We start from the raw sequence: 55,749 nt of genomic DNA on the forward strand, positions 1-55,749 counted from the left end.
CCTACCGGCAGATCTTCACCAGCAGCAACCACCGCCAAGCCGCACTTGCGCCCTGGCTCCAGCACTACAACACTGAACGCATCCACACCGGCATCGGAACCACACCCATTACCCGGGTGTCACCAACCTGATGGCCCAGTACACCTAGGCCCGGGACGGCTCCGGCCCTACGGGCCGCCACGGCGTGGGCCTGGGCAGCCAGCGCGGGACATTGCTGCGGTACTCCTCGTACGCCGCACCGAACTTCCGGGCCAGTGTGGGCTCCTCGTACTGCCGGACGAAAGCCACCACCGGGATGGCGCCGATGCCCAGAGCCAGGAAGAGCCTCGGCTGGCCCAGCAGGAGCCCCTGCCCCGCGACGGCCGCGGCAATGGACACGTACATCGGATTCCGCACGTACCGGTAAAGGCCGCCGACCACCAGTTGCCTGGGCGGGGCAAATGGCGCGGGGGTCCCGATGCCCTCGACGGCGAAATGCACAAAGGAATTCGCGATGACGGCAGCACCCGCACCGATCATCATGGCGCCCGCGATCTGCGCGGGCACCCCGCCGGGGACCGGGGACTCCACTTTCCAGCGGGTCAGCAGCCACGGCACCACGCCCGCGGCGGTTGCGGGGGCGACCGCGAAGACGGCTGTGCCGATCGCTGCACGCCGTCGTTCGCTGGCCGAAGCTGGGGATGCTGTCATACCAGCAATCGTGACCCCGCCACGTTGAGCGGACAAGGGCCCACCGGCCTCCCCCTGGGACGGGGGATCAGCCTGAGCTTTCCCCACACTTTGCGTGGGCGCGCGATGGAAGGCGCGCGGCGGGGCGGAGCGGCGGGCGGGCGCGTGTCAGGCCAGCAGCAGCACGGCAAGGGTGACCATCACGACGGCGATTCCGGCGTCGAGCACGCGCCAGGCCGTCCGGCGCCGGAACAGGGACGTCAGGAACCGCGCTCCCGCGCCGAGGGCGGTGAACCAGGCAATGCTTCCCAGGCTGGCCCCGGCGGCGAACCACCAGCGCCCGGCTTCGCCCTGGGCGGCAGCGAGGGACCCGAGCAGCAGCACCGTGTCCAGGTAGACGTGCGGGTTCAGCCAGGTGAAGGCCAGGCAGGTGCCAAGGACGGCGGCCCGCCCGGCGGCGGGCTTGTTGCCGGGATTCTCCATCTGCTCCCCGCGGACCGCACGCCGGGCCGCGAGCGCCCCGTAGGCAAGGAGGAACGCCGCCCCGGCCCATCGGATCACGACGAGGGCAGCCGGCGCCCGGTCCAGCAGGATGCCGATGCCCGCGACGCCCAACAGGATCAGCACGAGGTCCGAGACCGCGCAGACTGCCACCACCATGACGACGTGCGAGCGCTGGATACCCTGCCGGAGGACAAAAGCGTTCTGCGCGCCGATAGCAACGATGAGGGACAGGCCGGCGGAGAGGCCGGAAAACAGGGGAAGGATCACCACTCCACGGTAGGCGCCCGCCAGAGATGAAACCAGTTAAAGATTCTGCTGATACGTAAGATGGGCTAATGATGGAGATCACCCCCGAACAGGCCCGGACGCTGGCCGCGATTCTGACGCACGGGAGTTTCGATGCCGCGGCCGCGCACCTGTCCGTGACGCCGTCGGCGATCAGCCAGCGGGTCCGGGCCCTCGAGACCGCCGTCGGCCGGCCGGTCCTGACCCGGGCGCGGCCGCCCGGACTCACGGAGTCCGGCGAGGCCGTGGTGCGCTTCGCCCGGCAGCTGGAAATGCTCTCCGCGGACCTGGCCGAGGAGCTGCAGCCGGAGCGCCCCCGCGGAGGGACGCGCCTGACGCTGGTGATCAACAGCGATTCCTTGCACACCTGGGCGTTGGCCGGCCTCGCGGCGGCCAGTGACAACGTCCAGCTCGAGATCCTGCGAGAAGACCAGGAGCACTCGTTGGACCTGCTGCGCGCCGGAGCCGCCGCGGCCGCCATTACGGAAACAGCCCAGCCCGTGCCCGGCTGCTCATCGAGCAAGCTGGGCACCATGCGCTATTTGCCGGTGTGCGCTCCGGACTTCGCCCGCCGCTGGTTTGGGACGGGTGCGACCGGCGCGACCCTCGCCGCCGCTCCCGTTGTGGTCTTCGACCGCAAGGACGACCTGCAGGACCGCTGGCTGCGCCGGGTCAGCCGGGCCTCCCTGCAGCCGCCGCGCCACTATGTCCCGGCCGCCCAGGAGTTTGGCGATGCCATCCGCTGGGGCATGGGCTGGGGCATGATGCCCGAGATCGAAATCGGCGAGGACCTGCTGGCCGGCAGGCTCGAGGCCCTCGCCCCGCAAGCGCACGTGGACGTTGCCCTCTACTGGCAGCAGTGGCGGCGCGGCGCGGCGGCGCTGAACGACGTCGCGGCCGCTGTCCGGACGGCGGCGCGCGTCCTGCGCTGAGGCCATTCGGGATGTTGGCAGGATCTCGACTAGACGTGACCGATTCCCGCCAGCCGGGAGGAGCCGGGAACGGCTACATTGGCAGCATGGCAACAACCGCCGCATCCGGCCCCACTCCGTCCGCAGGCCCCCACGAAGGGTCTCCGCACGCTGCCCCCGCACCCGCCCCACAACCCGCGCCGCCCCCTCCCGGGCAGCCGGCCACGATCAGCAGGCTCGGCATCGCCGCCGTCGTCGTCACCGTGGTCCTGTGGGCCTCCGCCTTCGTGGGCATCCGCGCCGTGGGCCCGAGCTTCTCCCCTGGCTCCCTGACGCTCGGCCGGCTGGCCGTTGCCGCCGTCGTGCTGGGCCTGCTGGTGGTGCCCAAGCTCAGGGGCCTGCCCCGGGGCCGCGAGTGGTGGCCCATCCTGGCCTATGGCGTCATGTGGTTCGGAGGCTACAACGTGGCCCTGAACGCCGCCGAACACATGCTCGACGCGGGCACGGCCGCCCTTCTGATTAACGTCAACCCCATCCTGGTGGCCGTCATGGCCGGTGTGATCCTGAAGGAAGGGTTCCCGCGCTGGCTCATCATCGGCAGCCTCATCGCGTTCGGCGGCGTGGCCGTGATTGCGCTTGGTTCCGGCCAGCGGTCGACGGCGGACGTGGCCGGCGTCCTGCTCTGCCTGCTTGCGGCCGCGCTGGCCGCCGTGAGCGTAATCGTCCAAAAACCGGTGCTCCGCAAGTTCCCGGCCGCCCAGGCCACCTGGTTCGGCATCATGGTGGGCGCCCTGTGCTGCCTGCCCTTCAGCGGCCAGTTGGTCACCGAGTTGCAGGCCGCTCCCCTGCCGGCCACCCTCGGCCTGGTTTACCTGGGCATCTTCCCCACTGCGATCGCATTCACCACCTGGGCCTATGCGCTCTCGATGATTGATGCGGGACGCCTCGCGGCCACCACCTACCTGGTCCCGGGCACCACAATCCTGATCTCCTGGCTGGTCCTGGGCGAGATTCCGACCATCTGGGGCCTGGTGGGCGGCGCGATCTGCCTTGTGGGCGTGGGGCTGACCCGGCGCCGGTCCCGCTAGGGTTTGCCTATGCCCTCCTCCCTCCCGCCCGGCCTGCCGATCGTTCCGAACGGCGGGGACGGTGGTGACAGCCCCTTCCCGATGTCCGAGGCCGATTTCGAGGCCGCCGTGAGTGATGCCCTCGACCGGATCCCGCCGGATCTGGCAAAGACCATGAGCAATGTCGCGATCTTCATCGAGGACGACTACACCCCGCAGCCCGGCGAGGATCCGGACACCCTGCTGCTGGGGCTCTATGAGGGGGTGCCCCTGACCGAGCGGGACTCCTGGTGGGACGCCGGCTCGCTGCCGGACCGGATCACCATCTTCCGCCAACCCATCCTGGACATCTGTACCTCCCGGGAGGACGTGATCGAGGAAGTCACCGTCACCGTGGTGCACGAGATCGCCCACCACTTCGGCATCAGCGACGCGCGCCTGCACGAGCTCGGCTGGGGATAGCCTTGTAGGCATGGGACACGACCACAGCCACTCGCACGGCATCACTGCCACCGGCAAGCACCGCAAGCGCCTGGTCGCCGTCCTGGCCATCACGCTCGCCGTGGTGCTCGTGCAGACGATCGGTGCGGTGGTCTCCGGATCCCTGGCCCTGCTCGCCGATGCCGGACACATGCTCTCGGACGCCGCCGGCGTCTTCATCGCCCTGCTGGCCGCATGGATCGCGACCCGGCCCGCCAGCGACCTGCGCACCTACGGTTACCAGCGCGCCGAAGTTCTGGCGGCGCTGGCAAACGCACTGGTCCTGATCGTCATCTCGGTGGTCATCTTCACCGAGGCCATCCGCAGGCTCGGCACCACCCCCGAGGTCCACACCGACGTCATGCTCGCCGCGGCGGTCCTCGGCGCCGTCGCCAACCTGGTCTCCCTGCTGATCCTGCGCGGCGCCCAGAAGGAAAGCCTGAACGTCCGCGGCGCCTACCTCGAAGTCCTGGGGGATCTGCTGGGGTCCTTTGCCGTCATCGCGGCGGCGGTGGTCATCATGGTCACCGGGTTCCAGGCGGCCGACACCATTGCCTCGATCCTCATCGCCCTCATGATCCTGCCCCGGGCCTGGCACCTGCTGCGCGACGTCGTCGACGTGCTCCTCGAGGCGACGCCCAAGGGCGTGGACGTTCAGATGATCCGCGACCACATCCTTGCGGTGGACGGCGTGGTATCCGTCCACGACATCCACATCTGGACCATTACCTCCGGTGTCCCCGTCTTCTCCGCCCACGTGGTGGTGGAAGACGCAGCGCTCGGCGCCAAGGGCGCCGACCGGGTTCTGGACAAACTCACCAGCTGCCTTGGCTCCCATTTCGACACCGAACACTGCACGTTCCAGCTCGAGCCCACCACGCATTCAGAGCACGAGGCCCACCAGCACGCCTGACCGTCGGCAGGACACACCCGTCACGGACGTGGCCAAATGACACTCGTGTTGTTTATGTTATTCATGTGACTCGTGTTGCCAAAGTAGCCTTTGGCACGTAGCCTCATGCCTGCTGGGTGATCCGCAGAGGGCTTTCACGCGCCAAATCCGACCTCGCTCACTCCAGCCTGAGACTTCAGCGAGGTTGCCCATGAGTTGGATCCGATCCGGCCGCAAGACGGCTGTGCTCTGCACCGCCGTCGTCCTCCTCGGAACGCTCGCGCTCCCGGCCCAGGCCGCGCCGCTGATTTCTTCGCAGATTTCTGCGCAGGGGCGCCCGCCGCTGGAGACTGCCGGCCGGGTTCCGGCGTCGCCGGAGATCCCCTCACCGGAAGAGATCGCTGCCGCCAAGTCCAGTGCGAGCTCGACGGCGGCAGAGGTCACCAGGATCGACGGGCTTCTGGCCGACGCGTCGGCCGGCCAGGAAACCAGCCTCGCCGCATCCCTGCAAGCAAACAACGCGTACGGCGAGGCCCTCGTGGAGCTGGCCACACGCCGTGACGCGGCGGCTGTGGCGGCCGCCAGGGCTGCCGCCGCCGGGGCAGAACAGGCCAAAACCCGCAAACAGCTTGGCCAGCTGGCCGGTGACCTGTACCGCAACGGCGGGCTGAACCCGGCCCTCAGCAGCTTTGTCAGCGGCTCCGGGCGGGCCCTGGAGGATGCCGCCACGCTGGAGGCTGTAACGGCCGGACGCGCGCGGGCCTTCGAGTCCGCGGAAAACGCGGCCACGGCCGCGGAGTCCCTGACCGAAGCCGCAGCGGACGCCAACCGCGCCGCCGACGAGGCTGCCGCGACTGCCGCGGACCGCAAGGCCGACGCCGGCCGCGCCGACGCCGCCCAGCGCCAGGTCGTGGCCGATGCCAAAGCGCAGCGCAGCGCGCTCGTGGACCAGCTGGCAAGCCTGAGAAACACCACCGCGGCGATGGAATCGGCCCGGGTGGACGCCCTCGACCGCCAGCGCCAGCAGGCTCGGCTCGCAGCACTGACCGCGGCGGCAGGTCCCGCGCCGCAGCCTGGCACGGGTTCACAGCCGGCACCGGCAGCACCGGGACGGGACGATTCAGCCGCAGGACAGCCAGCCGCTCCGGCTCCCGCCGACGTGCCGGCCCCCGCTGCAGCGCCCGCACCCGCGCCCGCACCGGCGCCCGCACCCGCACCGGCCTCCGCTCCGGCTCCGGCGTCCGCGCCGGATCCCGCGCCGGTACCTGCTCCGGTCCCCGCACCGATTCCTGCCCCGGTCCCGGCGCCAGTACCCGTTCCGGTTCCGGCGCCGATTTCCGGCGGGTCAAACCAGACCGCGATTTCGGTGGCGCTCGGCAAGACCGGATCGCCGTTCTTCTACCAGTACGGCGGAACCGGGAGCTATGGGTTTGACTGCTCGGGCCTGGTGCAGAATGCGTTCGCCGCGGCAGGGAAGTACCTGCCCCGCACGGCCTCCCAGCAGTTCGCCCAGGCCCCCGTCCATGTCCCGCTCTCCCAGGCGCGTCCGGGCGATCTGTTCGTCTGGGGTTCGGCCCCGGGCTTCTACCACGTGGCCATCTACCTCGGCGGCGGCCGCGTGGTCCAGGCGCTGAACCCCGACGCCGGCATTACCGTGACCGATGTTGCCGCCATGTCCGGGATGCAGCTGTACGGCTACGCGGCCCGTTACTGAGACTGGCGGCTAGGAGAGCACGTCCTTGGTGATGAACCTGCCGTAGGCCAGCGCGCCGAAGACGGCGACGTAATCGCCCTGGAGCAGGGCATTGGCGGCAAAGGAATCCCAGGAAACCGGCTGCCGGAGCAGGTCGCCAAAGTCCAGCCAGTAGTGGCTGAAAAGCCAGGGATGCAGCCACTCGAGTTGCGGCAGCGCGTCCAGGACCTGCGCGACGACCGAGAGCACCACGGTGGCCGCCATGGCCCCCACCGGAACATCGGTCAGGGTGGAGATGAACAGCCCGATCGCCGACAAGCCCAGCAGCGAAACCGCCAGATAGGCGGCGATCAGCAGGAGCCGGGCCAGGGCCTCGCCGGTGCCGATCGTGTCGCCGGAGAGCAGGGTCACCGGCCCCACGGGGAAGAGCGCCGCGCCGATTCCGGCCCCGGTCAGGGCCACCACGAGCGGGGCAACGATCACGAACACGGCCGCCCCGGCATATTTGACGATCAGCAGGCGGATCCGCCCGGCGGGAGCCACCAGCAGGTACCTCAGGGTTCCCTGTCCGGCCTCTCCGGCGATCGTGTCTCCGGCCACGACGCCGACGGTAAGGGGCAGGAACAGCGGAACGGAGACCACCATTGCCGTGACGCCCACGAACAGGCCGTTCTGGGCGATCCGGTCCAGGAAGGCCGGCCCGCGGCCTGCCGGCACGGCCGAGGAGATCCGCACCGCCACCGCGATCAGGATCGGGATGGCCGCCAGCGCGCACAACATGGCCCAAGTCCTGCGGCGGCGGAACAGCACCCCGAGCTCGGACGCCAGCAGGTCACCGGTCAGGGACCCGTGCCGGACCGGCGCAGCGCCCGCCCCGCCGTCCCCGCCAGCGGCCGCTTCGCTGGGGCCCGGCGCCGGGGCAACTGACGGGCCGGCTGCCGGATCGCCCGCGGATGAGCTGTTACTGGACAACGTCGAACCCCTCCCCCGTCAATGCCACAAACCGGTCCTCAAGGCTGGCCTGTTCGGTCGCGAAGCCGCGGACCCGGACCCCCGCCGCCACGAGGGCCGCCACCACGGCCTCCGGCTGCACGGCCGCCCGCTCCACGGGCCGGGACGATCCTCCGTCTTCCCTGGCAGCCGGAGCCCCAGGCAGTGACGCGAACAGGGCCGCGTCGGTCCCGGAGCCGGCGGCACCGGAAGCAGCGCCACCGGGAGTACGGCCGTCGGTGCCCAGGGTCGCGGTCAGGCCGAGGCCGGCCAGCACCTGCGCCGCAGTACCCGGATCCGGGGTCAACACGCGGATCCTTGCCTGGCCGGCCCCGCGCAGTTCCGCCAGGGTTCCCTGCGCCACAAGCCGGCCAGCGCTCATGATGGCCGCATGGGTGCAGATCTGCTCGACCTCGGCCAGCAGGTGGCTGGAGACGAATACCGTGGCGCCGTCGGCCGCGAGCGATCGCACCAGGCTCCGCACCTCACGGGTGCCCTGCGGATCCAGCCCGTTGGTGGGCTCGTCCAGCACGAGCAGTTCCCGCGGGGCGAGCAGGGCGTTGGCGATCCCCAGCCGCTGCTTCATCCCCAGCGAATAGGCCCGGACCAGCTTGTCCGCGGCGTGCGTCAAACCCACCCGTTCCAGGGCTGACTGGACGCGGGCACGCCGAGTGGCGCCCGAACCATAGGGGTCCGCGGCGTCCATGCGGCGCAGATTCGCGGCGCCGGAGATGAAAGGGTAGAACGCCGGTCCTTCCACCAGCGCCCCGACCCGGGGCAGCACGTCATTGAGTTTGCCGGGCATCTCCTCGCCCAGCACGCGCATGGAACCTCCGGTGGCCGTGGCCAGGCCGAGCAGGAGCCTGATGGTGGTGGTCTTCCCCGAACCGTTCGGGCCAAGGAAACCAAAGACCGCGCCTTTCGGCACGGCCAGGTCGACGCCGTCGACAGCCATCTGCTGGCCGAACCGTTTGGTCAGGCCCGTGGTCTCAATGCTCAGCTCGGCCGCCGGCCCGGCGGCGCTCACGCGGCCGTCACCGGATGGTCAGGGAGCAACCGTCGGCCACCGGATACCGCACCGGACATCACTTCTGTGCGGCAGCGGCCTGGAGCCGCTCCAGTGGCACGGAGCCGGCGACGACCCGGCCGTCGTCGAGCACCAACACGTTCACCAGCGCGGTGGACAAGAGCCGGCCGCCCTGGACCGGGACGGTGGCCTGTTCGAGCAGGGCCGTGGCGTCCGACGCCGGGCCGGCCGTTCCGGCTGGGAACTCAACAACCGAGTCCCAGCCCGAGCCGGTGACGGCCGGCTTGCCGGCGCGGTCCTTGGCCGCCGGCGCTGTCGCGTTCCCGGCGTCGTTTCCGTGTTTGTGCTCCTTTACCGGAATCTCCTCGACCGTGGCGCCCGGCGGCGGGGTGAACGTGAAGACCGACGCGTCGGGGGCCCCGAGGGTCAGGCTGGTGTAGGCGACTCGGAAGGCGGGATCCGACTGTCCGCGCGCCTTGACCTCGACGCCCAGCGGCAGCCCGGTCTGGCCGTCAACGGCTACTGCGATGGACCCGACCAGCGTCGCATCGGACTTTGGTGTCAGCACCAGGTTGTAGGCGGGCCGGCCGGCTATCTGGACATCGGCGCCCACCGCCACGTCGGTGCCCGGTTCGATCTTGGCCAGAAGCATCGCGGCGAGCTGGTCGGGGGTGGCGGTGACGTCGGTGCCGACGCTGTGACGGCCTGTGTCACCGGCGTCGTCGGCCGGGAGCTGGGCATGGGCGGCCGTGTTGTCCTTGGAGTTGTAGAACCACACGTCGCTGCCGTGGCGGATGGCGTTGCGTTCGGCCAGCCGGTCCATCACCTGGACGCGGGCGTTGTCCGGCCCGTCGCGATAAACCCGCGCGGTGTGCGGCCCCGTCAGCAGTTCGAGCCATGCCGTCCCTGACGCGTCCGGGCCGGCACCGGTCTTGGGCAGCTCAGGAAGCCCGAGCGCAGAGGACTGTTCCAGGGTTCCGGAGAGAGCGGGCTGGCGGTGCTGGGCAATCAACTGCAGCACCTGCTCCGGCGTCTTGGGCGGCAGGGGATCCCCTGCGCTGGCGGGCAGGGATCCGGCCAGCGCGCCGGCGGCAATAACGGCAGGAACGGCGGCAGCAGGCAGCCAGCGCAGCCACGTGCGCGTCATCGTGACCGCGCTCCGGAAAGAGATGTTCCAACTATCCGCGCCTGGGGAATGCGCGCTTCAGTGCAGCTCATAGGTCAACAGTACGCCTGGCCCCGGCGGCCCGGTTATCCTACTTCAGCACATTAATGGTCAGTTCCACGGCGCCCAGCAGGAACGCGAGCACGGAGGTGCCCAGGCCCGCCACGAGCAGCAGGCCGGGATGGGCCAGGCCCACCACCACCCGCCTCAGCCGCGGCCTGTCCCGCAGGAACTTCTTGGGCACGGCGCCCGGTTCCGGCGTTTGTTTCCAGCCCCGGAGCCGCCGCAGGAACCAGGCGCAGCGAATGATGAAGGCCAGCCACAGTACTGAGACCACCAGCGGGATCGCGGCCAGCAGGAGGTTGAAGCCCACCGCGGTGACCTCGCGTTCGGACGCCCCGACGAGTGACTGGAGGGTGGTTGAGATCGAGGCGCTCATGACCACGGACACGCCCCACACGAGGAAGGCTGCGATCAGGGCCAGGAAGCGGACGAAGAAGTGGCCCAGGACGGAGTCCCGGCGCGGCTTCAGGTAGCGGCGCGGGGTGGCGTGCAGAAGGGCGATGCTTGCCAGCAGCGTCGGCAGGGCGGCGAGGCCAACCAGCACGTACCAGGACCAGCCGGCCAGATCCAGGAACTCGTCGGCCACGATCAGCACCGCCCAGAACCCGGCCCACGCCCAGCCGGCCGTGAGCGGACGCCCCACGAACCACTCCGGCAGCCACGCGTCCGGGTCCGCGGGCGCGGGGGGCGCATCAGTCGCGGGCGCGGGGGCTGCGGGCTCGGGGGCGTCAGTCGCGGGCTCGGGGGCTCCGGGCGCGGGGCTTGCGGGCGGGCGGGTGTCAGGCGCCGGTATGCCCGCCGCGGGAACTCCGGCGCTCCCGGGCTCCCGGCCCTCGGAGCCGCGCACTTCGCTCATGGCCCCACTGTAGCGAGCCGGCCGACACCATGGTGCGGAGCCCGCCGCCGCGGGCGGCCCGGCACGAATTGGCCGGCGTCAGAGTGACGGCGTCAGGGTGCCGGCGACGTTGACGGAGTCACGGTGCCGGCGGCGCCGTCGACTGTAATGCTGTGGCCCGTGGCGATCCTCGACGTCGCGTCGGGGACCCCCACCACTGCGGGGATCCCGTATTCCCGGGCGACGACGGCGCCGTGGGAGTTGGGGCCGCCCATTTCCATCACGAGGCCGCCGGCCGTCAGGAACAACGGCGTCCAGCCCGGATCGGTGGACGGCGCCACGAGGATCTCGCCCGGTTCCAGGTGCGCGCCCTGGGGGTCCAGGATCACCCGGGCCCGGGCCGTGATGGTGCCGGCCGAAGCCGGCGTGCCGGAGAGCCGCCCCGCGCCGCCGTCAGAACCCGCCGGCCCCCTTCCGCCGGCAGTGGTCTGCACCGCCTCGGGCTCGGTGCCGTCCGAGAGCAGCACGCGGGGAATGTGCCGGCGGCCCAGTTCGGCCGCGTAAGCCTCCCGGCGCCGTGCCACGAGCCCCTGCAGCGCGGCGCCGCCGAGCCCCCGGTGCGCGTCAGCCAGGTCGAGGAAGAAGATATCGTCCGCCGCATCGATGGCCCCGGCCGCGGCGAGTTCGGCCCCGACGGCTGCGAGCTGCTGCCGGACGGCGCCGAGCGCTTCCACGAGGTGGTACTTGGGCAGCTCACGCAGCCCGGCGAACATCCGGGTCCGCCGCAGCGCGGCCCGCGCGAGTGCACCGCGAAGGCGGCTGCGCTGCCCCGCCGCTGCCACCAGCCGGGCCACCTGCGCCTCCGCCTCGCGGGCCGCCTTGCCGAACTGCCGGTCCGGGGCGAGCGCAGGATCATCCATGCGCAGATAGTTGGCCAGAACCCCGAGGATGTGGGTCGGGTCATCAGACCAGCGGGGCATGCCGACGTCGATCTCCGCCACGGCGCGGTGGCCGTACCGGCCCAGGAAGTCCCGCAGCCCGGATTGCACGACGCCGGGCAGGTCCGCCGCCCGGTAACGCCGGGCTATCTCGGGCAATGCGGCTTCCCCGAACACCGCCGCCGACGCCGGGTCGTTGCGGATGGCAGTAGCCAGCGACCACAGGTCCAGGTCCATTTCGGTGGTCACGTTGTTGGGCAGCCCCCGCAGGACTTCCTGCAGCGCCCCGTTCCCGGGTTTCCCGGCGAGTTTTCCGGCCACGGCCAGCAAGGCGAACCCCAGGGCGGGCAGCGGCAGGATCGCGGGAACCACGGCAAAGACATGCTGGCCAAGGATCCGCTCGACGTGGTCCAGACGCTCCGTGGCGGTGGCGCCGGCGGGCACCGCGAGTGCCGCGCGGAGCTGTTCGCCCACACGGTCTGCCCGGCGCAGTGCCGCCTCGGGCCGGATGAGGCCGCGGATCAAGGTCTCCGGGACCTTCGCCCGCGCCGCCACCGGAGCGACGTGGCGCAGGAGTGGCCACGGCGATCCTATGGTCACGGAGAATCTGGGATCGTCGAACAGGTTGCGCAGCACGGCCGCGGAGCGCGCCTCCATGATGTCGAATACCCGGGGGACGATTGCGCGTCCGGCCTTGCTCCGGACTACGGGCGTGAGGTCGAAGAATATGCGCTGGCCGGCTTCCGCATACGGCGCGGGCCCGTCACGGGGCACCGGCACCGGGAAATGCGCCGCCCCCGCGACCGAGGACGCAATCAGCCGGATGCCGGCGAGGCCCATCGGGGTCAGGGGCTTGGTCAGCCCCTGGGCCAGGCTGAAGCATAAATACACGCGCGGCGTCGGCCCGGAGGGAGGCCGGTCCGGCATCGGATAGAGCGTGGTGATGGGCCTGGACTGCGTCAGCCACACGGCACCGTCCCGGCCGATGGCCCATTCGAGGTCCTGCGGCGAGCCGAAGTGCACCTCCGCGCGTCGGCCCAGGAGCTCCAGTGCCGCCAGTTGGGCGTCGTCCAGGCTGGGCGCCAGCCCGGCGTCAGGTTGCGCCACCCGCTCGGTGCCGCCGCCGGGCAGTGGACGGATGAGCATGCCCTTGTCCCCAATTCGTCGCTCGAGGATCCGTCCCGTGGTGCCGTCGAGCACGAAGTGGTCAGGGTTGACCGCCCCGGACACCACGGCCTCCCCCAGCCCCGGGCTGGCGTCGATGACGGCCTCGTGCCGCCGGCCGGTCACGGGATTGGCTGTGAACAGCACCCCGGCCACGGCCGCGTCCACCATGCGCTGGACCACCACGGCGAGGGACACCGCCGAGGGCTCAATCCCCTGCACCGCGCGGTAGGTCACCGCGCGGTCCGTCCACAGCGAGGCCCAGCACCGGCGGACGGCAGCCAGCACGGCATCCGCGCCCACCACGTTCAGGAAAGTGTCCTGCTGGCCGGCGAAGCTGGCAAACGGCAGGTCTTCGGCGGTCGCGGAGGACCGCACGGCGACCGCCGTGTCGGTGCCCAGCGCCGCGTAGGCGGCGCGCACGGCGGCGTCGATGTCGGCGGGGACATCGGCGTCGAGCACCAGCGCGCGGGCCTTCGCCGCAAGCGCAGCCAGCCCCGCCAGGTCGTCGGGGGCTGTTGCGGCGAGGGCGCGGTGCACGTCCGCCAGCGCCGGGGATGCCGTGGCGTCCAGATACGCAGTGGTGGTCAGGCAGAAGCCGGCGGGCACCGGTAGGCCGGCGCGTGCCAGTTCGCCCAGGTTCGCCGCCTTCCCGCCGACGGTGGCGAGCATGTCCGGGCCAAGGCGTTCAAGGGCCAGGACCGGCCCGCCCTCGGCAGGGTCCGGCGTCCCGGGGTGCTCCATCCGTTAACCGTCCTTCCGACGCCGGGCCCGTCGCCTTCTAGGAGTCGCCGAGCATCGGGCCGAAGCTGGCTCTGTCCGCCAGCCGCGGGTCGTCGCGGTCCGGCACCACCATGACCGGCCCCTTGGCGTGGTGGAGGACGCCGTCGGACGTGGAGCCCAGCAGCATTCCGGTGAATCCGCCGCGCCCGCGGGTGCCGACCACCACGAGCTCCACGTGCCGGCTGGCGTCGACGAGGATGTCGACGGGCGAGCCGTCCACGAGCTGCGTCTCCACCTGCAGGGCGGGGAAGTGGCTCCGCAGCCAGGCCACGCCGGCGTCGAGCTGGACCTTGATGTCGGCGAACAGTGCGTCGCGGTCCATCGGGGTGGGCACCCATGCCAGCGAGCCGGTGTACTGCGGCACCGCGCACACCACGCGTAGCCGGGCGGAGAGCCGCTCGGCCTGCGCTGCGGCCTCCAGCACGGCGACGCGGGCCTGCTCGGAACCGTCGACGCCGACGACCACGACGTTCTCCACCGGCTGGCTGCCCGACTTGGCCCGTTCGGCGAGGACGTGCTTGTCGTCTGTGGTTTCGCCCAGGCGGTCCGCGCAGATCAGCGGCACAGTCACGGTGGGGCACTTCGAGTGGGCGGGCAGCGCGCTGCTGACGGAGCCGAGCAGCCGGCCCACGAAGCCACCGCGGCCGCGGGTGCCGAAGACCAGGAGCTCCGCGGTTTCGCTGATTTCCAGCAGCACGCCGGACGCGTCCCCGTTTTCGACGGACGCGTCGACGTCGATGTTGTAGAAGGCGATCTTGTCCATGGCGTGCTTGAGGATGGCTTCGGCGCCCTCGCGGATCACGGAGTCGTCCACTGTGGCGTAGCCGCCGTCGAGCCCGGAAGCGGCGAAGATCGGAACGGAATAGGCGGTCACGATGTGCAGCGGGCGGCGGCGGCGCTCCGCCTCACGGGCCGCCCACACCAAGGCGCAGTGGCTGTGGTCCGAGCCGTCCACTCCCACGACGATTCCGCGGGGCGGCGCCGGCTCGCCACCGGTCTCCCATGCCGGGTCCGGATGCACCTGTTCACGGCCCATAGGGTCCGCCTCCTCGCGATTCTTGCCTGATGTTGCGGCTATTCTGCCAGAAGTACTGCCGCCCGGCGTCCACCGGCGAGGCGACCCGGAATCTGCGTGCAGGAACCCCTGATTTTCCTCACTATTCTCGGTTAATTGCGAACATTCAAGACGGCGGCAAGGCGCCCCCGGCCGCCCGCGGCGGAAGGATTTACGCAGAATTAACACGCCGTTTCCTGACCCGGAAATTCAGGCTTTTGAGACGGTTTCCGCTGGAGCGGGAGCGCGGAAACCGCCGGAATCCGGCACCACAGCCAATGTCCTACCTCCCCTATCCACGGGCGGGAATCTTAGGTATCCTTCGAGGCATTGCTGAACCGAGACTGGTGTTCCAGAAAGCAGCCGCTGGGGCTGTGGAACCAGGCACGGGTTGGCGTCCGGGGTTTCCCCCGCGACTCGCACCATTTCAAGGAGGTACCCTGCAGTGTCGAGCATGCCTTTGTACGGCGGGATTGAGCGGACCACCGCCGTAGTCATCGGGACGGGGCTCTCCGGCCTGGCTGTGGCCAGCGAGCTCCAGCGCCGGGGCGTTGCGTCCATCATTGTGGACGGGCTCGACCTCCTGGGTGCCGGCCATCCGGCCAACACCTCCTCGCTCCAGCGCTGCGACGCGGCGGACGCCGGCAGCCTGAGGGAGCGCAACGAAATCCTGCGGCACCTGCGCAACTACGCCGCAAGCCACAAGCTCGACGTGCGGAACAACATCCGGGCCCTGCAGCTGGACCTCCTGGAGGCCGGCACGGACGGCTCACCCACGGAGAAGTGGGCCGTCCAGACCCCGGGCGGCGTCCTGCTGGCCGACCACCTCGTCCTGACCCGCTGCGCCCACAGCCAGCTGCGCCGCATGCTCTCGGAACTTGGCATGGCAGCCGGGCAGAATCTCATGGCGGCGATGCATGCCCTGGGTATGTACCTCGTGGGGGTGGGCGAGCTCATTACCCCGACGCCCAAGGAAGTCCTGCGCCAGGCCAAAGTGGTGGGACAGGCAATCTCGGCCAAGGTCCACCCGAACGGGATCCCCGCGCTGCTGCCCGGCGGCTTTGCCCTGGCCGCCCCCGCCTAGCAGCGCTTTGGCCGCGTTGCCGGAGTTGCATTGGCTTGTTTCAGCCTTCGGTGTCGCCGCCCTCGTCCGGTGTGAGGCGGCGTTTCGCCATAAGGCCCAGGGCCACCAGGATGCCGACCCCGACGGCGACGAAGACCATGACGCTCCAGGGAAACTGCTGCGACCCGGCCGGCGCAGGGGCAGGCGCGGGCGTGGTCCCCGGCTGGGCGGTGCCCATCGTGGGGACGGCGGCAGCCGCCGTCGTGCCTGCCGCAGCCGCCGTCGCTGTGAAGGTGAAGCTGCCCTCGATCGGGTGGCCGTCGGAACTGGCCACCCGCCAGTGCACGGTGTACTGCCCCCTAGGGGCGCCGGACTTCAGCTTCTGCGCAGCGACGTTGTCCACGATTTCCACGGGACCGTCCGACCAGTTGGCGCCGGTGGCATCATTGACCACGATCTGCGACCCCAGGGCGAGCGGATTGTGGTTGAACGTGACCGAGACCTGCTCCGGCGGTGCCGCGACGGTTGCTCCGGCAGCCGGGCTGGTGGACTCCGCGGTATCGTGCGCCGACGCCGGGCTCACTGCTCCCAGCAGGACGGCCACAAGGACGACGGCGCCCAGCAGGGCACTGCGAAGCTGGCGGATACGGCGCATGGGCAGGCTACTCCTAGTGTTGGCTTCCTTACAGACTAGGCGAAAACGCAGGGTTGGCCCTCGGGCGCCAAATAAGATATATGCAACACCCATCACTCCCGGAGGACTAATGCAAGACCTAATGCTCAAGCAGGGCTCGGCACTCGACCGGTATTTCAAAATATCCGAGCGGGGGTCGAACGTCTCGCGCGAGATCCGCGGAGGGTTCGCCACGTTCTTCGCCATGAGCTACATCGTGGTGCTGAATCCGCTGATCCTCTCCGGGCCGGACTCCTCGGGCGCCACGCTGGGCTTCCCCGCCGTCGCCGCCGTCACCGCGTTCGTGGCCGGCATCCTGACCATCCTCATGGGCGCGTGGGCCAAGCATCCCTTCGCCCTGGCCACCGGGCTCGGCGTCAACGCGTTCGTCGCCGTCACGGTGGCCACGAACCCCGGCCTGACCTGGCCGGACATGATGGGCCTGGTGATGCTCTCGGGCATCACTATGCTGATCCTGGTCCTCACCGGCTTCCGGACGGCCGTGTTCAAGGCCGTACCCGAGGGGCTGAAGACCGCGATCGTGGTGGGCATCGGCCTGTTCATCGCCCTGATCGGTCTCGTCAACGCGGGCTTCGTGCGCCGCGTCCCCGATGTCGCCGGCACCACCGTCCCGGTCGGCCTGGGCTTCGACGGCAAGCTCCTGGGCTGGCCGACGTTCGTGTTCGTCTTCGGCCTGATCCTGACCATCGCGCTGGTGGTCCGCAAGGTCAAGGGCGCCATCCTGATCGGCATCGTGGCCTCGACCATCCTGTCCGTGATCCTGGAATCCATCCTGCACATCGGGCCCAGCTTTGACGGCAAGAACCACAACCCGCAGGGCTGGTCCCTCGTGGCACCGCAGTTCTCCGAGTGGGCGGCCCCGGACCTGTCCCTGATCGGCAAGGCCAACCCCTTCGGCGCCTTTGAACACCTCGGCTTCGTCGCGGCGACCCTGCTGGCGTTCGTGATCCTGCTCAGCATCTTCTTCGATGCCATGGGCACGATGGTTGGCCTGGCCACCGAGGCCGGCACCATCGACAAGGACGGCAACATCCCCGACGTCGACCGCGTGCTGCAGGTGGACGCCCTGGGCGCGATCATCGGCGGCGGCGCCTCCGTCTCCTCGAACCAGATCTACGTCGAGTCCGGTGCCGGCATCGGCGAAGGCGCACGCACCGGCCTGGCCTCGGTCGTGACCGGCCTGCTGTTCCTTGTGGCGATGTTCTTCACCCCGCTGATCAACCTCGTGCCGTTCGAGGCCGTGGCCCCCGCCCTCGTGGTGGTCGGCTTCATGATGGTCTCCCAGGTGGGCAAGATCGACTGGCAGGACTGGGGCATCGCGATCCCGGCCTTCCTGACCTTCACCCTCATGCCGTTCACGTACTCGATCGCCAACGGCCTGGGCGCGGGCTTCATCAGCTTCGTGCTGATCCGCCTGTTCGAGGGCCGGGCCCGCGAGGTGCACCCGCTCATGTGGGCCGTGGCGTCCGCGTTCCTGCTCTTCTTCGCGATCGGCCCGATCGAGGCCGTCCTGGGGATCCACTAACGCAGCCCCGCCCGCGGTCACGCCGCCGGGTGGGCCACGCCCACCCGGGCGTGCCCCACCCGGCGCTGCTTAACCGTTGTTAAGCTCAGTTTCCGGGATTCCGGACAGTCCGACGGCGGCCCGGCTGGTTTTCCGGCCCGGGCTGCGGTGAGCTAGGGGCATGGTTTCTCCCGCGCTCCCCGTTGATGTCCCGCCCCAGCCCTGGACCGGCAGGTTCGACGGCGACGGCGACGAGCACCGGCGCTGGTGGCAGGGGGTGACCCCCTACGCTCCCGGCACGGTTCCGGCGGGTGTCCCTGCTGCGCGCCCCGCCGTCATCCTCGGCTTCGGCAGCGACGCCGGGGTGCGGCGCAACAAGGGCCGGACCGGCGCCGCGGCCGCCCCCGCCGCCATCCGGGCCGCGCTCGGCCCGCTCGCGTTCCACCTGACGCGGGCCGTGCACGACGCCGGCGACGTCACCGTGGCCGGGGACGCGCTAGAGGCAGGACAGGCACGCGCCGGGCTCGCGATCACCAGTCTGCTCGACGCCGGCGGGCTTCCCGTGGTGCTCGGCGGCGGGCACGAGACCGCCTTTGCCAGCTATCTCGGCGTGGCCGGGTCGGCGGCCGTGCGCGAGGGCCTGAGCGTCGGCGTGCTGAATCTCGATGCGCACTTCGACCTCCGCGATGAGCCGGTGCCCAGCTCCGGCACGCCCTTCCTCCAGATGGCCCGCGCCGAAGCAGCCGCCGGCCGGGAGCTGCGCTACGCCGTCGTCGGGATTTCCGAGCCGAACAACACCCGGACGCTGTTCCGGACGGCAGACGAGCTCGGCGTGGACTATCTGCTGGACGAGGACTGCTCGGCGGACGCCGCGTACGCGTTTGTGGCAGCCTTCCTGGCACAGGTGGACGCTGTGTACCTGACCATCGACCTGGACGTGCTGCCGGCCTCCGTGGCCCCCGGGGTGAGCGCTCCCGCGGCCTTTGGTGTGCCGCTGCCGGTGATCAGCGCCGTGTGCCGCCAGGTGGCCGCGAGCGGGAAGCTCCTGCATCTGGATATCGCCGAGCTGAACCCGGAGTTCGACATCGACGGCCGCACCGCCAAAGTGGCCGCCCGGCTGGTCAATACGCTGCTGGGATAGGCGGCGGCCCGGACGTCAGGGTCTGTGCGAGCAGGGCCTGGGCGGACCAACGCATCGACGCCACAGCCTGCTCCTGAGTGAGACCGCCGATGTCCGTCAGCCAGACGAGGGCCTCAATCCCGATGGCACTGCGGATGGCCAGCGCTAGCGCCCGGATTTCAGGTCCGGACAGCTTCCCCTGGAGTGGCGCGAGTGCTTCCTCAAGCCAGGCGATCGCGCGCCCCTGCCGCAGCGGCAAGTCCGACTTTCCGCGGTCACGTTCCAGGGACAGCCTGAGCATGGTCCGCTGCTGCGCCTCGGTGGAGAGGATCAGCCGTGTGAACTCCAGCACGACGGCGTCGAGCCGCTCCGCTGGATCCTCGGGGGCATCCGCCGGCAGCAGGGACTGCCGGGCCGTTTCCGGGTGGGCTGCGGCGAGCAATTCCCGCTGGCTCGGGAAGTAGCGGTAGGCCGTGCTCCGGGCAATCCCGGCCGCTGCCGCGGTGCCGTCAACGGTGGGGGCGACCCCGTCCGCGACGGCCTCGCGGGCTGCAGCCAACAGGGCCTCAAAAGTGCGGCGCTTCTGCCCCGTCCGGCCGGCGTCCTGATAGGGGGTTGACATGGATCTCATGGTACCCGAGTCTTGTCATGGGACACGCGTCCCATGTAGTCCTCGGCGAAGGGGCGATCTTATGGAAACGGCCAACAACCCGGCAGCCATCATCCGCGCGGAAGACCAGGGCGAGCGCCGATGGTTTTTCGGCGGCGGAGTCCACACCTGGAAGGCCAGGGCGGAAGAGACCGCCGGGGCCTTCCTGCTGTTCGAGGACCAGATGTCCGGCGGGAAAATGACACCGCTGCACAGCCACCCCGATTCGGATGAAACCATGTACATCCTGGACGGCGAGATCCTCGTGCATATGGACGGGAGAGAGCACCGGATCGGCCCCGGCGGACTGGCCGTGGCCCCGCGGGGCGTTCCACACGCCTTCATGGTGGTCTCCGACTCGGCCCGGATGCTTTGCCTGCACACCCCCGGATGCTGCGAGGCCTTTTACTGGGACGCGAGCATACCCCTCTCCCCCGGCAACGATGCCGGGGACCCTGCCGGCGAATCCGTCGCGCCGGGCCTGGTTGACTTTGGCAGAGTCCAGGAGTCGGCACGTAAAAACGGCGGGATCGTGCTGCTGGGTCCGCCGCCGTTCACTGGGCACTGACAGCACCGCGCCCACATCTGGGCCCTGGGCCCCGAAACGCAGAAAATCCCCGCCGTGGCGGGGACTTTCTGGTGAAAACGCTCAGCCTAGCTGCGGCGGACCTGCACACCGTCGGACTGCAGGAAAAGCTGTGTTTCGGACGGCCCCGCGGGGACCAGCCAGAGCACATTCCCGCTTACCGAGACCTCTTCGACCTCACCGGCCGCAATGACCTGTGCGTGCTTGACAATTTCGACGCGTTCGCCGACCCGAAGGCCGCTCCAGTCGGAAACCGTAGCTGCGGATGCAAGGCGCCTGGACAGTACCGTGCCGCGTGCTTTCATAGAACTTCTACCCCTTTGTATGTGTTCTTTGCCACAACTTCGTTGGTGTGGACTCTCCATTTGTACTACAGTTCCCGGGCCCCCGCCGTCCGTGTCGCCAAAGATTTCGGGGGCGCCGGGAATTGTTCAGCTGCCCTGCATTTTGTTTCTTCTCAGGCGAGATTTCCGACGGCGGATTCGGCCGCCGCCCGGACCTTGCCCGAAGCCACGAGGGCATCCGCCGCTTCGAGCTCCGGTGACAGGAACCTGTCGGTGCCCGGACCGTCGACGACGTCGCGCAGCGCGGCGATCACGGCCGCGCCCGCAGGTCCCGGCGTGAGTTCGCCGCCGGAGAGCTGGGTGCGGATGTCCAGCGCCCGGGCCGAGGTCACCAGTTCGATCGCCAGGACCCGGCGCAGGTTCTCCACCGAGCGGCGGAGCTTGCGGGCCGCGTGCCAGCCCATGGAGACGTGGTCCTCCTGCATCGCCGAGCTCGGGATCGAGTCCACCGATGCCGGGACGGCCAGCCGCTTGTTGTCCGAAACCAGGCCGGCCTGCGTGTACTGGGCGATCATGAGGCCCGAGTCGACGCCGGGGTCCGAGGCCAGGAAGGCGGGCAGCCCGTGCGAGCGGGCCGGGTCCAGCATCCGGTCGGTCCGGCGCTCGGCGATGGAGCTCAGGTCCGCGACGGCGATCGCCAGGAAGTCCAGCACGTAGGCCACCGGGGCGCCGTGGAAGTTGCCGTTGGAGCTGACCCGGCCGTCGGGCAGGACCACCGGGTTGTCGATCGCGGCGGCCAGTTCGCGGGAGGCGACCAGGGCGGCATGGTCCACGGTGTCGCGGACGGCGCCGGCCACCTGGGGTGCGCAGCGCAGCGAGTAGGCGTCCTGGACCTTGGTGTCGTTGATCCGGTGCGAGGCCACGATCGGGGAGTTGGACAGCACACGGAGCATGTTGTCCGCGGCGGCGGCCTGGCCCGGGTGCGGGCGCAGCGCCGCGTGCAGCTCCGGCAGGAACACCTGGTCGGTGCCGAGCAGCGCCTCGACGCTGAGCGCGGCGGTGATGTCCGCCGTCGTAAGCAGCTGGCGGGTGTCCGCGATGGCCATCAGCAGCATGCCGAGCATGCCCTCGGTGCCGTTGACGAGGGCCAAGCCCTCCTTTTCGGCCAGCGTGACGGGTTCGATGCCGTGCGCGGCGAGGAGCTCGGCGACCGGGCGGGCATCCTTGCTCCCGTACAGTGTGCCGTCGGGGCCGGTCGCCTCGCCTTCGCCCATCAGGACCAGGGCGCAGTGGGACAGCGGCGCGAGGTCGCCCGAGCAGCCAAGGGAGCCGAATTCGCGGACCACCGGGGTGATGCCGGCGTTGAGCACGTCCACCATGGTCTGCAGCACCACCGGGCGGACGCCGGTGCGGCCGGAGGCCAGGGTCTTGGCGCGCAGGAACATGATGCCGCGGACCACTTCGCGTTCCACGGCCGGGCCCATGCCGGCGGCGTGGCTGCGGATCAGGGATTTCTGCAGCTGGGTGCGCAGCTCGTTGGGGATGTGCCGGTTGGCCAGCGCCCCGAAGCCGGTGGAGATCCCGTAGGCCGGGACCTCGCTGTGGGCGAGGTCGTCGATGTGGGCACGGACCTTGGCGACGGCGTCCAGGGCGTCCTGGGCGATGGTGACGTGGGCGTCGTGGCGGGCGACGGCGACGACGTCTTCGGGGGTGACACCGCTGGAACCGAGTGTGACGGTGAGCGGTGAATGCGTGGTGATAGTCATGGTGAAGTCCTACTTCGTTTCGTTCATCGGGATGCGGACGCCGCGTTCCTTGGCGACTTCGACGGCGCGGTCGTAGCCGGCGTCGGCGTGGCGGATGACGCCCATGCCGGGATCGTTGGTCAGGAGGCGCGCGAGCTTTTCCGCGGCGAGGTCGGTGCCGTCGGCAACGGAGACCTGGCCGGCGTGGATGGAGCGGCCGATGCCGACCCCGCCGCCGTGGTGGATGGAAACCCAGGTGGCGCCGGAGGCCGTGTTGAGAAGGGCGTTGAGCAGCGGCCAGTCGGCGATCGCGTCGGAGCCGTCGGCCATGGCCTCGGTCTCGCGGTACGGGGAGGCGACGGAGCCGGAGTCGAGGTGGTCGCGGCCGATCACGATGGGCGCCTTGACCTTGCCCTCCTTGACGAGCTGGTTGAACAGCAGGCCGGCCTTGGCGCGTTCGCCATAGCCGAGCCAGCAGATGCGGGCCGGCAGGCCTTCGAACTCGACCCGTTCGGCGGCGGCATCGAGCCAGCGGTGCAGGTGCTTGTTCTCGGGGAAGAGCTCTTTGATGGCCTTGTCCGTGACTGCGATGTCCTCGGGGTCGCCGGAGAGGGCCACCCAGCGGAACGGGCCGAGGCCCTCGCAGAACAGCGGCCGGATGTAGGCCGGGACGAAGCCGGGGAATTCGAAGGCGCGGTTGTAGCCGCCCTTCCGGGCCTCGTCGCGGATGGAGTTGCCGTAGTCGAAGACCTCGGCGCCGGCGTCCTGGAACTCGACCATCGCCTGGACGTGCTTGGCCATCGAGGCCTGGGCCTTCTTGGTGAAGCCCTCGGGATCTGCCGCGGCCTCGCTGTGCCATTCCTCCACCGTGATGCCCTCGGGCAGGTAGCTCAGGGGGTCGTGCGCGGAGGTCTGGTCCGTGACGATGTCGACGGTGAGCTCGCCGGCGTTGTGGCGGCGCAGGATCTCGGGGAAGATCTCCGCGGCGTTGCCGACGTAGCCCACGGACCAGCCGCGGCGTTCTTCCTTGGCCTTCAGGACCTTGGCGATCGCGGCGTCGAGATCAGTTTCGACCTCGTCGAGGTAGCGCTTCCCGGCCCGGCGGCGCAGGCGGGTCTCGTCGACGTCGACAATCAGGCAGGCGCCGTCGTTCAGGGTGACGGCGAGCGGCTGGGCGCCGCCCATGCCGCCGCAGCCGCCGGTGAGGGTCAGGGTGCCGGCGAGCGTGCCGTTCTCGTCCCCGGTGAGCTTACGGGCGATCGCGGCGAAGGTCTCGAAGGTGCCCTGCAGGATGCCCTGGGTGCCGATATAGATCCAGGACCCGGCGGTCATCTGGCCGTACATCATCAGGCCCTCGGCCTCGAGCCGGCGGAACTCGGGCCAGTTCGCCCAGTCGCCGACGAGGTTGGAGTTGGCCAGCAGCACGCGCGGTGCCCATTCGTTGGTGCGGAAGACGCCGACCGGCTTGCCGGACTGGACCAGCAGGGTCTCGTCCTTTTCCATGGTTTCCAGGGTGCGGGTGATGGCGTCGAACGCGGCCCAGGACCGGACGGCGCGGCCGGTGCCGCCGTAGACCACCAGGTCATCGGGGCGCTCGGCGACCTCGGGATCGAGGTTGTTCATGAGCATGCGCAGCGGGGCTTCCGTCTGCCAGCTCTTGGCGGTGAGCTCGGTGCCGCGGGCTGCTTTGACCGGGCGGGCACCGGTGGTGAAATCGGCGGGTGCCATGAGGGTCTCCTTTGTCGCTGGATATGTGGCCGGATGATGCTTGTTCGGACTGGTGTCCTGGTGTATCCGGAGGAATGAGGTTCTGTATCAACTAAAGCCCCTTCGCGGCCGCGGAAACAGGCCTGCCGGAGGGGTGCTGTCCGGGATTCCAGACCCTTCCCCTCCCCCGTTGCGCTATCACTTCCGGTTGCCAAAAAGGGCGAATGGGAGCCCTAAGTGACAGCGCAACCGGGGGTGGGGTGGGGTGGGATGGGGCAACCGGTCAGGCGGGGCGGCCGTGGATCCGGACCGAGAGCTCGTTGGCGACCTTCTGGACCCGGGCGGCCAGGACCGGCCACTGATCCGCGGGCAGCTTGTCCTCCAGGAACGTCACGGCGACGGCGGCGGTGGGCCACCCCACGTGGTCGGTCACGGCGGCGGCGATCGAACCGAATCCGGGCGTGACCTCGCCGTGTTCGGTGGCGTAGCCGCGCTGGCGGACCTGGTCCAGATGCGAAGACAGCGCGGAGTACTTCATGATGGGCGATTCGGTTTCGTGCCGGGCCGTGAAGGCGGCAGCGTTCGGGTACAGCGCCCGCACCTGCGACTTCGGCAGCGCGGCGAGGATGGCCCGCCCGCTGGCCGTGAGATGGCTGGGCAGCCGGACGCCGACGTCGGTCACCAGGGACGGCCGGTTCTTGGCCCGCTCCTCCACGATGTAGAGCACGTCGCGGCCGTGCAGCACCGCCAGGTGCGCGCTTTCGCCGATCACGTCCACGAGCGAGGCGAGCATCGGCCGGCCCAGCCGGGACAGCGGCTCCTGCCGGGAGTAGGCCGAGCTGAGTTCGAATGCGCTGATGCCCAGGCCGTAGCGCTGCTCCTCGTGCAGGTGCAGCACGAAGCCGTTCGCCTCCATCACCCCGAGCAGATGGTAGACGCTGGAGCGCGGCAGTCCCAGCGCGGTGGCAATGTTCGACGCCGCCATCGGCCCGCGCCGGGAGGCCAGCAGCTTGAGGATGCGCAGCGTGTTCTCGGCGGCCGGCACCTTCGACGCCGCCTTGGTTCCGGCGGCCCGGTGGACGGCCTTGGGCGCGGGTGTGTCAGGCGCTGCGGACAAAGTCGCGGCGGACTGCGCCGGAGTCGCGTCGGTCGCAGCCGACAAAGTCTCGGCGGCGGGGCTCACGGCAGTACTGGTGGGTGGCATGGATCCTCTTCAGGGTCGGTGGTGTCCGGTATCCCGTACTTAAGCATGCGCCCGGCGACGGTCAACCGACAGCCTCGCACAGGAACGGCTGTCTGGAATGCCGGACAAAGGCGACATACCTGCGGCGGGCCTTCCGCCCCTAGCCCGGCCAGACCCCCGGTGTTCCGATGAATGTGGGCGCCGGCTTCCCCGTGGTATGCCCGGTTATTGGAACCAGCCCGTCGCCGGCTGAGCCCCATGCGGGATGGTTCCGGAGGGAAGGCACAGACGTGGATGCAGCACTGTCGGGCAGGGTCGCCCTGGTTGCCGGGGCCACGCGCGGCGCCGGCCGCGGCACCGCCGTCGCCCTCGGCGAGGCAGGAGCGGTGGTGTACTGCACCGGCCGCACGACCTCCCGCCACCGTTCGGACTACAACCGGCCCGAGACGATCGAGGAGACGTCCGGGCTTGTCAGCACCGCTGGCGGCACTGGAATCGCCATCGAGGTCGATCACCGCCAGGCTGCGGAGGTGGAAGCCCTCGTGCAGCGGATCGACGCCGAGCAGGGCCGCCTGGACATCCTTGTCAACGACATCTGGGGCGGCGAGGACTTCATCGAATGGAACACCCCGCTCTGGGCCCACGATCTGAATGCCGGACTGCAGATGCTCCACCTCGGTCTGGACACCCACCTCATCACAAGCCACTTCGCGCTGCCGCTGCTCACCCGCCGCCCCGGCGGCCTGGTGGTGGAGATGACCGACGGCACCCGCGAGTACAACGCACAGCACTACCGGGTCTCCGTCTTTTACGACCTCGTCAAGACCGCGGTGCTCCGCCTGGCGTTCAGCCAGGCGGAGGAGCTGAGATCCTCCGGCTGCGCGGCGGTGGCGCTGACGCCCGGCTGGATGCGTTCGGAGATGATGCTCGAACACTTTGGCGTCACCGAGGCAAACTGGCGGGAGGCCGCCGGGACGCAGCCGCACTTTGCCGCGATCTCGGAAAGCCCGCTGTTCGTCGGGCGTGCGGTCGCGGCCCTGGCGGCGGACCCCCACGTGCTCAGCCGCACGGGCGGCTCGTATTCGTCCGGCGCGCTGGCCCGCGAGTACGGCTTCACCGACACCGACGGCTCGCAGCCGGACTGCTGGAGGTACCTCGTTGAGGTCCAGGAAGCAGGACTCGACGCCGACGCCTCCGGATACCGCTGACATCCGGCCGTTCCGTGTCACGGACAACCGGCGGCGGGAAAGACTACGATCGGGTTCATGAAGCACACGTGGGAAACTTCCGCGGACGGCATCATGGCTCTTCCGTCCGGCCGGCTCATTCGTGGGCGCGGCCTGCACTATCCGCTTCCGGCCGGGCCGTTTCCCGAGTTCGGTGTGTACCTGCTGGGCAAGCAGCCGCCGCCCGTGGGGTGGGAGTCCCGATGGGTGCCCTGGCCCGACCTTCGGCTGCCGGTCGACCAGCCGGATGCCCTCGAGGCGTTCCGGGAGGCCTGGCGCCGGGCCGAGACCGAACGGGTTGAAGTGGCCTGCTGGCGCGGGATCGGCAGGACCGGCACCGCACTGGCCTGCATCGCGATCCTGGACGGAGTCCCGCCCGGCCAGGCAGTGTCCTACGTCCGCCGCCAGTACCGGCGCCGGACAGTGGAAACTCCCTGGCAGCGGCAGTACGTGACCCGCTTCCGGACCGGAACGCCCTAGGCGGCTCCGCCCAAAACCGTGACGCCGGCCAACCGGCAAGCGGGCTCAAATGATGACGACGGCCTGCCCGCGGAGGTGCCCATCACGCAGGTCCCGGATTGCCGCCGGCGCGTCCGCCAGGGCGTAGCTCTTGCCGATGACCGGGGTCACCGCGCCCGCCTCGATGAGCCCGGTCAGGAACCGGAGGTCCTCCGCCCGCTCTGCAGCCATGACGCCTCTGAGCCGCTGGCCGACAAACACGGAGAGCAGCCCGGCGCCGAGTGAGCGTTGAAATCCGCCCGTCAGCCGCCCTCCGCCTTCCCCACCGACGATCGCGAGCGTGCCCTTAGGCTTGAGCGCCCGCCGCAGGACGGTGAGCGGGCGGTTGCCGGCGGTGTCCACAATGAGGTCGAATTGCCGGGATCCGTCTGCGAAATCGTCATGTGTGTAGTCGATGACGTGGTCCGCGCCGATCGAGCGGACCAAATCGGTTTTCGCGGTGCTGCACACCCCCGTCACCTGCGCGCCGAACGCCTTGGCGAGCTGCACCGCGTACGCCCCGACACCGCCGGCCGCGCCGATGACGAGAACCTCCTGCCCGGCCTGGATCCTGCCGGTGTTCCGGAGCGCCTGCAGGGCCGTGACGGCCGAGATCGGGACGGCGGCGGCCTGTTCGAAGCTGAGGTTTTTCGGCTTCAGCGCGAGCCGGCCTTCTTTTGCGCACGCGTATTCGGCGAAGGATCCCTCGCAGGTGCCGTACACCTCATCCCCGGTCCGGAAGCCGACGATATTCCGGCCGACAGCCTCCACCCGGCCGGCCACGGCCCGGCCCCGGATCCGGGTCTTCGGTTTCCTGAGCCCGTAGCCGACCACACGGGTCAGGTACGGAAGGCCCGTCATGAGGTGCCAGACGCCCTGGTCGACGCCGGCGGCCCGGACCCGGATCAGCACGTCGTCGTCGCCGGGCACCGGGGCGTCGACGTCGCGCAGTTCCAGCACCTCAACGGAACCGTAAACATCCTGGACGATCGCTTTCATGGTGCTTCTCCTCTGGGTCAGCTCGCCATTCCGTAACCGCAGGCGCCGGGCGACACCTTGAATGTGAAGAAATCCTGACATGTTGTCAAGCTCTTTCGCCGCTCCCCCGCCGGTTGGGGTTCGACGGCGGCGGCGGCCGGCTCCGCGCGCGGAGGCGCCGCACAGTCTGAAATCAAAGACACGAAGTTCCCGTGAGACTCCTCACAGCAAGGCTGGACATGGTCTGCTGGATGGCGATCCCCCTCCCAATGACGAGAAGGTATTCGCATGCAACAAGCCCAAACCGCTACGAAGGCGGCTCCTGCCGAGGCCGGCACCGGCAGCGCTGCCACCGCCGTCGGCGCAGCCGTCGACTCCGTACTCAGCCGGGGACTCAACGTCCGCCACATCCGCTTCATGGCGCTGGGCTCGGCGATCGGCACGGGGCTGTTCTACGGCTCCGCCTCCGCCATCCAGAAGGCCGGGCCCGCCGTCTTGTTGGCCTACATGATCGGCGGCGCCGCGGTCTTCATGGTGATGCGCGCCCTCGGCGAGATGGCGGTGCGGCATCCGGTGTCCGGGTCCTTCGGCCAGTACGCGAGCCGCTACTTGGGACCGCTGGCCGGGTTTGTGACCGGTTGGACTTACGTCTTTGAGATGGCGATCGTGGCCATCGCGGATGTCACGGCGTTCAGCATCTACATGGGATTCTGGTTCCCCGGCGTGGAGCGCTGGGTCTGGATCCTGGCCATCATCTTCTTCCTGGCTGCCCTGAACCTGCTCAGCGTCAAGGTGTTCGGCGAGCTGGAATTCTGGTTCTCCCTGATCAAGGTGGCGGCCATCATCGCCATGATCGCGGGCGGGGCGGCGATCATCGTCTTCGGTTTCCAGGCCGGCGGCGCCACCGTGGCACCAGGGCTCGGCAACCTCGTGGACCACGGAGGCCTGTTCCCGAACGGATTCGAAGGACTCCTTGCCTCCTTCGCCGTGGTGATGTTCGCGTTTGGCGGCGTGGAGACCCTCGGCATCACCGCCGGTGAGGCCGCCGATCCGAAAAAGGTCATCCCCAAGGCCGTCAACACCGTGCCCGTCCGGGTCCTGCTGTTCTATGTGCTGACCCTCGGCGTGCTGATGAGCCTGTTCCCGTGGGACGAAATTGGCAGCAACGGCAGCCCCTTCGTGCAGATCTTCAGCGGCCTGGGCATCCCCGCCGCACCCCACATCCTCAACGCCGTGGTGATCACGGCGGCGCTCTCGGCAGTCAACAGCGACATCTTCGGCGCCGGCCGGATCCTCTTCGGCCTGGCCCGGCAGGGCCACGCACCGGCGAGCTTCGGCAAGGTTTCCCGTCACGGGGTGCCGTGGATGACCGTGGTAATGATGACCGGCATCCTGCTGGTGGGGGTGGTGCTGAACGCCGTGATCCCGGAAGACGTCTTCCTGCTGATCGCCTCGATCGCCACCTTCGCGACCGTCTGGGTCTGGGCCATGATCCTGGCCTCCCATGTCGCCATGAAACGCGAGATCGCCCGCAAGCGCCTGCCGGCGTCGGAGTTCCCGTCGCCGTGGTGGCCCGCCGCCTCCATACTGACGATCGCGTTCATGGCCCTGGTGATCGTGATTCTGGGTGCCTTCGAGGACACCCGGGTGGCGCTGTACGTGGGCGCCGCCTGGCTGGGCGTCCTGGTGCTCGCTTACCGCCTCTGGGTCCGCGGCCACGGCCGGGCGCGGGCGGAACTGGTCGACGAAACCGCCCAGCTCCCGCAGGTTCCCGCCGGGCGGTGATGGTGCCTCGCCCCCAAGGGATTAAGACGCTCCCGGGCGGGCCCTCACGGGGTTAGGATCAGGCATGGTCCCCGCCACCAACCTCTTGGCCTTTGCCCTTGCCGCCCTGGTGCTCATCGCCATCCCGGGGCCCAGCGTGCTGTTCGTGATCGGACGGACGTTGGCCCTGGGACGCAGGGGCGGGCTGTTGAGCGTTCTGGGAAACGCGGCCGGAGAGGTGGTGCAGATCGCCGCCGTGGCCCTGGGCGTCGGCGTGGTGCTGGCCCAGTCCCTGCTGCTGTTCAGCGTGGTGAAATTCGCCGGCGCCGCCTATCTGGTCTACCTCGGGATCCAGGCGATCCGGCACCGCGGCGGCGGCGCGGCGACGGCGTCGACCTCGAACCCGGCCTCGACCGCCCGCGTGCTCCGGGAGGGCTTCATCGTCGGCGCGACCAACCCCAAGTCGATTGTGTTCTTCGTGGCCGTGCTTCCCCAGTTCGTGGACTACTCGGCCGGAGCGATTCCTGTGCAGCTCGCCACCTTGGGTGCGGTCTTCCTGCTCATTGCCCTGGTCTCGGACAGCACGTGGTCCCTCGCGGCCGGGACGGCCCGGCACTGGTTTGCCCGCTCCCCCCGGCGGATCGCCGCTCTCAGCACCACCGGCGGCGTGATGATGATCGGGCTGGGCGGCACGCTGGCCCTGACAGGCACCAAGGACTAGCACGCTGCTCCAGCAGCACAACTCCAGCAGCACAACGCGGGGTCAATTAGCGCCCATTAATACCCTCTGAATGGGCCGTAGCTGACCCCGCGTTGGTTTGAGCGGCGACGGGCTACCGCGCGGACCAGCCGCCGTCCATCGTGTAGCTGGCGCCGGTGACCATGCCGGCGTCGTCGGATGCCAGCCACGCCACCAGGGACGCCACTTCCTCGGGCTCCACGAGCCGCTTGACCGCTGATTCGGTCAGCATGATCTTGGCGAGCACCTCGGACTCCGGAATGCCGTGCACCTTGGCCTGGTCCGCGATCTGCGATTCAACCAGGGGCGTGCGGACGTAGCCGGGGTTGATGCAGTTGGAGGTGACCCCGTGCGCCCCGCCTTCGAGGGCCGTCACCTTGCTCAGGCCCTCGAGCCCGTGCTTGGCCGAGACATAGGCGCTCTTGAACGGCGAGGCCCGGAGCCCGTGCACGGAGGACAGGTTGATGATGCGGCCGAAGTTGTTGGCGTACATGTGCGGCAACGCGGCCCGGATCAGCAGGAACGGGGCCTCCAGCATGAGGGTGATGATGCGGCGGAAGTCGGCCGGATCGAACTCCTCGATGGGGCTGATGCGCTGGATTCCGGCGTTGTTCACCAGGATGTCGCAGTCCAGGCTGAGCGTCTGGAGGGATTCGACGTCGAGCAGGTTGACGGCCCACGCGGTGCCGCCGATTTCGTCGGCGAGCGCGGCGGCGGCGGCCTCGTCCCTATCCGCGATCACCACTTTGGCCCCGCGTGCCGCCAGGGCCCGGACGCTCGCCGCGCCGATCCCGCCGGCGCCGCCGGTGACCAGGGCCTTGCGTCCGTTCAGCGTGTTTTCCATAACTCAGCCTTCCGTGTCAAAAATTCGATGAGGCGGCCGGCTCCAGCGTGGCTGGAGCCGGCCCAAAACTCAAGCAGCTCAGCGGGTGGCTGCTACGGGCAGGCCTTCGCGTTCGGCGTCGGCCCGGTCCACGTCCTCCAACGCGATGCCCTTGGTTTCCTTCAGGCTCAGCACTGCGACGGTGGTGATGGCGCAGGCGACCAGCAGGTAGATCGCGGTGGGCAGCCAGGAGCCGGTGTCCTTGAGCCACTGGGTGGCCAGGAGCGGCGCCAGCGAACCGGCGAAGATCGAGGTGACCTGCGAGCCAAGGGAGACCCCGGCGTAGCGCATCCGGGTCGGGAACAGCTCCGACATGAGGGCCGGCTGGCCGGCATACATGAAGGCGTGCAGGCACAGGCCGATCGTGACGGCCAGGACGATGATCACCGGGTTGCGGGTATCGAACATCGGGAAGGCGAAGAACGGCCAGGTGGCACCGGTGACGGCACCGATGAGGTAGACCGGCTTCCGGCCCCAGCTGTCCACGAGGCGCCCGACCTGCGGGATGACCAGGAAGTGGACGACGTGGGCGATCAGCAGGGCCAGCAGCAGCGAGGAGGTGTCGTACTTGTGCACGGACTTCAGGTAGACGATCGCGAAGCTGACCACGAGGTAATACATGATGTTTTCCGCGAACCGGAGCCCCATGGCCTGCAGGATGCCCTTGGGGTATTTGCGGATGACTTCGCGGACGCCGTAGCTGGCGGACTGATCCTCTTCCAGCTGGGCCTTGGCCTCAAGGAAGATGGGCGATTCGGAGACGTGGGTGCGGATGTAGTAACCGACGAACACGATCACGGCGGAAAGCCAGAACGCCACCCGCCAGCCCCAGCTGAGGAAGTCGGCGGAGCTGAGCACGTTGGACATGATGAACAGGACCAGGGTGGCCAGCAGGTTGCCGACGGGAACGGCGGCCTGGGGCCAGCTGGACCAGAAGCCACGGGACTTGTTGGGGCTGTGCTCGGCGACGAGCAGGACTGCGCCGCCCCATTCGCCGCCGAGGGCGAAGCCCTGGATGAAGCGCAGGAGGACCAGCAGCGCCGGCGCCAGGTAGCCGAGGGTGGCGAAGCCCGGGAGGCAGCCCATCAGGAACGTGGAGACACCGATGATGATGATGGTGAGCTGCAGGGTGGGCTTGCGGCCGAGCTTGTCGCCGATCTGGCCGAAGACAATGCCGCCCAGGGGGCGGGCCACGAAACCGACGGCGTAGGTCAGGAACGCCTGGATGATGCCGTCCAGTTCGTTGCCCGTGGCGGGGAAGAAGTACTTGCCGAACACCAGGGTGGCGGCGGTGGCGTAGAGGAAGAATTCGTACCACTCGACGACGGTTCCCACCATCGATGCGGCGACGATTTTCTTGAGCCCGGAACCCTTGGATGCGGGTGCTGCGGCGGTTGTTGCAGAGCGTTCGTTTACGCTCATCTGGTTCTCCTTAGTGTCCACGGTGACACGCGCTGTGACGCACAGCACTGAAATGGCTTCATTGAGTATTGCCGCACATCCACGGCGATTCAATGGCCAAACCAGCACCCGCTATGTGCAGAATTGCAGATATGAACGCCAATCCCGATGACCTGCTGGTCCTGCTCGCAGTCTCCCGTTCGGCGAAATTCACGACGGCGGCACAGACGCTCGGACTGAACCACACCACCGTTTCCCGCCGGATCGCTGCGCTGGAGAAGGCGCTGGGCGGCCGCGTGCTCTCCCGCGCCTCGGGAGGCTGGGAGCTCACCGAGCTCGGTGCCGAGGCCGTTCGGGTGGCCGAGCAGGTCGAGAGCGCCGTGCGCACCCTGGAGCAGCCCGGGCACACCCCGGACCCCATCACCGGCGTCGTACGGATGACCGCGACGGATGGATTCAGCGCCTACATCGCCGCCCCGGCCGTGGCCCGGCTCCGCCGCGACCATCCCGGCCTCAGCGTCGAGATCATCACCGTGACGCGCCGGGCGCTCCAGCAGCGGTCCGGCCTGGACATCGAGGTGGTGGTCGGCGAGCCGCAGGTGCACCGGGCAGAGGCCGCGCGGCTCGGCGAGTACATGCTGGGAATGTACGCCTCCCGCGGCTACCTCGCCGAGTACGGCACCCCGGCCACCGTGGAGGAACTGACGGCCCACTCGCTGGTCTACTTCGTCGATTCGATGCTGCAGGTGGACGATCTGGACGCCCCGCGGCGGCTGGTGCCCACCATGCGGGATGGGCTGAGCTCCACCAACGTCTTCGTCCACGTGGAGGCCACCCGGGCCGGCGCCGGGATTGGGTTCCTGCCCTGTTTCGCGGCCGACCTGCATCCGGACCTGGTCCGGCTTCTGCCGGATGAATTCGCGGAGCTGCTGCCCTACTGGATGGTGCTCCGGCCCGATTCGATGCGCCGGCCGGCGGTGGCCGCGCTCGTGCAGGCGCTGCGGGAGCAGACCGCGGCGCACCGCGATGCCCTGCTGGGCCGGGGAGCAGCCCCATCGATTGCTCCGTAGCCGCCTCTATAGTGCCGCAAATATAGTGCCGCAAAAGGGCTGCTACGGAGCAGTCGGCGTCCCTGCGCGGGGCCCAGCCGGGGGCTCGGCGGGCGGCTGGGCGGGCGGCTGAGCGAGAACGGGCGGTTCCGCGGCCGGCTCAGCGAGAACGGGCGACTTCGGGTCATGCCGGACGGCGGCGCCGGCCGCGAACGCCCGCACCTTTTCGTCGTTCCAGATGTGGGCCGGCACCGCACCGCCGAGCAGGCGCCGCGCGAGGCCGGGGTCGTCGTCGAACGGGACATCGCTGCCGGCCATGACCATGTTGCCGTAGCGCCGGCCCTTCAGCATGGCCGGATCCGCGATGATCACGGTGTAGGCAAAGGCGTCGGCGATGGTCGCGGCGTCCTCGCGGGCATTCTTGAGGTCCGGGGCGTCGCCGGAGTTGACCACATATATCCCGCCGGGGGCCAGGACGCGCTTGGCGTGCTCGATGAATTCCCGGGTGGTCAGCGGCCGCGGGGTCACCGAGCCGGCGAAGACGTCGCGGATGATCAGGTCCCGGGTCTGCGGGGTCAGGCTCTCGGTGACCTCGCGGGCCTCTCCCACGCGCAGGCGCAGCAACGGCGCCTTGGGCAGGTCGAACCAGCCCCGGACGTAGTCGGCCAGCTTGCCGTCCAGCTCCACCACCACCTGGCGGGCGTCCGGGTAGGCGGCGTGGAAATAGCGCGCCAGGGAGCACGCTCCCCCGCCAAGGTGCAGGGCGCGCAGCTTGGGCCCAGGCTCCCGCGGCCAGCGCGACTCCACCAGGGCTGCCATCCAGCGCATGTACTCGAAGTCGAGGAACAACGGGTCCCCGAGGTCAATGTGCGAGCTCATGACGCCGTTGATGCGCAGGAGCCAGCCGGTGGAATTGTCCTGGTCCGGGATCAGCTCGCAGTCCCCGGTATCGATGTAGTACACCCCGGCCAAAGGACCGGCCGGGCGGGAACCCTTGGGCACTTCCACCACTCCCGGCCCGGCGGTTTGGGCGCCCCGCCCTTTGCCCCGCTTGGCCATCAGCTATCCCCCGCATTGTGCATGTTTCAACCCTAGTTCACCGGCGGCCCCGGAGGCGGCCCCGGGCGCGGCCAGCCCGCGGGACCAAAGCCCCTACACATTCCCGGGCCGCAGGGTTCTACTGGGGCTGCACATAGTGCCGGGCGAAGGGGTGCGTCCGACGAGCCGGGAGGAATAATGTCGGCACCCACAGGGCAGCAGGGCGGCACCGTGGCGGTCGGTTACGGCGGGTCCGGGGCCGCCCAACTCGCCGTTCGCTGGGCGGCCGAATACGCGGCCGCGGCCGGGCTGGACCTCTTGGTGATCCATGCCTGGGTGTGGCCGGTTTTCACCAAGAACCTGGGCCCTGTCAAGGGCGTGGCCGGCAGCGGGCTGCGGCATTCCGCGGAAGCCGTCCTCGCCGAGGGCATCGAGCTGGCACGCGGCGCCGCCCGCGAAGCGGCCGGCGGCGCACCGCTGGGGGCCGAGCGCGCCGTTACCGGGCAGGAGCCGGAACGTCCCGGCCCCGCCGTCGACGGCGTCATGGAGGCCGGGCTCCCGGCGCCCGTGCTGCGCGACGCCTCCCGGGACGCACGGCTGCTGGTAGTGGGCAGCCGGGGCCTCGGCGCCGTCCTGGGCCAGGTGGCCGGCTCGGTCTGCATCGATCTGGCCGGCTCGGCACCCTGCCCGGTGATGATAATCCGGCGCCCGCGCCGGCGGGCCCACCCCGTCGTGGTGGGAGTCGATGCCTCGCCCCGCAGCCCCGCCACGGTGGCCGAGGCCATCCGGTTGGCCAAAGTCCTCGGCGCCCCGCTGCACCTCGTCCACGTCGATCCATTGCGCGGCGGGGCACGGGAAGAGCACGGCCGCCATGCCCTGCTCCACGGCCAGGAGCTGCTCGACCGCGCCATCGACGAGGCCCGCGGGATGGCGCCCGGGCTGGAGGTTACCGGCGCCCTGCGTGAGGGCCATGGGGCCCGGGAGCTCCTCGACGCCGCGGACGACGCCGACGTCCTGGTGCTCGGGACCCACAACCCTGCGGCCGGAGCCGGCAACACGGTCTCCGCCGTGCTGCACAAGGCGCGCTGCAACGTGCTGGTCACCCGCTAGCCGCCGCGAGCGCAACCGATTCGGACCTGCAGACGCTGCAAAGAAGGAGGCCGCGGTGCGAGCATGGCAAGTTGGACTTCCGGGGCCCATGTCCAGCGGCCCCCTCGTGGCCACCGACCGCCCGGATCCTGTGCCGGGACGCGGTGAAGTCCTGCTGAAAGTGCGGGTCTGCGGTGTGTGCCGCACGGACTTGCACCTGGCCGAGGGCGACCTCACGCCGCGGCACGCCGGGGTCATCCCGGGCCACGAGGTAGTGGGTGAGGTGATCGGGCAGGGACCGGGGGCCGCCAGGTTCGGCATCGGCGAACGGGTGGGCGTGGCCTGGCTGGGCGGCACCTGTGGCGCCTGCCGGTTCTGCCTGCGCGGCCAGGAAAACCTCTGTCTGTCCCCCACGTTTACCGGCTGGGACCGCGACGGCGGGTACGCCGAGCTCATCACCGTGGCGGAGAACTTCGCCTACCGGATCCCGGAGACGTTCAGCGATGAGGAGGCTGCGCCGCTCCTGTGTGCAGGCATCATCGGCTACCGGGCCCTGACCCGGGCCGAATTGCCGATCGGCGGACGGCTGGGCATCTATGGGTTCGGCGGCTCCGCGCATCTGGCGGCCCAAATCGCCCTCTACCGGGGTGCCCGCGTGTACGTCATGACCCGGTCCGCGCAGGCTCGCGCGCTGGCCCTGGACCTCGGCGCGACGTTCGCGGGCGGGGCCGAGGAACAACCGCCCGATCCCCTGGATGCCGCGATCCTCTTCGCCCCCGCGGGCGGGCTGGTGCCGGTTGCGCTCCGGGCCCTGGACCGCGGCGGGACGCTCGCCGTCGCGGGCATCCACCTGAGCGATATTCCGCCGCTGCACTACGCCGACGAGCTCTTCGAAGAGCGCCAGCTGCGCAGTGTCACAGCCAACACCAGGGCCGACGGCGAGGAGTTCTTCCGGATCGCCGCCGAGATCCCGCTCCGCCCGACCACTGTGGCCTACCCGTTCGAGGCCGCGGACCGGGCCCTGCGGGACCTGGCGGAGGACCGGATCACCGGAGCGGCCGTGCTGCACATGGACACGACATAGCCCGGAACCATCGCAAGCAAGTCACCACGACAACGCCGGGGACACGCTTCGGCGCGTCAGCCGGGCGTCCCGGCGTCCCGGCGGAACTCGTGCTCCTGGCCCGCCCGGAGCAGCACCTTCTCGACGCCCACCCGCACCAGCACCGGAGCCGCGTCCCCCGGGGCGGCGGACACCCGCAGCCGGTCCGGCCCGAGGTGCACGGACAGCAACTGGTCACGGTAGCGGACCTGGAACTCCACCCGGGACAGCTCGGCCGGCAGCCGCGGGGTGAAGTCCAAGGCGTCCCGGGTGATCCGTAGCCCGGCGAAGCTGCGCTGGACCACGTCGATCGAGCCTGCCATGGCGCCCAAATGGATGCCCGCGCGCGTGGTGCCGCCCTGGGTATCGTCCAGATCCGTGTCCAAGGCTTCCCGGAATGTCGCCCACGCCCGCTCCGGATCGTGCTGCGCCAGCACCGAGGCATGGGTGACCCGGCTAAGGGTGGAGCCGTGCGCGGTCCGGGCCAGGTAAAAGTCCACGGTGGCCGCGATCTGCGCCGGCTCGACGTCGTAGCCCATCCGGCGCAGAAACCCCAGGAGCTGGTCTTCGCCCAGGACATACAGGAGCATCAGGACGTCCGCCTGTTTGGCCAGCCGATAGTGGTTGGTGCTGTCCCCTTCGGCTTCGAGAATCAGGTCCAGCCGTTCGATGTTGCGGTAGGCGCGGCGGTAGTGATTCCAGTCGAGTTCCCGCAGGGCGCCGTAACCGTCGAACTGGCTGATGATGCCGCCGTCGTGGAAGGGAACGAACATGCGCCGGCTCAGGTGCGCCCAGGCGTCGATTTCCGTGCCCGTGATCCCCAGCCGTGCCCGGAGTTCCTCCATGTCGAAACCCTGCACTGAATGCATGATCCAGACCGCCTGGTCAAACACCCAGGCCGCCATGATGTTGGTGTAGGCGTTATCGTCCAGGCCGCCGCCGGGGTTGCCCGGGTGGCCGGTGTGGTACTCATCCGGGCCCATGACGCCCTTGATGTGGAACCGGTCCTGGGCGGCGTCGTGCTCCGCCAGGGAGACGAACAGCCTGGCGACGTCCACCACAATCTCGGCGCCGTGCCGGGTCAGCCAGCCCCGGTCCTGGGTTGCTTCGAAGTACTGCCAGGCGTTGTAGGCGACCGCCAGTCCGACATGCCGCTGCAGGCGTGAGTAGTCCGGCATCCAGTGCCCGGAGAGCTTGTTGAACAGGAACTTGGGTGTCTGCTCGGTGCCGTCGCTGCCGCTCTGCCACGGAAAAAGCGCGCCGCGCAGCCCGGCCTTCCGGGCCGCGTCCCGCGCGGTTCCCAGCCGCCGCCAGCGGTAGTCAATCAGCTCGCGGGCCACCGCGGGCAGCCGGGAGTTCAGGACCGGCAAGACGAAGAGTTCATCCCAGAAGATGTGCCCCCGGTAGCCTTCCCCGTGGAGCCCCCGGGCCGGGACCCCGGCATCGAGCTCGGCTGTGTGGGTGGTGAGTGTCTGCAGCAGATGGAAAACGTGAAGGTTCAGGATCAGCTGGGCCTGGGACGTGGCATCGGATTCGATGATGAACGGTGCCAGCAGCAGGCGCCATGCCGCGTCGTGGTCCGCCAGCAGCGCGTCGAACTCCTGGGGTGCGCGCGACAGCACCGCGAGCGCCCCTGAGAGTGGCGAGGCGACGGCGTGGTCCCGGGAGGTGGCGACGGCCGCTGCCTTGGTGACCGTGACGGGGATACCGTCAGTGACCTGCAGCTCGAAGCGGTGGCTGTACATCCCTCCTGCCACCTCGGGAATTGCGCCGGCCCCGACGGGCACCCCGCCGCCGGAAATCCGGGTCCGCAGTGCCAGGGCGATCCCGATCCTACTCCCGGACGTCTGCACCTGAACCGTCAGCTCAGCAGCGTCCGAACCGTCCTCCGACGAAGATTCCGACGAGGACACCGCCACCGCTGTCAGGTGCCGGTTGGCCAGTTGGGCGTCCTCGGGCACGTTGGAGTTGGTGACGCCGGTGTCGCAACCGCTGCGGATGCTGATGGACCCGCTCCACCCGACGGCGGTCAGCGTGGTTTCCAGTGCGGCCAGGTGGGGCTCGGCCATGGACACGAGCCGGCGCTGGAGTACCTGAAGCTGCCGTCCGGCGTCGTCCGCCACGAGTGCTTCCCGGCTCAGCAGGGCCCGCTTGAGGTCCAGGGTGCGCCGCTCGCTGCGGAGCGTCAGGCCGCCGCCGGACCACCACGCACCGTCGCCCACCCGGACATCCAGCGGCAGCCAGTCCGGGATGTTAACCATGTGCTCATCCACGGTTTCTACGCCCTGGACGACGCTCGCGAGGCTGTTGTAGACGCCCGCAAGGTAGCTGCCGGGATAGTGGGCGTCCCCCGCGCGGTGTTCCGGGGCGGCGCCGCGGGTGGCGAGGTAGCCGTTGCCGAGCGTGGTCAGCGCCTCCCGGTGCCCTTCGTGGGCGGGATCGAAACCCTCGTACACCAGCAGCCACGGGTGCGTAATGACCAGCCCGATGTCCAGTTCGCTGACGTCTTCAACCACGACGTCGGCGCCCGCGGCTTCCAGCGCAGCCCGCCGCCCGGCCCGGTCGAGGCCGACCACGAGCCCGAATCCCCCACGTCGCCCGGCTTCCACGCCGGCTGCGGCGTCGGCGATCACCATGGCCCGGGCGGGGGTGATCTCCAGCCGGCGCACGGCTTCGAGGACCAAAGCCGGCGCCGGCATTCCGGCGACATCGTGGTCCAGGGCCGTCTGGCCATCCACGATGTGGTCAAAGACCTCGCCAAGGCCCGCGGCGGCCACGATCGCGGCGGCGTTCCGGCTGGAGGTGGCGAGGACCACGGGGATCCGCCCGGCCCGGAGCCGCTCGAGCAGCGCCACGGTGCCGGGGAAAACGGGCACGGGCCGGCCCGCGAGCATGGCTTCGAAAATTCCGTTCTGGCGCTGCGCGAGTCCGAACGCCGTCCACTCGTCCGGGCCGTCCGCGGGCGAGCCGCGGGGAATGGGGACCCCGCGCGAGGCCAGGAATGCGGCCACGCCGTCCTCCCAGGTCCGGCCCTCGATCCAGCGTGCGAAGTCATCGTCCGTGAAGGGCGCGCGCCGCGCGTCCGCGGGAAGCCGGGGGTCCGTCATGACGTCGTCAAAGAGTTGTTTCCAGGCTGCCGCGCGGAGCTCGCCGGTATCGGTCACGACGCCGTCGAGGTCAAAGATCACGGCATCGACGGGAGCCAGCGCGGCGGCAACTGTGGGCGACTCCGTCATGGCCCTGTCCTATCAGCGATCGGTGCGCCGCGACAGTGGCGTTGGGCCCACCCTTAGCCCAGGAGTGCGTCGAGGGTGGTGAAGCCATAGCCGGCCTGGCGGATGCGGCTGATCAGCTGGGGCAGGGCAGCGGCGTCAAGCGTAGTGCCGTCGTCGGGGTTGGAGCCGATGTGCATCAGGACAATTTCCCCCGGCTGCAGGCCCGCCAGGACGCGGTCCGCGACGAGCCGCGCCGTCGCTCCGCCGCTGGTGCCTTTCCAGCCCAGGGTGTCGACGCTCCAGCGCACCGAAAGGTAGCCGAGGTTGTTGACCGTGGCGATGGTCCTGGCGTCGCGGTCGCCGAAGGGAAACCGGAAGAGCGGCCGCGGGTCAGCCCCGGCCGCCCGGATGGCCTGTTCGGCCGATCGGACCTGGTCCTTGATGCCGGCGTCGGGCAGCCCGGTGAATGCCGGATGGGTCATGGAATGGTTGCCTACCCGGTGCCCGCCGGCGACGATCGCCGCCACGCCTCCGGGGTTCGCGGCGGCCCAGCTGCCGGTAAGGAAGAACGTGGCCCGCACGTCCGCGGCTGCGAGACTCTGCAGGATGCTAGGCAGTCCGGCAGCGTTGGCGCCGGCGTCGAAGGTCAGGGCCACTACGGTTCCGGCGCCCGGGATGGTCTCGACGTCGTGGCCGGCGAGCGCGGCGGGGAACCGCGCCGCGGGGGGCACGGGAGCGGGAGCCGTCGGTGCCCGGCTCGGCGGGGGGACGGGAACCGGCTCGGCCGGAACTGGCCCGCTGGTGTCCGGGGCCGGCGATGCCGAGGTCGGTTCAGGGGACGGGGAGGCAGGGGGCGCGGTCCCGGAGGCACTTGCGCTGACGGGTCCGGATACCGGGGCGGTGACGGGCGCAGATGGGGGCGGTGACGCCGTCGGCGCCCCCTGAAGCAGCACGACCGCGGCACCGGCGGCCAGAAGCAGCGCAACCACCACGGCCGCGATCACCAACAGCCGGCGGCGGCCCGCGGTCATGGACCCCATGTTTCACCTTGGCACCACGCACTACGGCAGGCTAGGGCTCAAAGGCCCCGCCCGTGCCGCAGCCTAGGAGGCCGCCGGAATCAGGCCGTCCGCACGGTACCGGTCGAACAGCTGCAGGAAGGCGTCTTCCGTGCGGCGGTACCCGGTGAAACCGGCGAGCCGACTCTTGCTCATGTCCGTGACCACCTCGAGGTTCCGGCCCAGGTCGCCGTCCGTGTGCCACCAGGAGGCGACCTGCGCGAGGTCGGGTTCGGCCAGCCCATGGCGGGCGGCGATGGCCGACCACACGCCTTCCATGCCGCGCATTTGCTGCTCCAACGGCCGCGGTTCGTTGCTGTAACCTACCGGCTCGACCCCGAAGTAGTCGGCCAGCGCAGGCCACATGCGCCGCCAGCGGAAGACATCGCCGTTGACGATGTTGTAGGCCTGGTCGCCAACGTTGTCCGCTGTGGCCGCCCAGATCATGTGGTCCGCCAGCAGTCCGCTGTCGGTCATGTCCGTGAGGCTGTTCCACTGCGTCTCGGAGCCCGGGAAGATGAACGGTTGGCCCAGGTCCTTACAGATGGATGCCTGAACGGCGAGGGTGAGCCCCATGTTCATGGCGTTCCCGACCGCATGTCCGATCACCGTATGCGCCCGGTGCACGGACCAGCCAAAGCCCTGCTTCGCGGCCGCAGCCCACAACTCGTCTTCCTGGGCGTAGTAGAAGTTCGGCGTCGGCAGCCTCGGCTCGCTCTCCCGAAAGGGGGTGTCCGGCATTTCCCCGGCCGCATACGCCTCAAACGGGCCCAGATAGTGCTTCAGCCCGGTCATGAGGGCCACGTGCTTCACAGGCTTGCCGTTGAGGCTGGCGAGGACGTTCCGCAGCATGCCCGCGTTTGTGTCGATGTTCTCTTGTTCGGTCTTCCGCCTGGACCAGGCGGTGTAGAACACATGGGTGGGCGAAACACCTGCCAGGGCCTCTCGCAGGTTCTCCACGGATGTCAGGTCCGCGCTCACATGGCGCACGTCACGGCGGCGGAGGGGATTGCGGGAGAGCCCCACCACGTCCCAGCCCTCCTCGGCGAGCCTGTCCACCAGGGCGGATCCGGCAATTCCGCTTGCCCCCACCACCAGGGCGGTCCGGGTGTCGACGGTCTCTGAACTGCTTCGCACGTCATTCCTCCTGGCATCGCTTGTGCTGCGCCGCGCCCATTGCATGTATCGGGTCCCTGCGCGCCGGCCCGCTTGATCGGGACGGATGCTCTTCCAGCCTCTCATGCCGGGGTCCGGGGACGGTCCGGGAGGCCGTCCCGGCAAGCCGGTCGCGGCCGCGCAGTAGGATTCAGGGAGACGCCAAAACTGATACGAAGCTAAGGCGGAACATCCGTGAAATTCGTAGTCCGGTATCCGCTCGTGGCCGGGACCCTCGTCGTCCTGCTGGCGGTGCTGGTCTTGCTGTTCTCCGGGCAGGAAGGCATAGCCCGGGCCGCTGCGAGCGTCTATGCCCTGGCCGTGGCGGCCTACCTCGCCGTCGGGATGGCGCGCCGGCTCGCAGGCGGCCAGTTCGGCATCGACATCCTGGCCGTCACCGCAATCGTCAGCACCGTGCTGGTGGGCGAGTACGTCGCCTCGATGATCGTCGTACTCATGCTTGCGGGCGGCACTGCCCTTGAGGACTACGCCGCCGGCAGGGCCAAGGGCGAACTCACCGCATTGCTCGAACGCGTCCCGCAGACGGCCCACCGGGAGCGCAACGGCTCTGCCGCCGTCGGAGACCACACAGCCGGCTCTCCCGCCGCCGGAACCCACACAGCCGGAACCCCAACGGAGAGCCAACACGAGGACGTGGCGGCCGCCGACGTCGAGATCGGGGACGTCCTGCTGGTCAGGCCCGGCGAGGTGGTCCCGCTGGACGGCGTCCTGCTCTCCGAGTCCGGCTCTTTCGATGAGTCATCGCTCACCGGGGAGAGCCTGCCGGTGGAGCGGTCCGCCGGGGACGGGCTCATGAGCGGTTCGCTGAACGGTGAGGCCGCGGTCCGGATGCGGGTCACGGCGCGCATGGAGGATTCGCAGTACAGCCGGATCGTCGCCCTCGTGCAGGAGGCGGCGGACAGCAAGGCGCCCATGGTCCGGCTCGCTGACCGCTATGCCGTGCCGTTCACGGCCCTCGCGTACGTGCTCGGCGCCGTGGGCTGGATCATCAGCGGCAGCCCGGAACGCTTCGCGGAGGTCCTCGTGGTGGCCACGCCGTGCCCCCTGCTGATCGCCGCGCCGGTGGCGTTCCTCGGCGGCATGAGCCGCGCCGCGCACTCCGGTGTCATCGTCAAGTACGCCGGGGTGCTGGAACAGCTGAGCCGGATCAAGACGGCCGCCTTCGACAAGACAGGAACCCTCACGTACGGCCGCCCGTCCCTGCTGCGTATCCGGACCGCCGGGCCCCTCGCAGAGGACGAGGTCCTGCAGTTGGCGGCGTCCGCGGAACAGTATTCCTCACATGTCCTGGCCGCCTCGGTGATGGAGGCCGCCCGGAACCGGGCCCTGCCCTTCGCGGCCGCCACCGAAGCCACCGAATTCGCCACCCACGGGGTCCGCGCCAGGTTCGACGGCCAGGACGTGGTGGTGGGCAAGCCCGCGTTCGTCGCAGAGTGGGCGTCCGGCGTGGTGGAGGCGGGGCTGGCCAGCGGAGAGCTCGCCATCTACGTCGGTGCCGGCGGAAAATTCGTGGGCGCCCTGGTGATGAGCGATCCCATCCGCAAAGAGACCCGCCGCACCCTCGCCGACCTCAAAGCCCTGGGCGTACGCCGAACGGTCATGCTGACCGGTGACGCGCTCGCCACGGCCCGGCACATCGCGGACGAGGCAGGGCTCACCGACGTCCGCGCCGAATGCCTGCCGCGGGACAAGGTCGAGGCCATCAGGTCGCTGCCGGACCGTCCGGTCATGATGGTCGGCGACGGCGTCAACGATGCCCCCGTCCTGGCGGTCGCCGACGTCGGAATCGCCATGGGCGCCCGCGGCTCGACGGCGGCCGGCGAGTCGGCCGACGTCGTGATCATCCTCGATGACCTCTCCAAGGTGGGGACCGCCGTCCGGATCGGTCAACGCACCGTGCAGGTGGCCCTGCAGAGCATCTGGATCGGCATCGGCCTGAGCGTGGCCCTCATGCTGGCCGCGGCCGCGGGCTACGTGCCGGCCATCGCCGGCGCCCTGTCCCAGGAACTGGTGGACCTCGCCACGATCCTCAATGCCCTGCGTTCACTCGGCCCCGGCCGCCACGGCGCCGCCAGCCCGGTGCGGTCCCGGGAAAGCGCGCGGCAGGCCCCGCTACCGGGATGACTATTTCCTGGCTGACTCTGTCTCCGCTGCCGCGACGGCTGACTCAGTCTCCGCTTCCGCGATCCGCGGCACGGTCTTGAGGTAGCTGTCCGGGTTCAGGGAGATCGAGTCGATCCCTTCGCGCACCAGGAACGCGGCGAACTCCGGGTGGTTGCTCGGTCCCTGCCCGCAAATGCCGATCTTGATCCCGGCGGCGTGGGCCTTGCGGATGGCCTCGCTGATCATCGCCATCACGGCCTCGTCCCGCTCATCGAAGAGCGCCGCGAGCTGGCCGGAGTCACGGTCCACACCCAGGACCAGCTGGGTGAGGTCGTTGGAGCCGATCGAGAACCCGTCGAAGCGGGTGGCGAACTTCTCGGCCAGGACCACGTTGGACGGGATTTCGCACATCATGTACACCTGCAGCCCGTTGCTGCCGCGGACCAAACCGTGCTCGGCCATCACGGCCAGGACCTTGTCTGCCTCCTGCGGCGTGCGGCAAAACGGCACCATGACAATCACGTTGGTGAACCCGAGCTTCTCGCGGACCCGTTTGAGCGCGGCGCATTCGAGCGCGAACCCCTCACGGTAACGGGGGTCGTAGTAGCGCGAGGCGCCGCGGAACCCGAGCATGGGATTCTCTTCCGGTTCCTCGAAGGCGGCCCCGCCGAGCAGGTGGGCGTATTCGTTGGTCTTGAAGTCGCTGAGCCGGACAATCACGGGGCGCGGATAATACGGCGCGGCGATCTTGGCGATCCCCAGCGACAGGGCGTCCACGAAGTACTCGGCCGGGTCCGCATACCCCTGCGCCAGCTCCCGGATCTGGCGCGCCTCGGCGGGATCCGTGACCCGTTCCGGGTGGACAAGCGCCATGGGATGGACGCGGATCAGGCTGCTGATGATGAATTCCATCCGGGCAAGCCCGACGCCGTCCGCCGGCAGCCGCCACCACTGGAAGGCCGCGGCCGGGCTGGCGATGTTGACCATGACGGCCGTGCGCGTCGCAGGCAGCGCGCCGAGGTCCACATCTTCGGTTTCGAACGCCAGGGTGCCGTCGTAGACCCGGCCCAGATCACCTTCGGCGCAGGAGATCGTCACGGACCGGCCCTCGGCCAGGACTGCCGTGGCGTTGCCGGTTCCGACGACGGCGGGGACACCCAGCTCGCGGCTGACGATCGCCGCGTGGCTCGTGGGGCCGCCGTGGTCCGTGACGATCCCGGCTGCCCGTTTCATGATGGGCACCCAGTCCGGGTCGGTCATTTCGGTCACGAGGATGGCGCCGTCGCGGAACGCCGCGATGTCCGCCGCGGTCCGGATGACGCAGGCCGTGCCGTGCGCAATCGAGTCGCCGATGGCCGATCCGGTGGCGAGCACGGGCCCCTGTTCCAGCAGGTGGTGGATGGTGAACTGCGGCCCGGTCCGGCGTGACTGGACCGTCTCGGGCCGGGCCTGGACCATGAAAAGTTCCCCGGTCTCGCCGTCCCGGGCCCATTCCATGTCCATGGGCCGGCCGTAGTGGTTTTCGACCGTGACGGCCCAGCGGGCGAGGGCGAGGATCTCGGCGTCGCCCAGCACGAAGGCCCGGCGCTCGGCCTCCGAGGTGTCCACCATCCGGGTGCGGGCGCTCCCGCCGCGGCTGTAGACCATCTTCCGGGCCTTGGAGCCTAGGGATTTCTCGATGATCGGGGTGATGCCCTCCGCGGCCGCGGACTCTGTCAGGAGCGGCTTGAAGACCAGGTACTTGTCCGGATTGATGGTGCCCTGGACGACGGTTTCGCCGAGGCCCCAGGCCGCGCTGATGACGGCGGCCCGGGGAAAGCCCGAGTCGGTATCGATGGAGAACATCACCCCGGATGCCCCGACGTCGGAGCGCACCATCCGCTGGACGCCGATCGAGAGGGCGACGTCCATGTGGTCGAAGCCCTTGACCTCGCGGTAGCTGATGGCCCGGTCCGTGAAGAGTGAGGCGTAACAGCGGCGGCAGGCGTCCAGCAGTTCCCGCTCACCCGCAATGTTCAGGAAGGTCTCCTGCTGCCCGGCGAAGCTCGCGTCCGGGAGATCCTCCGCCGTCGCGCTGCTGCGCACCGCCACGGCGAGCCGGTCCATGCCGGCCCGGTCCCCCAGCGTCCGGTAGTGGGCGCGGATGGCTTCGGCGATGTCGCCGGGGAACTCGCTGGCCAGGAACAGGTCCCGGATGGCCTCGCCGGTGGCGCGCAGCGTGGCGTCCCCGGTCCGGTAGGCGGCAATACGCGATCGCATGGCGGCGTCGATCCCGTTAGCCACGACGAACGAGCGGTACGCGGCGGCTGTGGTGGCGAACCCGTCAGGAACCCGTATCCCCTCGCTCTGGAGGGTCCGGATGAGCTCGCCGAGCGAGGCGTTCTTCCCGCCGACCCGCGGGACGTCGGCCATGCCGATCTCGTCAAACCACATCACGGGCGATTCAGCCATGTCAGTACTCCTGCGGATTGTCGGTGGACCCATACTGCGCGGGACCGGTGTCCCGGGGTCAGGGGCTTTGGACCCGCGCGCCGCCGCCGGCTACTGTGCCGCCTGGGGGAAAGCCTCCTGTTCCCGCGCCGGGCCGGGCGCCGCCGGCGGAACCAGCCCGGCGGCGGCGGACGATCTTGTACAGCCAGTCGGCGAGCAGGACGGCAGGGACGGCGGCCAGCGCCACCGCCAGGCCTCCCGGCGTCGGCGGAGCGTGGCCCAGCAGCGCCGCCAACGGCCCGAGGAACAGGAACACGCACAGCAGCCCCAGCTCGGCCAGCACGGCCCACAGCAGCAGCCTGTTGGTGAACCAGCCCAGCCGCCAGGGCGGGACGGTGGCGCTGCGGCAGGCGAAGGCGTTCGCCAGCTGGGCCAGGACAACCGTGGTGAAGGCCGCGCCGGACGCCGCCAGGAGCACGTCGCTAGCCGGCAGCTCGGCGCCGGGCCGCCACCCCGCACCGAGCAGAACCACCGTAAACGCCGTCATCTCCATCAGCGCCTCGACCGGTCCCAGCAGCCCAAACACCCGAAACATGAGGGCGCGGTCCATCAGGTGCCGGCGCTCGGGCGGCCGCTTCAGCGTCCCCTTGCTTGGCGCCTCGCTGCCCAGGGCCAGGGCGGGCAGCAGGTCGGTGCCGATGTCCAGGGCGAGGATCTGCAGCACGCCCAGCGCCAGTGGGAAGTGGCCGCCGGACAAGGCCCAGATAACGAAGGGCGTGAGCTCGGCGACGTTGTCCGTCAGGTGGTACGTCAGGAAGCGCCGGATGTTCGCGTAGGTGGCACGGCCCTGCTCCACCGCGGCCATGATCGTGGCGAAGTCGTCGTCCAGCAGCACGAGGTCGGCGGCCTCACGGGCGACGTCGGTGCCGCTGCGTCCCATCGCGACCCCGATGTCGGCCTGCTGCAGCGCCGGGCCGTCGTTGACGCCGTCGCCGGTCATGGCCAGGACATGCCCGCGGCCCTGCAGGAGCCGGGCCACGCGGAGCTTCTGTTCCGGCGTCACCCGGCTGACCACCACTCCGTCGCAGTCCAGCAGTGCGGCCAGGACGGCGTCATCGCCGGGCAGGTCCCCTCCCTGCAGCACGGTTTCCGTGGGGCCGAGCAGCCCCGTCTCCCGGGCGATGGCGGCGGCGGTGAAGGCGTGGTCGCCTGTCACCATCGCCACTTTGATTCCTGCGTCGCGGGCCGCTTGGAGTGCCACTTTCACCTCGGTCCGGGGCGGATCGTGCAGGCCCATCAGGCCCAGCAGCGTCAGCCCGGCCTCGACATCCTCCAGCTTGAACGCGGCGCCGGGCGGCCCGGGCAGGCTGCGCTGGGCGACGGCGAGTACCCGCAGGCCACGGGCGGCCATCTCGTCAACCATGTCCATTGCGCGGTTCGAGCCGGGATCCGAAGCCCCGCCGCCGGTGGCCAGACACAGCGGAATCACGGACTCCGGGGCCCCCTTCACGAAGAGGGCGGTGCCGACGATTGCCGACTCCCGCAGCCGGCGGGAGTCGAACGCGAACCGGTGCGACGGCGTCGGCCATTCCGGCTGCTCACCCGGAAGGGCGAGGCGGACGGCGAGCGCGTCGATGGCCGCCTCCATCGGGTCCCCCTCGGCTATCCAGCGGTCTTCGTGGAGGACGGCGCGCCCCACCGAGGCGGCGCGGGCAGCGACACTGAGCCGCCGGGCTTCTTGAAGGCCGCCGCCCGTCATCTCGGCTTCGGGGCCGTAGCCCTGGCCATTGATGGTCAGCAGCCCGGCCGGGGTCCAGACCTCGACGACGTTCATCCGGTTCTGCGTCAGGGTTCCGGTCTTGTCGGTGCAGATGAAGGTCGTGGAGCCGAGGGTCTCCACGGCTTGGAGGTTGCGCACGAGGGCGTTGCGCCTGGACATGCGCTGCGCGCCGACGGCCAGGGAGAGCGTGACGGTCGGCAGCAGGCCCTCGGGGACCAGCGCGACGGCCACCCCGATGGCGAACAGGAAGGCGTCGCGCCAGGAAATGCCGATCACGAGCGAGAGGACGAAGAACAGGGCGCCGATGCCCAGGGCCATGGTGGCGGTGATGCGGACGATTCTTTGCAGTTCCAGCGACAGCGGGCTGGTGGGGGCTTCGACTTTACCTGTCAGGGATGCGATCTCCGCGAGCCGGGTCTGGCCGCCCGTCACCGAGACCACGCCTTCGGCGTGCCCGTTGACCAGGAAGGTCCCGCCGAAGGCGGTGTCGCCGGGGGTTTTGGCGACTGCCTCGCTTTCGCCCGTGAGCATGGACTCGTCCACCTCGCAGCCGGTGGCCAGGGCCAGCCGGAGGTCCGCCGGAACGCGGTCGCCGGCCACCAGCACCACGACGTCGTCCGGCACCAGTTCGGTGGAGTGGACCTTGATGACGCGGCCGTCCCGGCGGACTGACACCATGGCCGGGAGCAGTTCGCGGAGCTTGGCGGCGGCATGCTGGGCCCGCTCCTGCTGGATGTAGGCGAACACCCCGTTGACCAGGATCACCGCCACGATGGCGATGCCCAGTTCCGGCATGCCGGCAATGATCGCGAAGACGGCCGCCACCCAGAGCATGATCGCGAAGAAATGGGTCAGCTCAGCCAAGAGCCTTCGCCAGCCGGGGACCGGACGGGGCTCGGGCAGTTTGTTGGCACCGAATTGCTTCAACCGCCGGGCAGCTTCGTCGGCGCTGAGTCCGGCGACGGCTGACAGCGAGTCCTGCCCCGGCCCGGGATTCACCCCCGCGCTCCGCCCGTCACGGGCGCTGCAGACCGCCGGCCGCCTCCGTCGAAATCGCCGGACATCTGCGGGATCGCCGGAACTTTCCGGCGGTGTGGCGCGGATCCGGCGAACTCGGGGGTAGGGGGCGGCGTCACGTGCGTTAGTCTTCGGCGGCGCTGATCCCGAACTCGCTCTTGAGCCGCACGCGGGCGCCGCGCTCAACCAGTGTGGGTATGTAGGTCCGGATCCGGCCTGCGTTCAGGGCATCGAATTCCTCGCCGACGATCCCGGCGATGTGCCTCCGCGGTACGTGCGGAAACCTGGCAGCCAGACGCTCGACAACCTGATCAATGCTGGGTTCTTTCGCATCGTCCGTCACTTCTTCAGTGTGGAGCGGCCTGGTCCCGGCGTCAATGAATCCTCAGCTGGCAGGCGGCAGCAGGTGGCCCAGGCTCCGCAGGTAGGTGCCAAAGCCGTGGGGCGCCCGGGCATGGGTCCGGCCGGAGGTCATGACCCTGATGCTGTCCGTCGCGGTGACCGTAAAGGCGCGGCTGCGGAGGCTGTGCACCAGGGTCCGGTCTTCTTCGGACGTGACCCGGGCGAACCCTCCGGCGGCAAGATAGGCGGAAGCCCGGACCCCGAAATTCGCGCCATAGATATGGGGGTGGTCCTCGCGGAAGGGGTGGCGTTCGTGCCAGCGCCGGAGCAGCTCAGGGTCCATCCCGGCGGGGTCGGGTTCCACGGAACCCAGCACGGCGTCGGCCCCGGCCTCGGCGAACTCCAGTTGGCGCACCAGCCAGTTCTCCGGCACCCGGGAATCGGCGTCGGTGTTGGCCAGCCAGGTCCGGCCGGCCCAGGGCGGCGGCGTCCAGCGCTGGCCGGGCGGCCGCCGCCGGGTCACGCCGATGCCGGAGGCCCGGACGCCAGCGGCCCGGCTGGCGCCGGCGCTGTGGTAGCTGACCTCCAATGCGCTGAAACGCGGGTCCGAGGCTGCGAAGCCGGCCATGACGGCGGCGGAACCGTCCGTGCAGCTGTCCAGCACCACCGTCACCCGGGTCTCGACGTCGGACCGGACCCTGCGCAGGGCGTCCGCGGACCGCTGAACGGCCTCCAACGCCAGTTCCAGGTGGTCTTCTTCGTTGTTTGCGGGCATGACGACGGCGACCCGGTCGATGCGGTGCCCGCGCGGCAACGGCAACGCCGTCATCGGGGTCACCGCATCCGTTCCGGGCCGCCCAGGCCCGGCACGGCACCCGGTACAGCGTCCGGGGCAAGGAACACCTCGAGCACAAAGTCGCGCTCCTGGTAGGTCCCGCCGCCGGCCCAGCCCAGGTGCCGCCGGGCCGCGGCGTGGACCGCGTCGCCGTCGAGTTCCCAGCCGGAAATGGGGTGCCGCCAGTGGCACAGCGCGAGGGTCCCGCCAGGCATGAGCGAGCCTTGAATCCGGTCGAACAGTCCGGCGAGCTCTGCCGGTGAGAGGTAGTAGCCCACCTCTGAAACCACGATCAGGTCGAACGATCCGTCCGGCCACTCGTTCGGGACGGTCAGGTGTCGCGTCGTCGCCGCGGGCAGGTGCGCGAGCCGCCTGGCGGCACGGGCCAGCGCGGTGCCGCTGGCATCGACGGCGAGGAAGCTTCCGCACCGCGGCGCGAGTTCCACGCTCAGGGTCCCGATGGAGCAGCCGATCTCCAACCCGGACGTGTAGCTGCTGCCGGGCAGCGCGGCGAGCGTGAGGGTGCGTTTGCGCTGCTCGTACCAGCTCGAGGTGTACTGCCAGGGGTCCTCCTCCCGGGCGTGGACGGCATCGAACACGCGCTCCGCGTCGCCCGCGGCGAAGGGCCGCCGGGACCCGCCATCCGCCCCGCCATCGCCCGGGCCGTCGCCCGGTCCATCGCCCGGGCCATCCGCCGGGACGACCGCGGGGTGCCAGGCAAACGTCTCCCAGGTCCGCTCAAAGTGTGTCAGGAAGGCCGGAGGCAGGAGCACCTCGTCGCCCGGCAGCCCGGAGAGCGGGCGCACCTGGGACACATGTGCCGCCATCGCGGCGGCCTTGGCCTCAAGCTCTGCCGGGCGCAGCGGCAGCCGGAACCAGCCGCGCCATGCCCCGCCGTCCGGGTCGCCGGGTCCGGTCAGGCCGGCCGCCCCGGCCGGGCCGCCGCCGGCGTCCGGCGCGCCTGGTGCCGCCCATAACCAGTACCAGATGGGGTATTCGAGGAGGGCGTGGCCCGCCGCGGCGCTGAGCCCGGCGGCAACGGATCCGAGGACGTCGTGGTCGGTGTGTCCATCGGAGCGGTAGGGCGCCACGAGAACCACCTCGTCGGCGGCGCGACCGCACACGGCCGCTGCCTCCCGGACCGCGTCCCGGACGGCGGCCCGGATCTCTTCCCGGTGCCCGGCGAGGTGACCGTCGGGCAGGCCCAGGCACTGCCACGCCACGTTCCCGGCCCCGTTCCCGGCTCCGGAAAGGCGTTTCAGGGCGTCGCCGAACTCCTGCAGCCGGACCGCGGCGAGCTGTTCCGGCGTCGTCGTTGGCGAGCCGGGGTGGGATCCTTCCCCCGCCGTGCACAGCAGCACGCGGACCGTGGCGCCGACGGCGTGCAGCCGGGCCAGCAGCCCGCCAGCCCCGAGCGATTCGTCGTCCGGGTGCGCGGCCAGGACAATGAAGGCCCGGCCGGCGAGCGCCGCGTCATCCAGCGGCAGGTCCGGCAGCCTGGCGGCGGGGCTGCCGGCCCAGGCGGCCTCGGACGTCCCGGCGTCGTTGTGTGTGAAAGTCACCATGGGTTGCTTTCGGCCAGTGCCAGGGCGCCCAGCTGCGCGTCGTCGCGCATCGCGTGGTGCTGGCGGATGTACAGGGCGAGATCGGCCATCCGTTTTCCGTAGCGCTCGTCAAAGGCGAGGGGGGCCGGACCGAGATTTTGGCTCACGAGCGTCTGGACGCGTTCGACGGCGGCGGCCACGCTGCCGCGCACACGCAGGGCTTCCTGCCACGCACCGCGGTCCGAGAGTTCGCCGGCGTCGATCCTTGCGGCCGTGCCGGCCAGGCAGGCGGTGAGGGCGGCCAGCGTGCGGTCAATCTCGCCGAGGTGGGCCAGCGCAATCTGGTCCGGTTCCCGTCCGCCGTCAGCGGCGTGCCGCAGGGAGTCGGCGAAGCTGCGTGCCACGGCGACGGCGCCGCCGAGCCAGCAGGCGGCCACGCCCATGCCGCCCCACGCGAAACCCGGGCGCTGGTAATACCAGCCGGCGCCGCCGAGGGGCACGGCGGGAACGGCCTCGAAGTGGACTGTGCCGCTGGGAATCTCGCGCAGTCCCCGGCTGGTCCACTCCGGATTCGCGAAGCCCACGCCGTTCGCGTGGAGGTCGACGGCGAAGGCGGCCCGGCCTCCGGCCTCCAGATGGGCCGTCAGTACGGCATGGTCCAGTTGGGCGGCGAGCGAGCACCAGGGCTTGGATCCCTGCAGGATCCAGCCGTCTGCGGATTCCTTGGCTTCAAGCCGCAGGCCGGGCGCCTCGGCGGCGAACACACCCCAGGCCCCCTCGAAGTTGGCATCGTCGGGGTCCGGGCAGTCCCGGCCGTGCCGTGCCGCCTCGTCGCCGGCCTGGGCCAGGATCGCCACGGCATCCAGGTGTGGTTCCAGCACCCGTCCGGCGGCGACATCGACGGCGGTTACGGAGGCCAGAATCTCCCACAGGAACGCGGTCCGGCCGTCCCCGGGTTTGGGCGCCGCCGCCGCGGCCGCCTTGGCCAGCTCCAGCAGCCCCGGCACATCGCGGACGGCGTCCTGCGCCTCGGACAGCAGGGGGCTGATCGTCTCCAGGTCTGCGGCCGCGGAGCTGATCCGGACGGGTAGGGGGTGGTCGGAGATGGGGATCCCGTTCATTTCGGCTGCCTGTGTTCCTTCGGGCTGGGCGGATTCGGGCTGGGCGGATTCGGGCTGGGCCCGGCCACGTGGCTGAAGTCCTGCGCGTCCGCGGCCGCGCCGCCATCACTGGCGCCGTCGACAAGTAATCTAAGCATACTTAGCACTTGGGGGTGGCCGGGGCTTCACGGGGTCGGCTGCCACCGGCGCGTTCGCCCCGGCGGACAGTCTCTTGCGCCTAGCGGACGATCGCGAGGGCGAAGCCGTCCCAGCCTTTCGAACCCACGGTCTGGATCACGGTGCCGTCCAGCCGCGGGTCATCGCCCATCATCTGGAGGGTGCTGATGATTCCGGGGGCGTTGACCGGGTCCATCGACGCGTCCAGCACCGCACCCTCCCACACGACGTTGTCCACCACGATGGTGGTGCCGGGCCGGCCAAGCCGGATGGCCCAGTCCAGGTAGTGCGGGTTGTTTTCCTTGTCGGCATCGATGAACACGAAATCGAAGGGCGGCCCGGCCTCGTTTTCCAGCTCGGGCAGGGTGTCCAGCGCCGCGCCGACCCGGATGTCCACCTTGTGGCCCAGCCCGGCATCGTCAACGTTGGTCCGCGCGACGCGGGCGTGCAGGGGGAGGTATTCACAGGTGACCAGCCGGCCGTCGTCGGGCAGTCCCTGGGCCATCCAGATGGTGCTGAAGCCGGCCAGCGTGCCGATCTCCAGGACGTGGCGGGCACCGGAGAGCTGGACCAGCAGTTTCAGGAGTTTGCCGGCGTTGGGGGCCACTTCGATGGCCGGCATGCCTGCCTCAAGCGCGCTGGTCACGGCGCGCTTGAGTGAACGGTCCGGGCGGACCACCGCGTCGGAGAGGAAGTTCTCGACGGCGACCCAGCCGGGGGCGGACTGATGCTCGATCATGCCCCCAGTGTTCCAGCCGCCCGCGCCCGGCGGTACCCCTGCGGGCGCGCCTTTCCCGCCCGGGTTTCGGCGTGCGGCCCGACTCAGTACACCTAGTTTCCCGGCCGGGCAGGAATCTGCGGGCCGGTCCCGCCGGCGCCCTGCCCGTCGATGGCGTTTTCCAGCCGTTCCACCTTGCCGGTCAGCTCGCCGCTGTAGCCCGGCCGGATGTCCGCCTTGAGGACCAGCGAGACGCGCGAACCGTAGGCGCCCACCGCGTCCGTGGCCCGCTTGACGACGTCCATGACCTGGTCCCACTCGCCCTCGATCTCGGTGAACATGGAACTCGTCCGGTTGGGCAGGCCCGACTCCCGGACGATCCGCACCGCGGCCGCGACGGCGTCGTGGACCGACGCGTCGCCGGGCGCTTGCCCGTTGGCGGGGTCACCGGAGGGTGCTACGGAGAATGCGACCAGCATGTGGTGGTTCCCTTCACTCAGTCAGGACACCGGGGGCGAAAACTTCCGGGCTGTCCGGCACCAGTCTTTCACGCGATTCAAGCCCGGCAGCGGCCGGGCGCACCTCCGCCACCGTCACATAAGTCACTACCCGCCGGTAACAGGTTCGCGCACCCTTCGCGTTGCTACCCTAGGCAAATGAACCGGGCAGTAGACCGCAGGCCGCTCCGCGCAGATGCCGCGCGCAACGTGGACAAAATCATCGCCGCGGCCCGCCAGTGCTTCCGCGAGCACGGCCCCGAGGTGCCGCTGCAGACCATTGCCGTCACCGCCGGCGTGGGTCCCGCCACCCTTTTCCGGAATTTCGCCGACAAGGAAGAGCTGGTGCTCGCTGCCCTGAACCAGCAGCTCCGGCTGCAGGTGGATCCGGCCATCGATGAGGCCCTGGCCGATCCTGACGCCGCCGCAGGGCTCTTTCGGGTCATCGATGCCACGATGCATGTCGCCAGCGAAGAGGCCAACCTGCTGGGAGCCGTCGCGGGCCGGCGCGGGCTGCTGACCGGGATTACGGGTGGCCTGATTGAATCCATCGCCGTGCTGCTGGGCCGGGGCCAGGGGCAGGGCACCCTGCGCAGCGATATTTCCATGACGGACATGATCCGCCTGCTGGCCATGCTGATCGGCGTCGTGGACACCATGGAGCCGGGCTCCGACGCGTGGCGCCGGCCCGTGGCGCTGGTTGAGGACGCCATCCGGACGGAGCGGCCGGACCGGGCGTTGCCGCCGCAGGCCCCGCTGACGGGCACCGCGTTCGACGCCGTTCTCGGCTAGCACCCATAAGCGCCGGATCCTGCAGGTGCCCCGACAGTCCGGCGCCCGGCGCTAGTCTTCGGCCGGCTTTTCCTTGGCTTCGAGAAGGTGTTGCTGAAGCTTCTCTTCGGCTTCCCGACGGCGGCGGGACATTTCGCGCATTT

At 69.9% G+C, this 55,749-nt stretch carries 49 protein-coding genes (1 of these 49 only partly in view); 19 read left to right on the top strand and 30 right to left on the bottom strand.

The genetic code is table 11. The features are described 5' to 3' along the window. Positions 1-131 (top strand): integrase core domain-containing protein (locus AC1DN2_RS07440; RefSeq protein WP_476850002.1); only part of this gene is annotated, 131 nt, incomplete at its 5' end. Between the two features lie 13 nt (positions 132-144). On the opposite strand, the gene AC1DN2_RS07445 is transcribed toward AC1DN2_RS07440, so the two are convergent. Beyond that, positions 145-690: a methyltransferase family protein gene (locus AC1DN2_RS07445; protein ID WP_476849820.1), complete on the bottom strand. Its 546-nt coding sequence runs from the start codon at positions 688-690 to the stop codon at positions 145-147. A 147-nt stretch (positions 691-837) separates the two neighbouring features. Beyond that, positions 838-1,440, bottom strand: coding sequence for a LysE/ArgO family amino acid transporter (locus AC1DN2_RS07450; protein ID WP_476849821.1), 603 nt, complete (start codon positions 1,438-1,440; stop codon positions 838-840). Between the two features lie 68 nt (positions 1,441-1,508). Between AC1DN2_RS07450 and AC1DN2_RS07455 the strand changes: the two genes are divergently transcribed. The 5 genes from AC1DN2_RS07455 (at position 1,509) to AC1DN2_RS07475 (ending at position 6,522) form a co-directional block, all read left to right on the top strand. Further along, positions 1,509-2,390 (top strand): ArgP/LysG family DNA-binding transcriptional regulator, encoded by an 882-nt coding sequence (locus AC1DN2_RS07455; protein ID WP_476849822.1) that lies wholly within the window; start codon positions 1,509-1,511, stop codon positions 2,388-2,390. An 86-nt stretch (positions 2,391-2,476) separates the two neighbouring features. Beyond that, positions 2,477-3,457, top strand: coding sequence for a DMT family transporter (locus AC1DN2_RS07460; protein WP_223914598.1), 981 nt, complete (start codon positions 2,477-2,479; stop codon positions 3,455-3,457). A gap of 9 nt (positions 3,458-3,466) precedes the next feature. Next, positions 3,467-3,898 (top strand): metallopeptidase family protein, encoded by a 432-nt coding sequence (locus AC1DN2_RS07465; RefSeq protein ID WP_476849823.1) that lies wholly within the window; start codon positions 3,467-3,469, stop codon positions 3,896-3,898. A 10-nt stretch (positions 3,899-3,908) separates the two neighbouring features. Then, on the top strand, positions 3,909-4,829 hold the full coding sequence (locus AC1DN2_RS07470; protein ID WP_476849824.1) for a cation diffusion facilitator family transporter: 921 nt from the start codon (positions 3,909-3,911) through the stop codon (positions 4,827-4,829). A gap of 190 nt (positions 4,830-5,019) precedes the next feature. After that, positions 5,020-6,522, top strand: coding sequence for a C40 family peptidase (locus AC1DN2_RS07475; RefSeq protein ID WP_476849825.1), 1,503 nt, complete (start codon positions 5,020-5,022; stop codon positions 6,520-6,522). 9 nt (positions 6,523-6,531) lie between these two features. Here the strand turns inward: AC1DN2_RS07475 and AC1DN2_RS07480 are convergent, their stop codons facing one another. From AC1DN2_RS07480 to AC1DN2_RS07505, 6 genes are all read right to left on the bottom strand, one after another. After that, positions 6,532-7,473, bottom strand: a complete 942-nt coding sequence (locus AC1DN2_RS07480) for an ABC transporter permease (RefSeq protein ID WP_476849826.1) — start codon at positions 7,471-7,473, stop codon at positions 6,532-6,534. Beyond that, entirely contained in the window at positions 7,463-8,518 is a 1,056-nt protein-coding gene (locus AC1DN2_RS07485; RefSeq protein WP_476849827.1) for an ABC transporter ATP-binding protein, read from the bottom strand. The genes AC1DN2_RS07480 and AC1DN2_RS07485 overlap by 11 nt, the downstream gene beginning before the upstream one ends. Before the next feature lie 58 nt (positions 8,519-8,576). Beyond that, positions 8,577-9,665 (bottom strand): LolA family protein, encoded by a 1,089-nt coding sequence (locus AC1DN2_RS07490; protein WP_476849828.1) that lies wholly within the window; start codon positions 9,663-9,665, stop codon positions 8,577-8,579. 109 nt (positions 9,666-9,774) lie between these two features. Continuing rightward, entirely contained in the window at positions 9,775-10,602 is an 828-nt protein-coding gene (locus tag AC1DN2_RS07495; protein WP_476849829.1) for a hypothetical protein, read from the bottom strand. Positions 10,603-10,694: 92 nt separating this feature from the next. Then, on the bottom strand, positions 10,695-13,427 hold the full coding sequence (locus tag AC1DN2_RS07500) for a PEP/pyruvate-binding domain-containing protein (RefSeq protein WP_476849830.1): 2,733 nt from the start codon (positions 13,425-13,427) through the stop codon (positions 10,695-10,697). Positions 13,428-13,464: 37 nt separating this feature from the next. Beyond that, positions 13,465-14,502 (bottom strand): universal stress protein, encoded by a 1,038-nt coding sequence (locus tag AC1DN2_RS07505; RefSeq protein WP_230009431.1) that lies wholly within the window; start codon positions 14,500-14,502, stop codon positions 13,465-13,467. 472 nt (positions 14,503-14,974) lie between these two features. Between AC1DN2_RS07505 and AC1DN2_RS07510 the strand changes: the two genes are divergently transcribed. Then, positions 14,975-15,604: an FAD-binding protein gene (locus AC1DN2_RS07510; RefSeq protein ID WP_476850003.1), complete on the top strand. Its 630-nt coding sequence runs from the start codon at positions 14,975-14,977 to the stop codon at positions 15,602-15,604. 40 nt (positions 15,605-15,644) lie between these two features. Here AC1DN2_RS07510 and AC1DN2_RS07515 read toward each other — a convergent pair whose 3' ends face one another. Continuing rightward, the gene (locus AC1DN2_RS07515) at positions 15,645-16,238 is read right to left on the bottom strand and encodes a copper resistance CopC family protein (protein WP_223914608.1); all 594 of its coding nucleotides are present in this window, start codon (positions 16,236-16,238) and stop codon (positions 15,645-15,647) included. 121 nt (positions 16,239-16,359) lie between these two features. Between AC1DN2_RS07515 and AC1DN2_RS07520 the strand changes: the two genes are divergently transcribed. Both AC1DN2_RS07520 and hutG read left to right on the top strand, forming a co-directional pair. Beyond that, entirely contained in the window at positions 16,360-17,802 is a 1,443-nt protein-coding gene (locus AC1DN2_RS07520) for an NCS2 family permease (RefSeq protein ID WP_223915341.1), read from the top strand. 160 nt (positions 17,803-17,962) lie between these two features. After that, positions 17,963-18,922 (top strand): formimidoylglutamase, encoded by a 960-nt coding sequence (hutG, locus tag AC1DN2_RS07525; RefSeq protein WP_476849831.1) that lies wholly within the window; start codon positions 17,963-17,965, stop codon positions 18,920-18,922. Here the strand turns inward: hutG and AC1DN2_RS07530 are convergent. Then, on the bottom strand, positions 18,903-19,523 hold the full coding sequence (locus tag AC1DN2_RS07530; RefSeq protein WP_476849832.1) for a TetR/AcrR family transcriptional regulator: 621 nt from the start codon (positions 19,521-19,523) through the stop codon (positions 18,903-18,905). The genes hutG and AC1DN2_RS07530 overlap by 20 nt on opposite strands. 70 nt (positions 19,524-19,593) lie before the next feature. Here AC1DN2_RS07530 and AC1DN2_RS07535 point away from each other — a divergent pair, with 70 nt between their 5' ends. Beyond that, positions 19,594-20,118, top strand: coding sequence for a cupin domain-containing protein (locus tag AC1DN2_RS07535; protein ID WP_476849833.1), 525 nt, complete (start codon positions 19,594-19,596; stop codon positions 20,116-20,118). A gap of 86 nt (positions 20,119-20,204) precedes the next feature. Here AC1DN2_RS07535 and AC1DN2_RS07540 read toward each other — a convergent pair whose 3' ends face one another. The 4 genes from AC1DN2_RS07540 to AC1DN2_RS07555 all read right to left on the bottom strand — a co-directional run bounded on the left by AC1DN2_RS07540 (position 20,205) and on the right by AC1DN2_RS07555 (position 25,076). Continuing rightward, on the bottom strand, positions 20,205-20,441 hold the full coding sequence (locus AC1DN2_RS07540; protein ID WP_018774814.1) for a hypothetical protein: 237 nt from the start codon (positions 20,439-20,441) through the stop codon (positions 20,205-20,207). A gap of 152 nt (positions 20,442-20,593) precedes the next feature. After that, positions 20,594-22,186, bottom strand: a complete 1,593-nt coding sequence (gene hutH, locus AC1DN2_RS07545; protein ID WP_476849834.1) for a histidine ammonia-lyase — start codon at positions 22,184-22,186, stop codon at positions 20,594-20,596. Between the two features lie 9 nt (positions 22,187-22,195). Further along, on the bottom strand, positions 22,196-23,893 hold the full coding sequence (hutU, locus tag AC1DN2_RS07550) for a urocanate hydratase (protein WP_476849835.1): 1,698 nt from the start codon (positions 23,891-23,893) through the stop codon (positions 22,196-22,198). Positions 23,894-24,155: 262 nt separating this feature from the next. Further along, complete coding sequence (locus AC1DN2_RS07555) at positions 24,156-25,076, bottom strand: IclR family transcriptional regulator (RefSeq protein ID WP_476849836.1); 921 nt, start codon at positions 25,074-25,076, stop codon at positions 24,156-24,158. A gap of 269 nt (positions 25,077-25,345) precedes the next feature. Here AC1DN2_RS07555 and AC1DN2_RS07560 point away from each other — a divergent pair, with 269 nt between their 5' ends. Together AC1DN2_RS07560 and AC1DN2_RS07565 are read left to right on the top strand one after the other, a co-directional pair. Further along, the gene (locus AC1DN2_RS07560) at positions 25,346-26,263 is read left to right on the top strand and encodes an SDR family oxidoreductase (RefSeq protein ID WP_230007228.1); all 918 of its coding nucleotides are present in this window, start codon (positions 25,346-25,348) and stop codon (positions 26,261-26,263) included. Positions 26,264-26,320: 57 nt separating this feature from the next. Continuing rightward, positions 26,321-26,761 carry a protein-tyrosine phosphatase family protein gene (locus AC1DN2_RS07565; RefSeq protein ID WP_230007227.1) on the top strand — a complete coding sequence of 147 codons (441 nt, stop codon included), beginning with the start codon at positions 26,321-26,323 and terminating at the stop codon, positions 26,759-26,761. A 45-nt stretch (positions 26,762-26,806) separates the two neighbouring features. Here AC1DN2_RS07565 and AC1DN2_RS07570 read toward each other — a convergent pair whose 3' ends face one another. Then, the gene (locus AC1DN2_RS07570) at positions 26,807-27,778 is read right to left on the bottom strand and encodes an NAD(P)-dependent alcohol dehydrogenase (protein WP_476849837.1); all 972 of its coding nucleotides are present in this window, start codon (positions 27,776-27,778) and stop codon (positions 26,807-26,809) included. A gap of 267 nt (positions 27,779-28,045) precedes the next feature. On the opposite strand from AC1DN2_RS07570, the gene AC1DN2_RS07575 reads away from it, so the two are divergent. Further along, complete coding sequence (locus AC1DN2_RS07575) at positions 28,046-29,542, top strand: amino acid permease (RefSeq protein ID WP_476849838.1); 1,497 nt, start codon at positions 28,046-28,048, stop codon at positions 29,540-29,542. A gap of 64 nt (positions 29,543-29,606) precedes the next feature. Beyond that, positions 29,607-30,242 carry a LysE family translocator gene (locus AC1DN2_RS07580; protein ID WP_230007224.1) on the top strand — a complete coding sequence of 212 codons (636 nt, stop codon included), beginning with the start codon at positions 29,607-29,609 and terminating at the stop codon, positions 30,240-30,242. 112 nt (positions 30,243-30,354) lie between these two features. On the opposite strand, the gene AC1DN2_RS07585 is transcribed toward AC1DN2_RS07580, so the two are convergent. Both AC1DN2_RS07585 and AC1DN2_RS07590 read right to left on the bottom strand, forming a co-directional pair. Beyond that, positions 30,355-31,104, bottom strand: coding sequence for a 3-hydroxybutyrate dehydrogenase (locus AC1DN2_RS07585; protein WP_223914617.1), 750 nt, complete (start codon positions 31,102-31,104; stop codon positions 30,355-30,357). A gap of 78 nt (positions 31,105-31,182) precedes the next feature. After that, positions 31,183-32,565: an MFS transporter gene (locus AC1DN2_RS07590; RefSeq protein ID WP_223914618.1), complete on the bottom strand. Its 1,383-nt coding sequence runs from the start codon at positions 32,563-32,565 to the stop codon at positions 31,183-31,185. A 131-nt stretch (positions 32,566-32,696) separates the two neighbouring features. On the opposite strand from AC1DN2_RS07590, the gene AC1DN2_RS07595 reads away from it, so the two are divergent. Next, positions 32,697-33,614 (top strand): LysR family transcriptional regulator, encoded by a 918-nt coding sequence (locus tag AC1DN2_RS07595; protein WP_476849839.1) that lies wholly within the window; start codon positions 32,697-32,699, stop codon positions 33,612-33,614. 42 nt (positions 33,615-33,656) lie between these two features. Here the strand turns inward: AC1DN2_RS07595 and AC1DN2_RS07600 are convergent, their stop codons facing one another. Beyond that, positions 33,657-34,652, bottom strand: coding sequence for a spermidine synthase (locus AC1DN2_RS07600; protein ID WP_476849840.1), 996 nt, complete (start codon positions 34,650-34,652; stop codon positions 33,657-33,659). A 177-nt stretch (positions 34,653-34,829) separates the two neighbouring features. On the opposite strand from AC1DN2_RS07600, the gene AC1DN2_RS07605 reads away from it, so the two are divergent. After that, positions 34,830-35,741: a universal stress protein gene (locus AC1DN2_RS07605; RefSeq protein WP_476849841.1), complete on the top strand. Its 912-nt coding sequence runs from the start codon at positions 34,830-34,832 to the stop codon at positions 35,739-35,741. A 55-nt stretch (positions 35,742-35,796) separates the two neighbouring features. After that, complete coding sequence (locus tag AC1DN2_RS07610) at positions 35,797-36,804, top strand: zinc-dependent alcohol dehydrogenase family protein (RefSeq protein ID WP_476849842.1); 1,008 nt, start codon at positions 35,797-35,799, stop codon at positions 36,802-36,804. A gap of 56 nt (positions 36,805-36,860) precedes the next feature. Here the strand turns inward: AC1DN2_RS07610 and AC1DN2_RS07615 are convergent, their stop codons facing one another. From AC1DN2_RS07615 to AC1DN2_RS07625, 3 genes are all read right to left on the bottom strand, one after another. Then, positions 36,861-40,058: an HAD family hydrolase gene (locus tag AC1DN2_RS07615; RefSeq protein WP_476849843.1), complete on the bottom strand. Its 3,198-nt coding sequence runs from the start codon at positions 40,056-40,058 to the stop codon at positions 36,861-36,863. 53 nt (positions 40,059-40,111) lie between these two features. After that, positions 40,112-41,077, bottom strand: a complete 966-nt coding sequence (locus AC1DN2_RS07620; RefSeq protein ID WP_476849844.1) for a polysaccharide deacetylase family protein — start codon at positions 41,075-41,077, stop codon at positions 40,112-40,114. A 63-nt stretch (positions 41,078-41,140) separates the two neighbouring features. Then, a complete protein-coding gene (locus AC1DN2_RS07625) occupies positions 41,141-42,232 on the bottom strand; it encodes an SDR family oxidoreductase (RefSeq protein ID WP_476849845.1) in 1,092 nt (363 codons plus the stop codon). Positions 42,233-42,445: 213 nt separating this feature from the next. Here AC1DN2_RS07625 and AC1DN2_RS07630 point away from each other — a divergent pair, with 213 nt between their 5' ends. Beyond that, entirely contained in the window at positions 42,446-44,395 is a 1,950-nt protein-coding gene (locus AC1DN2_RS07630) for a heavy metal translocating P-type ATPase (protein ID WP_476849846.1), read from the top strand. On the opposite strand, the gene ppsA is transcribed toward AC1DN2_RS07630, so the two are convergent. The 8 genes from ppsA to AC1DN2_RS07670 form a co-directional block, all read right to left on the bottom strand. Further along, positions 44,396-46,825, bottom strand: coding sequence for a phosphoenolpyruvate synthase (gene ppsA, locus AC1DN2_RS07635; protein ID WP_476849847.1), 2,430 nt, complete (start codon positions 46,823-46,825; stop codon positions 44,396-44,398). Between the two features lie 58 nt (positions 46,826-46,883). Next, positions 46,884-49,583: a cation-translocating P-type ATPase gene (locus AC1DN2_RS07640; RefSeq protein WP_476849848.1), complete on the bottom strand. Its 2,700-nt coding sequence runs from the start codon at positions 49,581-49,583 to the stop codon at positions 46,884-46,886. Positions 49,584-49,725: 142 nt separating this feature from the next. Next, positions 49,726-49,944 (bottom strand): three-helix bundle dimerization domain-containing protein, encoded by a 219-nt coding sequence (locus AC1DN2_RS07645; protein ID WP_079552243.1) that lies wholly within the window; start codon positions 49,942-49,944, stop codon positions 49,726-49,728. A 42-nt stretch (positions 49,945-49,986) separates the two neighbouring features. Then, complete coding sequence (locus AC1DN2_RS07650) at positions 49,987-50,772, bottom strand: glycosyltransferase family 2 protein (protein ID WP_230010083.1); 786 nt, start codon at positions 50,770-50,772, stop codon at positions 49,987-49,989. A 5-nt stretch (positions 50,773-50,777) separates the two neighbouring features. After that, entirely contained in the window at positions 50,778-52,343 is a 1,566-nt protein-coding gene (locus tag AC1DN2_RS07655; protein WP_476849849.1) for a PIG-L family deacetylase, read from the bottom strand. Beyond that, a complete protein-coding gene (locus AC1DN2_RS07660; RefSeq protein WP_476849850.1) occupies positions 52,337-53,443 on the bottom strand; it encodes an acyl-CoA dehydrogenase family protein in 1,107 nt (368 codons plus the stop codon). Before AC1DN2_RS07660 ends, AC1DN2_RS07655 begins: the two co-directional genes overlap by 7 nt. 217 nt (positions 53,444-53,660) lie before the next feature. After that, positions 53,661-54,338 (bottom strand): O-methyltransferase, encoded by a 678-nt coding sequence (locus tag AC1DN2_RS07665; protein WP_476849851.1) that lies wholly within the window; start codon positions 54,336-54,338, stop codon positions 53,661-53,663. A gap of 92 nt (positions 54,339-54,430) precedes the next feature. After that, entirely contained in the window at positions 54,431-54,796 is a 366-nt protein-coding gene (locus AC1DN2_RS07670) for a thiamine-binding protein (protein WP_230008484.1), read from the bottom strand. A 177-nt stretch (positions 54,797-54,973) separates the two neighbouring features. Here AC1DN2_RS07670 and AC1DN2_RS07675 point away from each other — a divergent pair, with 177 nt between their 5' ends. Next, positions 54,974-55,606 (top strand): TetR/AcrR family transcriptional regulator, encoded by a 633-nt coding sequence (locus tag AC1DN2_RS07675; protein ID WP_028275272.1) that lies wholly within the window; start codon positions 54,974-54,976, stop codon positions 55,604-55,606. A 51-nt stretch (positions 55,607-55,657) separates the two neighbouring features. On the opposite strand, the gene AC1DN2_RS07680 is transcribed toward AC1DN2_RS07675, so the two are convergent. After that, positions 55,658-55,749, bottom strand: the final stretch of a protein-coding gene (locus AC1DN2_RS07680) for a hypothetical protein (protein ID WP_223914633.1). Its footprint extends 148 nt past the window's final position; 92 of the gene's 240 nt are visible here — the last part of the coding sequence; the start codon falls outside the window, past its right edge; the stop codon is at positions 55,658-55,660.

The sequence above is a fragment of the Arthrobacter sp. 01L42 genome (genome assembly GCF_056400005.1).

What these genes read in the sequence shown, in the direction of transcription:
- AC1DN2_RS07445 (WP_476849820.1), bottom strand. Translation starts at nt 690, where the DNA reads ATGACAGCATCCCCAGCTTCGGCCAGCGAACGACGGCGTGCAGCGATC.
- AC1DN2_RS07455 (WP_476849822.1), top strand. Translation starts at nt 1,509, where the DNA reads ATGATGGAGATCACCCCCGAACAGGCCCGGACGCTGGCCGCGATTCTG.
- AC1DN2_RS07460 (WP_223914598.1), top strand. Translation starts at nt 2,477, where the DNA reads ATGGCAACAACCGCCGCATCCGGCCCCACTCCGTCCGCAGGCCCCCAC.
- AC1DN2_RS07465 (WP_476849823.1), top strand. Translation starts at nt 3,467, where the DNA reads ATGCCCTCCTCCCTCCCGCCCGGCCTGCCGATCGTTCCGAACGGCGGG.
- AC1DN2_RS07470 (WP_476849824.1), top strand. Translation starts at nt 3,909, where the DNA reads ATGGGACACGACCACAGCCACTCGCACGGCATCACTGCCACCGGCAAG.
- AC1DN2_RS07475 (WP_476849825.1), top strand. Translation starts at nt 5,020, where the DNA reads ATGAGTTGGATCCGATCCGGCCGCAAGACGGCTGTGCTCTGCACCGCC.
- AC1DN2_RS07490 (WP_476849828.1), bottom strand. Translation starts at nt 9,665, where the DNA reads ATGACGCGCACGTGGCTGCGCTGGCTGCCTGCTGCCGCCGTTCCTGCC.
- AC1DN2_RS07495 (WP_476849829.1), bottom strand. Translation starts at nt 10,602, where the DNA reads ATGAGCGAAGTGCGCGGCTCCGAGGGCCGGGAGCCCGGGAGCGCCGGA.
- AC1DN2_RS07500 (WP_476849830.1), bottom strand. Translation starts at nt 13,427, where the DNA reads ATGGAGCACCCCGGGACGCCGGACCCTGCCGAGGGCGGGCCGGTCCTG.
- AC1DN2_RS07505 (WP_230009431.1), bottom strand. Translation starts at nt 14,502, where the DNA reads ATGGGCCGTGAACAGGTGCATCCGGACCCGGCATGGGAGACCGGTGGC.
- AC1DN2_RS07510 (WP_476850003.1), top strand. Translation starts at nt 14,975, where the DNA reads ATGCCTTTGTACGGCGGGATTGAGCGGACCACCGCCGTAGTCATCGGG.
- AC1DN2_RS07515 (WP_223914608.1), bottom strand. Translation starts at nt 16,238, where the DNA reads ATGCGCCGTATCCGCCAGCTTCGCAGTGCCCTGCTGGGCGCCGTCGTC.
- AC1DN2_RS07520 (WP_223915341.1), top strand. Translation starts at nt 16,360, where the DNA reads ATGCTCAAGCAGGGCTCGGCACTCGACCGGTATTTCAAAATATCCGAG.
- hutG (WP_476849831.1), top strand. Translation starts at nt 17,963, where the DNA reads ATGGTTTCTCCCGCGCTCCCCGTTGATGTCCCGCCCCAGCCCTGGACC.
- AC1DN2_RS07530 (WP_476849832.1), bottom strand. Translation starts at nt 19,523, where the DNA reads ATGTCAACCCCCTATCAGGACGCCGGCCGGACGGGGCAGAAGCGCCGC.
- AC1DN2_RS07535 (WP_476849833.1), top strand. Translation starts at nt 19,594, where the DNA reads ATGGAAACGGCCAACAACCCGGCAGCCATCATCCGCGCGGAAGACCAG.
- AC1DN2_RS07540 (WP_018774814.1), bottom strand. Translation starts at nt 20,441, where the DNA reads ATGAAAGCACGCGGCACGGTACTGTCCAGGCGCCTTGCATCCGCAGCT.
- hutH (WP_476849834.1), bottom strand. Translation starts at nt 22,186, where the DNA reads ATGACTATCACCACGCATTCACCGCTCACCGTCACACTCGGTTCCAGC.
- hutU (WP_476849835.1), bottom strand. Translation starts at nt 23,893, where the DNA reads ATGGCACCCGCCGATTTCACCACCGGTGCCCGCCCGGTCAAAGCAGCC.
- AC1DN2_RS07555 (WP_476849836.1), bottom strand. Translation starts at nt 25,076, where the DNA reads ATGCCACCCACCAGTACTGCCGTGAGCCCCGCCGCCGAGACTTTGTCG.
- AC1DN2_RS07565 (WP_230007227.1), top strand. Translation starts at nt 26,321, where the DNA reads ATGAAGCACACGTGGGAAACTTCCGCGGACGGCATCATGGCTCTTCCG.
- AC1DN2_RS07570 (WP_476849837.1), bottom strand. Translation starts at nt 27,778, where the DNA reads ATGAAAGCGATCGTCCAGGATGTTTACGGTTCCGTTGAGGTGCTGGAA.
- AC1DN2_RS07575 (WP_476849838.1), top strand. Translation starts at nt 28,046, where the DNA reads ATGCAACAAGCCCAAACCGCTACGAAGGCGGCTCCTGCCGAGGCCGGC.
- AC1DN2_RS07580 (WP_230007224.1), top strand. Translation starts at nt 29,607, where the DNA reads ATGGTCCCCGCCACCAACCTCTTGGCCTTTGCCCTTGCCGCCCTGGTG.
- AC1DN2_RS07585 (WP_223914617.1), bottom strand. Translation starts at nt 31,104, where the DNA reads ATGGAAAACACGCTGAACGGACGCAAGGCCCTGGTCACCGGCGGCGCC.
- AC1DN2_RS07590 (WP_223914618.1), bottom strand. Translation starts at nt 32,565, where the DNA reads ATGAGCGTAAACGAACGCTCTGCAACAACCGCCGCAGCACCCGCATCC.
- AC1DN2_RS07595 (WP_476849839.1), top strand. Translation starts at nt 32,697, where the DNA reads ATGAACGCCAATCCCGATGACCTGCTGGTCCTGCTCGCAGTCTCCCGT.
- AC1DN2_RS07600 (WP_476849840.1), bottom strand. Translation starts at nt 34,652, where the DNA reads ATGGCCAAGCGGGGCAAAGGGCGGGGCGCCCAAACCGCCGGGCCGGGA.
- AC1DN2_RS07605 (WP_476849841.1), top strand. Translation starts at nt 34,830, where the DNA reads ATGTCGGCACCCACAGGGCAGCAGGGCGGCACCGTGGCGGTCGGTTAC.
- AC1DN2_RS07615 (WP_476849843.1), bottom strand. Translation starts at nt 40,058, where the DNA reads ATGACGGAGTCGCCCACAGTTGCCGCCGCGCTGGCTCCCGTCGATGCC.
- AC1DN2_RS07620 (WP_476849844.1), bottom strand. Translation starts at nt 41,077, where the DNA reads ATGGGGTCCATGACCGCGGGCCGCCGCCGGCTGTTGGTGATCGCGGCC.
- ppsA (WP_476849847.1), bottom strand. Translation starts at nt 46,825, where the DNA reads ATGGCTGAATCGCCCGTGATGTGGTTTGACGAGATCGGCATGGCCGAC.
- AC1DN2_RS07650 (WP_230010083.1), bottom strand. Translation starts at nt 50,772, where the DNA reads ATGACGGCGTTGCCGTTGCCGCGCGGGCACCGCATCGACCGGGTCGCC.
- AC1DN2_RS07655 (WP_476849849.1), bottom strand. Translation starts at nt 52,343, where the DNA reads ATGGTGACTTTCACACACAACGACGCCGGGACGTCCGAGGCCGCCTGG.
- AC1DN2_RS07660 (WP_476849850.1), bottom strand. Translation starts at nt 53,443, where the DNA reads ATGAACGGGATCCCCATCTCCGACCACCCCCTACCCGTCCGGATCAGC.
- AC1DN2_RS07665 (WP_476849851.1), bottom strand. Translation starts at nt 54,338, where the DNA reads ATGATCGAGCATCAGTCCGCCCCCGGCTGGGTCGCCGTCGAGAACTTC.
- AC1DN2_RS07670 (WP_230008484.1), bottom strand. Translation starts at nt 54,796, where the DNA reads ATGCTGGTCGCATTCTCCGTAGCACCCTCCGGTGACCCCGCCAACGGG.
- AC1DN2_RS07675 (WP_028275272.1), top strand. Translation starts at nt 54,974, where the DNA reads ATGAACCGGGCAGTAGACCGCAGGCCGCTCCGCGCAGATGCCGCGCGC.